The 56,374-nt window shown below is 67.6% G+C and carries 56 protein-coding genes and 1 pseudogene (1 of these 57 cut by a window edge); 34 read left to right on the top strand and 23 right to left on the bottom strand.

Features of this window, described 5'->3' with window-relative positions; all coding sequences use genetic code 11:
- From A5695_RS12870 to A5695_RS12855, 5 genes and pseudogenes are all read left to right on the top strand, one after another.
- A pseudogene (locus tag A5695_RS12870) lies at window positions 1-907 on the top strand (lytic transglycosylase domain-containing protein); its annotated part reaches 326 nt to the left of the window's first position; the annotation flags it as partial.
- Window positions 908-1,009: 102 nt separating this feature from the next.
- Window positions 1,010-2,320: a carboxylesterase family protein gene (locus A5695_RS12865; protein ID WP_231974807.1), complete on the top strand. Its 1,311-nt coding sequence runs from the start codon at window positions 1,010-1,012 to the stop codon at window positions 2,318-2,320.
- A gap of 171 nt (window positions 2,321-2,491) precedes the next feature.
- Entirely contained in the window at window positions 2,492-2,785 is a 294-nt protein-coding gene (locus tag A5695_RS30255; RefSeq protein WP_082946043.1) for a hypothetical protein, read from the top strand.
- A gap of 203 nt (window positions 2,786-2,988) precedes the next feature.
- Window positions 2,989-3,990 carry a glycoside hydrolase family 6 protein gene (locus A5695_RS12860; protein ID WP_156749612.1) on the top strand — a complete coding sequence of 334 codons (1,002 nt, stop codon included), beginning with the start codon at window positions 2,989-2,991 and terminating at the stop codon, window positions 3,988-3,990.
- 113 nt (window positions 3,991-4,103) lie between these two features.
- A complete protein-coding gene (locus A5695_RS12855) occupies window positions 4,104-4,961 on the top strand; it encodes a transglutaminase family protein (protein ID WP_068082046.1) in 858 nt (285 codons plus the stop codon).
- Window positions 4,962-4,981: 20 nt separating this feature from the next.
- On the opposite strand, the gene A5695_RS12850 is transcribed toward A5695_RS12855, so the two are convergent.
- Window positions 4,982-6,013, bottom strand: coding sequence for a fused (3R)-hydroxyacyl-ACP dehydratase subunits HadA/HadB (locus tag A5695_RS12850; RefSeq protein WP_068082098.1), 1,032 nt, complete (start codon window positions 6,011-6,013; stop codon window positions 4,982-4,984).
- A gap of 160 nt (window positions 6,014-6,173) precedes the next feature.
- On the opposite strand from A5695_RS12850, the gene A5695_RS12845 reads away from it, so the two are divergent.
- The gene (locus A5695_RS12845; protein WP_197515474.1) at window positions 6,174-6,494 is read left to right on the top strand and encodes a DUF1330 domain-containing protein; all 321 of its coding nucleotides are present in this window, start codon (window positions 6,174-6,176) and stop codon (window positions 6,492-6,494) included.
- 125 nt (window positions 6,495-6,619) lie between these two features.
- Here the strand turns inward: A5695_RS12845 and A5695_RS29050 are convergent, their stop codons facing one another.
- Together A5695_RS29050 and A5695_RS12840 are read right to left on the bottom strand one after the other, a co-directional pair.
- Window positions 6,620-6,787 carry a hypothetical protein gene (locus A5695_RS29050; RefSeq protein ID WP_197515473.1) on the bottom strand — a complete coding sequence of 56 codons (168 nt, stop codon included), beginning with the start codon at window positions 6,785-6,787 and terminating at the stop codon, window positions 6,620-6,622.
- 85 nt (window positions 6,788-6,872) lie between these two features.
- Window positions 6,873-7,562, bottom strand: coding sequence for a class I SAM-dependent methyltransferase (locus tag A5695_RS12840; protein ID WP_068082041.1), 690 nt, complete (start codon window positions 7,560-7,562; stop codon window positions 6,873-6,875).
- A 295-nt stretch (window positions 7,563-7,857) separates the two neighbouring features.
- Here A5695_RS12840 and A5695_RS12835 point away from each other — a divergent pair, with 295 nt between their 5' ends.
- Window positions 7,858-8,280: a nitroreductase family deazaflavin-dependent oxidoreductase gene (locus tag A5695_RS12835; RefSeq protein ID WP_068082038.1), complete on the top strand. Its 423-nt coding sequence runs from the start codon at window positions 7,858-7,860 to the stop codon at window positions 8,278-8,280.
- A 293-nt stretch (window positions 8,281-8,573) separates the two neighbouring features.
- Window positions 8,574-10,133 carry a SulP family inorganic anion transporter gene (locus A5695_RS12830; RefSeq protein WP_068082032.1) on the top strand — a complete coding sequence of 520 codons (1,560 nt, stop codon included), beginning with the start codon at window positions 8,574-8,576 and terminating at the stop codon, window positions 10,131-10,133.
- Between the two features lie 28 nt (window positions 10,134-10,161).
- On the opposite strand, the gene A5695_RS12825 is transcribed toward A5695_RS12830, so the two are convergent.
- Entirely contained in the window at window positions 10,162-11,019 is an 858-nt protein-coding gene (locus A5695_RS12825) for an LLM class F420-dependent oxidoreductase (RefSeq protein WP_068082028.1), read from the bottom strand.
- Window positions 11,020-11,217: 198 nt separating this feature from the next.
- Between A5695_RS12825 and A5695_RS12820 the strand changes: the two genes are divergently transcribed.
- Together A5695_RS12820 and A5695_RS12815 are read left to right on the top strand one after the other, a co-directional pair.
- A complete protein-coding gene (locus A5695_RS12820; protein ID WP_068082026.1) occupies window positions 11,218-12,183 on the top strand; it encodes a 2-hydroxyacid dehydrogenase in 966 nt (321 codons plus the stop codon).
- 77 nt (window positions 12,184-12,260) lie between these two features.
- Window positions 12,261-13,079: a formate/nitrite transporter family protein gene (locus A5695_RS12815; protein ID WP_068082023.1), complete on the top strand. Its 819-nt coding sequence runs from the start codon at window positions 12,261-12,263 to the stop codon at window positions 13,077-13,079.
- Between the two features lie 6 nt (window positions 13,080-13,085).
- Here the strand turns inward: A5695_RS12815 and A5695_RS12810 are convergent, their stop codons facing one another.
- The gene (locus A5695_RS12810) at window positions 13,086-14,018 is read right to left on the bottom strand and encodes an LLM class F420-dependent oxidoreductase (protein WP_068082020.1); all 933 of its coding nucleotides are present in this window, start codon (window positions 14,016-14,018) and stop codon (window positions 13,086-13,088) included.
- Window positions 14,019-14,134: 116 nt separating this feature from the next.
- Here A5695_RS12810 and A5695_RS12805 point away from each other — a divergent pair, with 116 nt between their 5' ends.
- Window positions 14,135-14,572: an ATP-binding protein gene (locus A5695_RS12805; RefSeq protein WP_068082018.1), complete on the top strand. Its 438-nt coding sequence runs from the start codon at window positions 14,135-14,137 to the stop codon at window positions 14,570-14,572.
- Window positions 14,573-14,579: 7 nt separating this feature from the next.
- On the opposite strand, the gene A5695_RS12800 is transcribed toward A5695_RS12805, so the two are convergent.
- The 5 genes from A5695_RS12800 to A5695_RS12780 form a co-directional block, all read right to left on the bottom strand.
- Window positions 14,580-15,938 (bottom strand): wax ester/triacylglycerol synthase family O-acyltransferase, encoded by a 1,359-nt coding sequence (locus A5695_RS12800; protein ID WP_068082015.1) that lies wholly within the window; start codon window positions 15,936-15,938, stop codon window positions 14,580-14,582.
- A gap of 267 nt (window positions 15,939-16,205) precedes the next feature.
- Window positions 16,206-18,191, bottom strand: coding sequence for a 4-alpha-glucanotransferase (gene malQ, locus A5695_RS12795; RefSeq protein ID WP_068082011.1), 1,986 nt, complete (start codon window positions 18,189-18,191; stop codon window positions 16,206-16,208).
- Between the two features lie 130 nt (window positions 18,192-18,321).
- Window positions 18,322-18,957 carry a phosphate signaling complex protein PhoU gene (gene phoU / locus A5695_RS12790; protein ID WP_068082008.1) on the bottom strand — a complete coding sequence of 212 codons (636 nt, stop codon included), beginning with the start codon at window positions 18,955-18,957 and terminating at the stop codon, window positions 18,322-18,324.
- A gap of 98 nt (window positions 18,958-19,055) precedes the next feature.
- Entirely contained in the window at window positions 19,056-20,384 is a 1,329-nt protein-coding gene (locus tag A5695_RS12785; protein ID WP_068082092.1) for an MFS transporter, read from the bottom strand.
- A gap of 176 nt (window positions 20,385-20,560) precedes the next feature.
- On the bottom strand, window positions 20,561-21,145 hold the full coding sequence (locus A5695_RS12780; RefSeq protein ID WP_068082005.1) for a hemerythrin domain-containing protein: 585 nt from the start codon (window positions 21,143-21,145) through the stop codon (window positions 20,561-20,563).
- A gap of 180 nt (window positions 21,146-21,325) precedes the next feature.
- On the opposite strand from A5695_RS12780, the gene A5695_RS12775 reads away from it, so the two are divergent.
- The 3 genes from A5695_RS12775 to A5695_RS12765 all read left to right on the top strand — a co-directional run bounded on the left by A5695_RS12775 (window position 21,326) and on the right by A5695_RS12765 (window position 23,277).
- Complete coding sequence (locus tag A5695_RS12775; protein ID WP_068082003.1) at window positions 21,326-22,210, top strand: cyclopropane mycolic acid synthase family methyltransferase; 885 nt, start codon at window positions 21,326-21,328, stop codon at window positions 22,208-22,210.
- A 108-nt stretch (window positions 22,211-22,318) separates the two neighbouring features.
- Complete coding sequence (locus A5695_RS12770; protein ID WP_082946042.1) at window positions 22,319-22,825, top strand: hypothetical protein; 507 nt, start codon at window positions 22,319-22,321, stop codon at window positions 22,823-22,825.
- A 98-nt stretch (window positions 22,826-22,923) separates the two neighbouring features.
- Entirely contained in the window at window positions 22,924-23,277 is a 354-nt protein-coding gene (locus A5695_RS12765) for a VOC family protein (protein ID WP_068081997.1), read from the top strand.
- 6 nt (window positions 23,278-23,283) lie between these two features.
- Here the strand turns inward: A5695_RS12765 and A5695_RS12760 are convergent, their stop codons facing one another.
- Both A5695_RS12760 and A5695_RS12755 read right to left on the bottom strand, forming a co-directional pair.
- Entirely contained in the window at window positions 23,284-23,550 is a 267-nt protein-coding gene (locus A5695_RS12760; RefSeq protein ID WP_068081994.1) for a YdeI/OmpD-associated family protein, read from the bottom strand.
- A gap of 59 nt (window positions 23,551-23,609) precedes the next feature.
- Window positions 23,610-24,500, bottom strand: a complete 891-nt coding sequence (locus A5695_RS12755; protein ID WP_068081993.1) for a hypothetical protein — start codon at window positions 24,498-24,500, stop codon at window positions 23,610-23,612.
- A 104-nt stretch (window positions 24,501-24,604) separates the two neighbouring features.
- On the opposite strand from A5695_RS12755, the gene A5695_RS12750 reads away from it, so the two are divergent.
- On the top strand, window positions 24,605-25,324 hold the full coding sequence (locus A5695_RS12750; RefSeq protein ID WP_068081992.1) for a CoA pyrophosphatase: 720 nt from the start codon (window positions 24,605-24,607) through the stop codon (window positions 25,322-25,324).
- Window positions 25,325-25,350: 26 nt separating this feature from the next.
- Here A5695_RS12750 and A5695_RS12745 read toward each other — a convergent pair whose 3' ends face one another.
- Entirely contained in the window at window positions 25,351-25,920 is a 570-nt protein-coding gene (locus A5695_RS12745) for a PadR family transcriptional regulator (protein ID WP_068081990.1), read from the bottom strand.
- Between the two features lie 121 nt (window positions 25,921-26,041).
- On the opposite strand from A5695_RS12745, the gene A5695_RS12740 reads away from it, so the two are divergent.
- Both A5695_RS12740 and A5695_RS12735 read left to right on the top strand, forming a co-directional pair.
- Entirely contained in the window at window positions 26,042-26,464 is a 423-nt protein-coding gene (locus A5695_RS12740; protein WP_068081988.1) for a nuclear transport factor 2 family protein, read from the top strand.
- Between the two features lie 9 nt (window positions 26,465-26,473).
- Window positions 26,474-27,511, top strand: a complete 1,038-nt coding sequence (locus A5695_RS12735) for an LLM class F420-dependent oxidoreductase (RefSeq protein WP_068081985.1) — start codon at window positions 26,474-26,476, stop codon at window positions 27,509-27,511.
- 142 nt (window positions 27,512-27,653) lie between these two features.
- Here A5695_RS12735 and A5695_RS12730 read toward each other — a convergent pair whose 3' ends face one another.
- The gene (locus A5695_RS12730) at window positions 27,654-28,877 is read right to left on the bottom strand and encodes an MFS transporter (RefSeq protein WP_231974806.1); all 1,224 of its coding nucleotides are present in this window, start codon (window positions 28,875-28,877) and stop codon (window positions 27,654-27,656) included.
- A 204-nt stretch (window positions 28,878-29,081) separates the two neighbouring features.
- Between A5695_RS12730 and A5695_RS12725 the strand changes: the two genes are divergently transcribed.
- The 4 genes from A5695_RS12725 to A5695_RS12710 all read left to right on the top strand — a co-directional run bounded on the left by A5695_RS12725 (window position 29,082) and on the right by A5695_RS12710 (window position 31,980).
- Window positions 29,082-29,360 (top strand): hypothetical protein, encoded by a 279-nt coding sequence (locus A5695_RS12725; RefSeq protein WP_068081979.1) that lies wholly within the window; start codon window positions 29,082-29,084, stop codon window positions 29,358-29,360.
- A gap of 138 nt (window positions 29,361-29,498) precedes the next feature.
- Complete coding sequence (locus A5695_RS12720) at window positions 29,499-30,284, top strand: ABC transporter ATP-binding protein (protein WP_197515476.1); 786 nt, start codon at window positions 29,499-29,501, stop codon at window positions 30,282-30,284.
- Window positions 30,281-31,234: an aliphatic sulfonate ABC transporter substrate-binding protein gene (locus A5695_RS12715; RefSeq protein WP_068082089.1), complete on the top strand. Its 954-nt coding sequence runs from the start codon at window positions 30,281-30,283 to the stop codon at window positions 31,232-31,234. The genes A5695_RS12720 and A5695_RS12715 overlap by 4 nt, the downstream gene beginning before the upstream one ends.
- Window positions 31,235-31,269: 35 nt before the next feature.
- Window positions 31,270-31,980, top strand: a complete 711-nt coding sequence (locus tag A5695_RS12710) for an ABC transporter permease (RefSeq protein ID WP_082946048.1) — start codon at window positions 31,270-31,272, stop codon at window positions 31,978-31,980.
- Here the strand turns inward: A5695_RS12710 and ctaD are convergent.
- The 5 genes from ctaD to A5695_RS12685 all read right to left on the bottom strand — a co-directional run bounded on the left by ctaD (window position 31,977) and on the right by A5695_RS12685 (window position 37,974).
- Window positions 31,977-33,713 (bottom strand): cytochrome c oxidase subunit I, encoded by a 1,737-nt coding sequence (gene ctaD / locus A5695_RS12705; RefSeq protein WP_068081974.1) that lies wholly within the window; start codon window positions 33,711-33,713, stop codon window positions 31,977-31,979. The genes A5695_RS12710 and ctaD overlap by 4 nt on opposite strands.
- Window positions 33,714-33,901: 188 nt before the next feature.
- The gene (locus A5695_RS12700; RefSeq protein WP_068081971.1) at window positions 33,902-34,849 is read right to left on the bottom strand and encodes an FAD-binding oxidoreductase; all 948 of its coding nucleotides are present in this window, start codon (window positions 34,847-34,849) and stop codon (window positions 33,902-33,904) included.
- A gap of 21 nt (window positions 34,850-34,870) precedes the next feature.
- The gene (locus A5695_RS12695) at window positions 34,871-36,088 is read right to left on the bottom strand and encodes a GNAT family N-acetyltransferase (protein ID WP_068081968.1); all 1,218 of its coding nucleotides are present in this window, start codon (window positions 36,086-36,088) and stop codon (window positions 34,871-34,873) included.
- A 45-nt stretch (window positions 36,089-36,133) separates the two neighbouring features.
- Window positions 36,134-37,345 (bottom strand): acyl-CoA dehydrogenase family protein, encoded by a 1,212-nt coding sequence (locus tag A5695_RS12690; protein ID WP_068081965.1) that lies wholly within the window; start codon window positions 37,343-37,345, stop codon window positions 36,134-36,136.
- A gap of 26 nt (window positions 37,346-37,371) precedes the next feature.
- A complete protein-coding gene (locus A5695_RS12685) occupies window positions 37,372-37,974 on the bottom strand; it encodes a TetR/AcrR family transcriptional regulator (protein WP_068081964.1) in 603 nt (200 codons plus the stop codon).
- 234 nt (window positions 37,975-38,208) lie between these two features.
- Here A5695_RS12685 and A5695_RS12680 point away from each other — a divergent pair, with 234 nt between their 5' ends.
- The 11 genes from A5695_RS12680 (at window position 38,209) to eccA (ending at window position 50,910) form a co-directional block, all read left to right on the top strand.
- Complete coding sequence (locus tag A5695_RS12680) at window positions 38,209-39,537, top strand: sensor histidine kinase KdpD (protein WP_068082082.1); 1,329 nt, start codon at window positions 38,209-38,211, stop codon at window positions 39,535-39,537.
- A gap of 320 nt (window positions 39,538-39,857) precedes the next feature.
- Window positions 39,858-40,163, top strand: a complete 306-nt coding sequence (locus A5695_RS12675) for a PE domain-containing protein (RefSeq protein ID WP_068082080.1) — start codon at window positions 39,858-39,860, stop codon at window positions 40,161-40,163.
- 43 nt (window positions 40,164-40,206) lie between these two features.
- Window positions 40,207-41,394, top strand: coding sequence for a PPE family protein (locus A5695_RS12670; protein WP_068081961.1), 1,188 nt, complete (start codon window positions 40,207-40,209; stop codon window positions 41,392-41,394).
- A 110-nt stretch (window positions 41,395-41,504) separates the two neighbouring features.
- Complete coding sequence (locus A5695_RS12665; RefSeq protein WP_068081959.1) at window positions 41,505-41,828, top strand: WXG100 family type VII secretion target; 324 nt, start codon at window positions 41,505-41,507, stop codon at window positions 41,826-41,828.
- 52 nt (window positions 41,829-41,880) lie between these two features.
- A complete protein-coding gene (locus A5695_RS12660) occupies window positions 41,881-42,171 on the top strand; it encodes a WXG100 family type VII secretion target (protein WP_068081956.1) in 291 nt (96 codons plus the stop codon).
- Between the two features lie 141 nt (window positions 42,172-42,312).
- Window positions 42,313-43,143 carry an ESX secretion-associated protein EspG gene (locus A5695_RS12655; protein ID WP_068081953.1) on the top strand — a complete coding sequence of 277 codons (831 nt, stop codon included), beginning with the start codon at window positions 42,313-42,315 and terminating at the stop codon, window positions 43,141-43,143.
- 131 nt (window positions 43,144-43,274) lie between these two features.
- Window positions 43,275-44,300: a MinD/ParA family protein gene (locus A5695_RS12650; protein WP_156749611.1), complete on the top strand. Its 1,026-nt coding sequence runs from the start codon at window positions 43,275-43,277 to the stop codon at window positions 44,298-44,300.
- Window positions 44,297-45,826, top strand: a complete 1,530-nt coding sequence (eccD, locus tag A5695_RS12645; RefSeq protein ID WP_082946040.1) for a type VII secretion integral membrane protein EccD — start codon at window positions 44,297-44,299, stop codon at window positions 45,824-45,826. Before A5695_RS12650 ends, eccD begins: the two co-directional genes overlap by 4 nt.
- Window positions 45,811-47,472, top strand: coding sequence for a type VII secretion-associated serine protease mycosin (gene mycP / locus A5695_RS12640; RefSeq protein ID WP_068081947.1), 1,662 nt, complete (start codon window positions 45,811-45,813; stop codon window positions 47,470-47,472). Before eccD ends, mycP begins: the two co-directional genes overlap by 16 nt.
- Window positions 47,469-49,031, top strand: a complete 1,563-nt coding sequence (gene eccE, locus A5695_RS12635; protein ID WP_068081944.1) for a type VII secretion protein EccE — start codon at window positions 47,469-47,471, stop codon at window positions 49,029-49,031. Before mycP ends, eccE begins: the two co-directional genes overlap by 4 nt.
- A gap of 40 nt (window positions 49,032-49,071) precedes the next feature.
- The gene (gene eccA, locus A5695_RS12630; protein ID WP_068081941.1) at window positions 49,072-50,910 is read left to right on the top strand and encodes a type VII secretion AAA-ATPase EccA; all 1,839 of its coding nucleotides are present in this window, start codon (window positions 49,072-49,074) and stop codon (window positions 50,908-50,910) included.
- Between the two features lie 205 nt (window positions 50,911-51,115).
- Here the strand turns inward: eccA and A5695_RS12625 are convergent, their stop codons facing one another.
- Complete coding sequence (locus tag A5695_RS12625) at window positions 51,116-52,201, bottom strand: FHA domain-containing protein (protein WP_068081935.1); 1,086 nt, start codon at window positions 52,199-52,201, stop codon at window positions 51,116-51,118.
- Window positions 52,202-52,701: 500 nt separating this feature from the next.
- On the opposite strand from A5695_RS12625, the gene A5695_RS12620 reads away from it, so the two are divergent.
- Entirely contained in the window at window positions 52,702-52,983 is a 282-nt protein-coding gene (locus tag A5695_RS12620) for a WhiB family transcriptional regulator (protein WP_068082074.1), read from the top strand.
- 95 nt (window positions 52,984-53,078) lie between these two features.
- Here A5695_RS12620 and A5695_RS12615 read toward each other — a convergent pair whose 3' ends face one another.
- Together A5695_RS12615 and A5695_RS12610 are read right to left on the bottom strand one after the other, a co-directional pair.
- Window positions 53,079-53,519, bottom strand: coding sequence for a nitroreductase family deazaflavin-dependent oxidoreductase (locus tag A5695_RS12615; protein ID WP_068081933.1), 441 nt, complete (start codon window positions 53,517-53,519; stop codon window positions 53,079-53,081).
- Between the two features lie 10 nt (window positions 53,520-53,529).
- Window positions 53,530-54,372 carry an NAD(P)H-binding protein gene (locus A5695_RS12610; protein ID WP_068081927.1) on the bottom strand — a complete coding sequence of 281 codons (843 nt, stop codon included), beginning with the start codon at window positions 54,370-54,372 and terminating at the stop codon, window positions 53,530-53,532.
- A 110-nt stretch (window positions 54,373-54,482) separates the two neighbouring features.
- Here A5695_RS12610 and sigI point away from each other — a divergent pair, with 110 nt between their 5' ends.
- On the top strand, window positions 54,483-55,361 hold the full coding sequence (gene sigI, locus A5695_RS12605; RefSeq protein ID WP_068081924.1) for an RNA polymerase sigma factor SigI: 879 nt from the start codon (window positions 54,483-54,485) through the stop codon (window positions 55,359-55,361).
- On the opposite strand, the gene A5695_RS12600 is transcribed toward sigI, so the two are convergent.
- Entirely contained in the window at window positions 55,358-56,368 is a 1,011-nt protein-coding gene (locus A5695_RS12600) for a MinD/ParA family protein (RefSeq protein WP_231974808.1), read from the bottom strand. The two genes, sigI and A5695_RS12600, sit on opposite strands and share 4 nt — an antisense overlap.
- Between the last annotated feature and the right edge of the window lie 6 nt (window positions 56,369-56,374).

Raw genomic sequence — 56,374 nt, 5'->3', positions numbered from 1 at the left:
TGGTGCACTGGGTATTCCGGCGATCGCACTGTCGGCCTACCGTATTGCGGAAGAACGGATGGCGGTCGAGTCCCCCGGCTGTGGCCTTAGCTGGAACTTGCTGGCCGGCATTGGGCGCATCGAGTCGGGCCACGCGGGCGGCGGCGCCGTTGACGCACGCGGTACCGCGGTCGTTCCCATTTACGGACCCGCACTTGATGGCACGCTGCCCGGAAACGAGGTGATCCTGCAGAGTAGCGTCGGCGGCCGCTCTACCTACGTCCGCGCGATGGGTCCGATGCAGTTCTTGCCCGGCACCTGGGCGCGGTACGCCTCGGACGGCGAGGGCAATCACACAGCGGATCCGCAAAACCTATTCGACGCCACGCTCGCGGCTGCGCGGTACTTGTGCGCAGGCGGCCTCGACCTTCGCGATCCGAGGCAGGTGATGGCGGCGATTCTGCGCTACAACAACTCGATGCCATATGCCCAGAATGTGCTGGGTTGGGCGGCGGCTTATGCGACCGGCGTTGTCCCGGTCGAACTGCCGCCGATCAGCGGGCCGCCGCCACCGCTCGGGGATGCACACGACCAGCATCCTGAGGGGTTAGGCCCCGGACTCCCGATGAATATCAGTGGGCTGCCCGCCGACGATCCGCTGGCGCGGATACCGCTGGTTGAATTCGTCCCAACTCAGGTCCTTGGTCAGCCGCCGACGTCCCCATGGACGGTGCCCGACAAGCAGGTACCGGCGCAGACGCAACAGCCTGGATGCACGCTCATTTGCATCGGAAGTCAGGATCCGCTGTCTCCACCGCGGCCGCCCCCGGTTACCTTGCCGGCGCCCGGCGCTCCGCAGTGAGCAGCGGCAAACGTTCCGCCAGCACCTTCGACGAGCCCACCATCGGCCGCCGATTCGCCCGTGGGTGCCTACTGCGGCGCGAAGAATGCCTACGGATACCGCAGCGGCGCACAGGGGTTGTCCGGCGCTCTGGCATGGGTGTCAGTGACTGCGCGATACCGTGAGTGCGTGGCGGTGCGCAGGCAGCTTGACTTGGTCAGTGGACCGCTACTGATCGAGGACGCCGGGGCCGTTCTGAGGGCACGCGGTGTTGTCTACGGGAGCGCCGAGCGATTCGCCGTAGCAGCACCCGTTTCACCGCACACCGAACTTCGCGACGCCACCGAACGCGGACCCATTTGTCCTCAGCTGCCATCGCGACTGGAGTCGGTCACCGGACCGATCACCGAGGGTCTCACCAGCAGCGAGCAGTGTCTGGTGCTGACGATTACCGCCCCGCGCGATGGCCAACGACTCCCGGTCATGGTGTGGTTTCACGGCGGGGCCTACATGTCGGGAAGCGGAGAGGCTCCGAAATACGATCCCAGCGCGCTAGCCCGCGAGGGGCGCGTTGTTGTCGTCGCAGTGAGCTACCGACTTGGCATCTTCGGCTACCTCAACCCTGTCCCCGACGGCGAACTCAACCTCGGTCTGCGGGATCAGATCCTGGCGCTGCAGTGGGTTCACCGCAACATCGCGCCCTTCGGTGGTGACCCGCAACGGATGACCATTTTTGGGCAGTCTTCTGGTGCCGACTCCGTGTTCTCACTCATCCTTTCCGATGAGGCCGCCGGCCTGTTCCAGCGCGCTATTTTGCAAAGCGCCCCTTTGGGTTTGCGTGGCGGAAGATCGGAGATGACAGCGGCAATCCGACGGGCGGCCACCGTCTCACTAGGTTCGGTGGCCCCCGGTGACGCTAGCGCCGAACAGCTCTTGGCGGCCCAAGCGGCCGCGGCTACCGCAGCACAGCGATTCGGACCGCGCGGGAGTTTTCCCTTCGCACCCATCGCAGGCGTCTACCCGATGCCGCACCAGCATGACGAACATCGCATCCTTGCGCGACGTGCACCCGAAATCGACATACTCATCGGCTACACGCGAAGGGACGCAGCACCTTTCGTAGCGATGAACCCGCAAGCACAGAAAATCCGACGGCTAGGACCGCCAGGTAAAGCCACGTTCGATCTGTTGACCGTTGCCTTGACGCAGCGGATATTCGCAAAGCCTGCACGGCAGTTGGCCAGAATGTGGAGGGCTCACGGCGGGGCCGCGGTAACGTTCCGGGTGGACTGGGCGCCACCGGGAGCGCCCTTCGGGCCGTGCCACTGTATGGACCTGCCGCTGCTGTTCGCTACTCCGCAACTGTGGGCCGACGCGCCAATGCTGGGTACCTCAGGTGGTCACTTCGACAGCGCGCTAGCTCAACGCACACGTGCCTGGTGGGCAGCATTCGCCCACGACGGCACGGCCGCCCTTGAAGGTTCCAACGTGCGCATCTGACCTGCTGCGCATGGCTGACTGCAAACCTGGTCAACACCAGAGAGATTTAGACACCGGTGCTCGTCCCGCGGGATATCCGAGGCCGCGTCGTTTTGTCGGGGGTCAAACGGCTGCCGAGCCTTAGGTGGTGGCGTTACGCTCTGCGCATCGGTGAATGGATTCGAGTTAGTCATGGGACATCTTCAGCGTTTAATCAGTGCATTCGTTGCGGCCCTCGCGTTGCTGACGGCCATCGGCAGCTTCACCGGCTTACCGACTGTGTCTGCCGATCCGATCTGCGGGACGCCGGGGACGCCGCCGTGCGCGGGACCCAGTCCATTGACCCCAGAACAGCAGTGCGCCCTGATCGCATGGCGAACCATGACGCCGTGCAACTGGCTTGGGATGCAGGTGCCCGCAGGCACGCCGGGGAGTTGGGATAACCCGCCCGCGCCGCCGCCCCCTCCTGCGCCACCGCCGCCGTGATCAACCGTTAGCGCGAACACCCGCAGAGCCGCGTTATGGTGCGAACCGCCATGTGGGGGCATCGGAAATATCCAGGTGTACGAGCGCACCGAATTCGCTGACCTGCGCTCTCGCTTCGGGGATAGCCAGCTTCACTGGTGACCGCGTCTGCCTGCCCCGACATGGATTCGCACTCAAAGCGCTGAAGCACTAGTTTTCCTGACGTGATGTCCTCAGCTGCTCATGCCCTCGCGCGGTGGACCATTTTCTTCCTGGCTGTCGCGGCCGTTGCCTGGCTGGGTATGTCCGCCGTCCCCTTGCATCGCACCGCCCCGGCGGTCCGATTGGCCAGCGATGGCAACCCGCTGGCCGGCGCGCCGTTCTACGTCAATCCCAATTCGGCGGCCATGCGGGCCGCCCAGAGCGCCGATCCGCCGAGTGCCGAGTTGACAGCGATCGCCAACACGCCGCAGGCCTACTGGATTGTCCCGGGCGGTTCGGCGGCAACGGTCGGGAAGTACGTCGGTGACGCGAACGCTGCGGGCGCCATCCCGGTGCTGACGATTTACGGGATCCCGCACCGCGACTGTGGCAGCTTCGCCGCGGGCGGCATGGGGTCCGGCGCAGACTACCGGGGCTGGATCGATGGCATCGCAGCTGGCGTCGGCGCCTCGCGGGTGGCGATCATCGTCGAGCCCGACGCGCTTGCCATGGCCGACTGCTTGTCAGGGGATCAGCGCCAGGAGCGCTACGACCTGGTCCGGTACGCCGTCGACACGCTGACCCGTGACCCGGCCGCGGCCGTCTACGTCGACGCGGGGCACTTGCGCTGGCATAGCGCGGAGGACATGGCGGGCCGGCTCAACCAAGCCGGGGTGGGACACGCGCGTGGTTTCAGCGTCAACACGGCCAACTTCTTCACTACCGAGGACGAAATCGGTTATGGGGAGGCCATTTCGAGCCTCACGAATGGTTCGCACTACGTGGTCGACACTTCGCGCAACGGGGCCGGACCGGCCCCCGACTCAGGGCTCAACTGGTGCAACCCGGGCGGCCGCGCGCTGGGCACCCCGCCGACCACCGCGACCGCCGGCGCGCACGCCGACGCTTACCTGTGGATCAAACGCCCCGGCGAATCCGACGGAACATGCGACAAGGGCGATCCGCCTGCCGGCACCTTCGTCAGCCAGTACGCCATCGATCTCGCACACCGCGCGGGGCAGTAGTCGAGGCGTTCTGTCGAGCGCCAGAAGCGTTCGTGCGGTAAGAACGTGCGTACACGAAAGCCCTGCCAAGCAGCGAGCGGCATTCGACCGGCTTCGACGAGAAGGCTTGAGTTATGCCCGCATGGAGACACCGCAGCGCCACAACCGAGAGCAGCGGGACGACCGACACCAGCCGCAGCGTCGGCGTAGAAATCGAAGTGGAGGTCACCGAACCGGCGGTGCTGGACTTCCAGGTCGCGGTCAGCCGGCAGCCGGGCATCGATGTGAGCGAGTCCCTCCGTATCAAGCGAGACGGAAAGGCGCTGGAACCGCGAGAGATCATCGGTCCGCATCAGTCGCGCATCCATGTCGTGGCGGCCGACAAAGGAACGGTCACGGTGTCGTACTCGGCAACGGTCACCGGACAGGCGCACCCCGCGCCGGTGACCGACATCGACGCCATCACGTATCTGCGCCCGAGTAGATACGCCGAAGCTGACAAGTTCTTCGGTTTCGCCGCAACAGAATTCGAGGAGTACGCCACGTCGGCGACGTTGCTGGAGAAAGTCTCGTCGTGGGTCGGCACCCGGCTCAGCTACGTCCCGGGATCCAGCGATCCGATTGACGGGGCCACCGACACACTGCTCGCGGGCGCTGGTGTGTGCCGTGACTACGCCCACCTGGTGATCGCGCTGTTGCGCGCGGTCAACGTCCCGGCGCGACTGGTCGCGGTGTACGCGCCCGGGTGCCATCCGATGGATTTTCACGCCGTGGCCGAGGCATTGATCGACGGTGTGTGGCGCGTCGTGGACGCGACCTGCCTGGCGCCTCGACAGTCGATGGTGCGGATCGCCACGGGCCGCGATGCCGCCGACACCGCATTTCTCGACAACCACGGGGGCGCCATTACCGTGCAGAACATGACCGTCACCGCGGTCGTCGACGGCGAGCTGCCTAGGGACTCGGTCGAGCAACTCGTCAGTCTCGGGTAGCGGCTCGTAGCCGCCGGCATTCAGCGGAAGCGGATGTCCGCCGTCGCCAGCCCGAAGATCTTCCTACCACCGGACTTTGCGACCACGATGACCACACCGGCGCGGGTGACCGGGTCCAGCGACTTGATCCGGCCGCTGTATTCGATGTCTGCACCGTCGGTGGCCGACACGATCGCGGGTTGGGCCAGCCGCACCGCGTAGCGGCTCACCGCGCCGGGGTCGCCCGACCACGCGGAGATGAAGGCGGCGCCCAAACCCATGGTGAGCATTCCGTGGGCTATCACGTCGGGTTGGCCTGCCAGCTTGGCCACGTTCTCGTCCCAGTGCAGCGGGTTGGCATCGCCGGCGACGCCCGAATAGTTCACCAGGTCGCCGCGTGACAACCGGGCGTGGTGCACCGGTAGCTCGTCGCCGACTTTGAGGTCATCGAAGCACGGAGTGCCCGGGATGCGCTCCGCGCCGCCTCGGGCGATTCGAACGTTGCTCGCCGGGCGTACAGCCTTCCGGTAGGCCGCTTCGGAGGTGTCGATTCCGGCGAGGTTCACGTCGTGCATCACCACGTTCTTCGCGGCCACCAGCATCGCCGGATCGACATCGTCCGCGGTGACGCCGACGACGGTGGTGTGCATGGTGTGCACCCGCTCGCCGGCGGAGTCGGTGAACGTGTTGGTCACGGTGATCAGGTCACGTCCCGCGACCCGGCGGACGGATGAGAGTTCGACATCGGTGTGCAATTCGTCGCCCGCCACGATCGGCCGGTGCTGCTCGAAGACTTCTTCGGTCTGCAGGTACATGTCATAACCGACGACGACCGATTCGAACAGGTGGCGATTGGCAACCATGCCGGGGATCGACGTGAACGTCAGCGGCGCCACCAACCCCGAATAGCCCAGCTCTGCGGCGGCAGCGATGTCCCAGTGCGCGGAGTGGTAGTCCTGTACGGCTCGGGCATACTCCCGCACCTTCTCCCCGGACACCCGGTACGGTTCGTCGACCTGGTAGTAGTGGCCCACCCGCGATTCGAGCGTTGGCGTTTCGGCTGGTGCGGTCATGAATTGCTCAACTTTTCTATCGACCGGTTCGGTGCGGCCGACCAAGGCACCCTAGCGCCCAGACGCCCGCGACCATCGACGCGGGCGTCGGCGAGCCGCTGCGAATGGGTAGCGGGCGCCGGGCCGCCGGTGCGCATCTGCCCACGTAATGTCGATGGCCATGACCATTTATGCCTTGAATCTCTTCGATGTGGCTGACGCCGACGAGTACCGCGCATACTCGCGACGGTCACCCGCCGAGGTGGCCAAGCATGGTGGTCGCGTCGTGGCGCTCGGCAGCTTCCAGCAGGCGATCGTCGGCGACATCGAGCCTCGTCAGGTGCTGATCTTGGTGGAGTGGGAATCTCGGGACGCCTTCGACAGCTACTGCAACGACCCCGGACTCGCCGACCTGCACCCGCACCGCGAGAACGGATCGTCGAAATACATCTGGCACCTGTTCGACCGTCTCGACGATCTCAGGTCCGTGCTGAGTCGGTGAGCGTGGGTGGACCTGCTGCGCCGGCTCGGCCGGCTCAGATCTTGAGGTAGCCCTTGTCGGCGGGGATTTGGGCGGCGGTCACCAACCGAGGGGTCCAATGCGGGCCTTTATATACGGAATACCGCCTAGCGCGAGCTCTCGTCGGGGAGGTCACGCCGGGACTGGTGCAGTCCCGGCGCGTCCGAGTCCTCGTGCTGGTGTTCCAGCTGCTCCTGCAACTTGCGCTGTTCCTCGGTCGCCTGTCGGGCGTCCTCGGGAGCGGCTGGCGGGTCGAAATTCACCTGCTGGTCCACGTGGATCTCCTCTGACTGTCTGCGATGCTCCAGTCAGGATCTCCCGAATGCCAGGCATCGAAACGTGGCCGTCCGTTCGTGCCGGCTAGCCCAGATGCGCCGACAGCAGCCAGGCCCCAATCGACCTGCGGCCGTCGCCCTCGTCCCGAATGTCGACACCCGCGAAGGCCTGGAAGCCTTCCGCGACGCTGTCGGGCACGTTGGCGTGAATGCGGGCCGGCCGGATCTGGTCGACCACCCAATACTTCGAGACCACGTCTCGCAGCTCGTCCTCGGTGACCGCATTGACCGGGCCGTCGGCCGGCATGCCCGCGCGGTCGAACACCAGCACAAAGTACGACGCACCGGGGGCGGCGGCCCGCACGATGGACTGTTGGTAGCCCTCGCGTAGCTCGACAGGCATCGAGTGGAAAAGCGTGGAGTCCACGATCGTCCCGAAGCGACCGTCGTAGCCGCCGAAGGAGCTGATGTCGGCGAGGTCGAAGGTCGCGTTGGCAAGGCCGCGCCGGGCGGCCTTTTCGCGCGCCAACTTGATGGCGGTCGGCGACTGGTCGAGGCCCACCGTGGTGAAGCCACGCTCGGCGAGGAACAACGACACCGCCGCCTCCCCGCAGCCGGCATCGAGCACGTCACCGTGGAACTTCCCGGCCTCGATGAGGGCCGCGATCTCCGGCTGCGGCTCGCCGATACTCCACGGCGGCCGACTGCCCACACCCATCTCGGGGGCCTCGCCTCGATAGGCGGATTCAAACATTTCCTGAGTCGGTTGAGACATGCATTGTTTATATCAACGGCACTGATATATGTCAACGGGATTGATACCCGGGGTGTGCGGGCTCATTCGAGAATGGCCGTCAGGTAGCCGAAGTGTTTGCCGAACGAGGCGAGCTCGTCATCGGGTACCGCCGTTGCGGTGGCTCCGACGCTGGAGGCCAGAGGTGTCGGCTTCGGCGCGGGCCGCCGCCAGGCTCCCCGCTGTCGTTCGTTAGATCGCTTTAAGCGATATGCCCACTGTGCGGTCCCTGAAGGGTGAGGGATGACTAAAACGCGACGACATGTTGAGATCGGGTATGGCTGACGACATCGAACTGAGCCCGCGGGACTGGGTGCGCGAGCAGACCGAACAAATCCTCAAGCAAGGCACCACCGACGGTGTCGAGATCTTCGATCGGCCCGTCGTCCTGCTAACCGTGACCGGAGCGAAATCCGGAAAGAAGCGGTATGTGCCGCTGATGCGCGTCGAAAACGACGGCCGTTACGCCATCGTCGCGTCGAAGGGCGGTGCACCCGAGCACCCGTTGTGGTACTTCAATCTGCGGGCCAACCCCGAGGTGACGCTGCAGGACGGCGACGGGGTCGTCGCGCTGAGGGCGCGCGAACTCGAGGGTGCTGAGCGCGAAGAATGGTGGCAGCGGGCGGTTCAGGCGTATCCGCCCTATGCCGAATACCAGACGAAGACCACGCGGCAGATACCGGTCTTCATCCTGGAGTAAATGGGCTGCCGCCCAGTCAATTTCGCGCGCGGCGCGCAGTGCCGCCCATTTTTTGGGCCCGACGAATATGCGCGGCAAAAGATTTGCATTCGATATGCGCCCGGCCCGCCCGGTTGCGACCTGTTCGGGCGCCCCATACCTTCGGAACGCGTAAGCCATAACAGGCGATAAGCAGAACAACGATGTTCCTGGCGAACGTGATCGCCTGTGCTGCGGTGTTTTACACCGCACAATTCGGCGCGTTAAGGGCGGATGCCCGAACGTGCCCCTTATGCGTAACCCAGGGAGGGTCCATGCAACCCGTCGAGCAGCTGGGGGACCACGATGTCGAGACAGACTCTCGCGGCGACCGGTTTCGCGCGGTCATCCAGTACGATTTTCCAGCGTCACTGGTCGTATTCCTGGTGGCGCTTCCGTTGTCGTTGGGAATCGCGCTCGCGTCCGACGCCCCGGTACTCGCCGGCCTGATCGCGGCGATCGTCGGGGGAATCGTCGCCGGATGCTTGGGTGGGTCACCGTTGCAGGTCAGCGGACCGGCGGCCGGGCTGACGGTGATCGTTGCCGATCTGGTATCCCAGTTTGGCTGGGCCGTAACATGTTTGATCACTGTCATTGCAGGAGCGCTGCAAGTGGTGCTAGGTATCAGCCGGATTGCGCGGGCAGCATTGGCGATCTCACCGGTGGTGGTACACGCCATGTTGGCCGGTATCGGGATCACCATCGCCTTGCAGCAGGTGCACGTACTGCTGGGCGGCGAGTCGCAGAGCTCGGCCTGGACAAACGTCGTCGGGTTGCCCGCCCAGGTTGCCGGCGCACAGCGGCCCGGGCTCGTGCTGGGCCTGCTCGTGATCGCCATCCTGATCGCCTGGCGCTGGGCGCCGGCCCGGGTCGCCAAGATCCCTGGTCCCTTGGTCGCCATCGTTGGGGTCACGATCATCTCAATCATATTGCCGTTCAACGTATCCCGCATCAGGTTGGAAGGCTCGGTGCTGGAGGCGCTGCGGCTACCCCAACTCCCGGAAGGGAACTGGGGGGCGGTCGTCATCGCGGTGATCACGGTCACTCTCATCACCAGCGTGCAAAGCTTGCTGACGGCGGTCGCGATCGATCGGATGCACACCGGGCCGCGGACCGACTTCAACCGTGAGCTGATCGGACAGGGCGCGGCGAACATGGCTTCGGGCGCGATCGGCGGGCTTCCCATCGCCGGGGTCATCGTGCGCAGCGCGGCCAATGTCAACGCGGGGGCCAAGACTCGGGCATCGACGATCATGCACGGGGTCTGGATCATGGTGTTCGCCGTGCCTTTCGCGGGTTTGGTCGAACAGATCCCGACCGCGGCGCTCGCCGGCTTGCTCATCGTCATCGGCATCGAGCTGCTGAAGCCCGCACACGTCGAGACTGCGCTGCGCAACGGTGATATCGCCGTTTATCTGGTGACCATAGTGTCCGTCGTATTTCTCAATCTGCTGCACGGTGTGCTGATCGGACTCGCCGTCGCGGTCATCGTGACGGGGTGGCGGGTGGTTCGGGCCAGGGTGGAAGCAAAGCCCGTGGGCGATGAATGGCATCTGATCATCGAGGGGGCATGCACGTTCTTGGCGCTGCCCCGCCTCACCGGGGTACTCGCCACCATCCCCGAGCGCACCGCGGTCACCATCCACCTGATGGCCAATTACCTCGATCACGCTGCGCACCAAGCGATCAGCGACTGGCAGCGCCGGCATTGCGCGACGGGCGGAGACGTCAAGGTGCACAACCGACGGCTGGAACCGTACGGGCGCGAGAATAAGTCATCCAAGTCCGAGCGCCGCGCGCTGCACCTCAGCTTGGTTGACGCGGACGCCGGCTAGCCCCGGAAGCCTGTCTCCGGACGCGTCGTTACTTCAGGTCCGCGGTGACCTGCCTGAGCGCGGCGAGGTGGTCGTCGACGGTGGCCAGCCCGGCCTTCATGGTGTTGACCGACACGTGAGTGGCACCGGCCTCCCGCCAGGCCGCTATTTCGCGGGCGGTCCGGTCGCGGTCGCCGGTCCAGGTGACGCGTCCCTCCATGCCGAGGCTGTCCGCGTCGCGGCCGGCGGCAGCGGCCGCGCGCTGCACCTGCTCGCGGGCGTGGTCCAACCCGGGCCCGGGGGCGGTCATCGGGAACCAGCCGTCCGCGAGCCGCCCCGCGCGCTCCAACCCGCGGTCAGAGGCCGCGCCGATCCAGACGGGGATCGGGCGTTGGACGGGCAATGGGGCCAGCCCCGCCGCTGTCACGGTGTGGTACCTGCCGTCGAAGGTGACCGACCGTTCGGTCCACAGCCGGCGCAACAACTCGACTTGCTCCTCAGAGCGCTTGCCGCGATTGGCGAAGCTCTCGCCTAGCGCCTCGTATTCGACTGCGTTCCAGCCCAATCCGACACCGAGCCTGAAGCGTCCGCCGGTCAGCAGATCCACCTCGGCGGCCTGCTTGGCCACCAACGCCGTCTGTCGCTGCGGCAAGATGATGACGCCGCTGACCAACTCGAGCGAGGTGATCGCGGCCAGAAAGCCGAACATGACGAACGGCTCATGAAACGTCGAGTCGATGTCGTACGGGCCGTCCCAGCCGTGGTGCACCTGGGGGTCGGCGCCCACGACGTGGTCGTAGGCCAGAATGTGGGTGAATCCCAGTCCCTGCACGCCCTCCCCGTAGGCACGGATGACCGCCGGGTCGTCGCCCAGTTCGGTTTGCGGGAACACAACTCCGATGCGCATGCGCGGTGCAACCAGCCCACCGGGCGATTGCTTCCCGCGCAATGGAAGAAGTTGGGACGGTGCCGTCTTCGCGCCTCTCGGCAAGCGGTCGCTCGAAGCGACGGTTCTCAAGGTGGTACCCGGGGGAATGCCGACACCGTCGGCTACCACAACGACGGTCGATGCCCGAATATTTCACCGACGCTCGATGATGGACGGGTGACGACAAAAAAGATTGGCAACGCGCTGCGGATCGGTCGCTTCGAGCCGACTTTCGAAGCCGAGTTGACCGCACGGTACGAGATCCCCAGGCTTCCCGACGGTCCGGGGCGCGCCGACTTCTTCGCCGAACATGCGGCCGACGTGCGCATCGTGATCACGTCGGGCACGGCCGGCGTCGACGGCGACACCATCGCCGCGCTGCCTCACCTGGAGGTAATCGTCAACAACGGCGCCGGGGTGGACTTGATCGATCTGCCGGCCGCGCGCCGCCGCGGCATCGGCGTCAGCAACACGCCCGATGTGCTTTCGGACACGGTGGCCGACACCGCGCTGGGCCTCATCTTGATGACCCTGCGCGGTTTCGGCGCCGCCGACCGCTACGTACGGGCGGGCCGATGGGTGCGCGATGGCCAGTTCCCCTACGCCCGGGACGTCAGTGGTTTGCAGGTGGGGATCCTGGGGCTGGGCCGTATCGGTTCGGCGATAGCGACCAGACTGCTCGGATTCGACTGTGCCATTGCCTATCACAACCGCCACCGCATCGACGGGTCACCGTACCGCTACGCCCCGTCGCCGCTGGAGCTGGCCGAGTCGGTCGACGTCCTCGTCGTGGCCACCACGGGCGATGCCCACGCTCGTCACCTGGTCGACCGCTCGGTTCTCGAGGCGCTGGGCCCCGACGGTTATCTGGTCAACATCGCCCGCGGCAGCGTCGTCGACCAGGACGCGTTGGTGGAGCTGCTGGTCGGCGGTGGCTTGGCGGGGGCGGGGCTGGACGTCTTCGTCGATGAGCCCCAGGTGCCGACCGAGCTGTTCGAACTCGACAATGTGGTCTTGTTTCCGCACATCGGCAGCGCCACCGCGCGGACCCGCAGGGCGATGGCGCTGCTGGCCATCCAGAACCTGCAGAGTTACCTCGACACCGGTGAGCTCGTGACACCGGTGTTGCGACCCCGCAAATGACGGCCTGGTCACCTGCTTGTCAGATCCCTCACACCGAATGGTCGACCCGGCGAATAACGGGTATCAGGCCATCCACCATGAGTGACACCACCCAACGCCAGCTCGGCCAGACCGACAGCCCGATCGAAGACGAGCTCGAGGACGCGTTCAGCAGGATGCTGAGCGAGGGCGCCCAGCGCCTGCACCGCACCTGGCGCGGCGTGCTGGTGACCGGCTTCTTCGGCGGCACCGAGGTGGGGATCGGGGTGCTCGCCTACCTGTCCGTGCTGGACGCCACCCACCGTCCGCTGCTGGCGGGGGTGGCGTTCTCGATCGGCTTCCTCGCCCTGCTGCTCGGCCGCAGCGAGCTGTTCACCGAAGGCTTCATCATCCCCGTCGTGACCGTGGCCGCCAAGCGCGCCAGCCTGCGCCAGCTGGCCAAGCTGTGGGGCGGCACCATGTTCGCGAATCTGGTTGGCGGCTGGGTGATCATGTGGCTGATCATGACCGGCTTTCCCGAACTGCACGCGCAGACCATCGAGTCCGGCACTCACTTCGCCACCGCGCCGCCGTCCGGCCAGAGCATGGCGCTGGCGATCCTCGGCGGCATGATCATCACGCTGATGACCCGGATGCAACACGGCACCGACTCGGTGCCCGCCAAGATCGCCGCTGCCGTCGCCGCCGCATTCCTGCTCGCCGGGCTCCGGTTGTTCCACTCGATCCTGGATTCGCTGCTCATCTTCGGCGCGCTCATCACCGGGCATGCCCCGTTCGGCTATCTGACCTGGCTGGGTTGGTTCGGCTATACCGTGGTCGGCAACATGATCGGTGGGCTGCTGTTCGTGACGCTGCTGCGGCTTCTTCGCAGCAAGGACCGGCTCGAAGAGGTACGCGCGGACGCCGAATCCCCGTGAGGGCCCTCAGAGCAGTTGGGGCATAACCTCGCTCGCCAACAACTCCAGGTGGGCGAGGTCGGTCAAGTCCAGGAGCTGGGTGTAAACACGCTGCACCCCGATCTGATTCCAGGCGCCCAACTTCTCGACGATCTCTGTCGGGGAGCCGACCAGGGGGCTGTTCGAACGCATTTCGTCGAGGTCGCGACCGATCGCCGCGGCGCGGCGGGTCAGTTCGCGGTTGTTGCGCCCAGCGCAGAGCACGAATGCGCTCGAGTAGACCATCGAGTCCTCAGGCCTGCCAGCCGCGGCGACGGCCTGCGCTACCCGCTGAAACTGTTTGTCGGCCACGTCGATCGGCGCGAACGGGATGTTGAATTCGGCCGCGTACTTGGCCGCGAGCCGCGGGGTGCGGTTGGCGCCGAGGCCGCCGACGACGATCGGCGGGTGCGGGGTCTGCGTCGGTTTGGGCAGCGCCGGCGACCCGGTGACGGTGTAGTACGCCCCGGTGTAGTCGAAGGTTTCACCGCGCCCCGTCGTCCATAGGCCCGTGATGATGGCCAGCTGTTCATCGAGCCGGTCGAACCGCTCCCGCAGCGGGGGGAAGGGTATGCCGTACGCCTGGTGCTCCTTTTCGAACCAACCGCTGCCCAGCCCGAATTCGACGCGTCCGCCACTCATCTCGTCCACTTGCGCCACCGCGATCGCCAGCGGACCGGGGGAGCGGAACGTTGCGGACGTCACCAGAGTGCCCAGCCGGATGGTCGACGTCTCCCGCGCGATCGCGCCCAGTGTCACCCACGAGTCGGTGGGGCCCGGCAGCCCGTCGCCACTCATCGCCAGGTAGTGATCCGACCGGAAGAACGCCCCAAAACCCAGCTGCTCGGCGGTCTGGGCGACGGCCACCTGGTCGGCGTAGCGGGCCCCCTGCTGCGGCTCGATGAATGCACGAAAGTCCATAAGATTCCTCTGTATCTCGTTGTACGGCAACTCGATTCCGAACCTGTACCCGCCCGTGGCCAAAGCGAGACAGGCGTCGGGTTAGCAGGACGGCCGAAACCGGGTATGCCTGCTGCATGACTTCACTGCTGCCACCAATCGTTGTCACGCCCGCGCGATTGACCTGCGCCGGTGCCGCCGACGCGGTTACCGCGGCGGAATTGCGCCGCGCCCTGCGGCGGTGGCTTCAGGAGGTGACCGAGGCCCCGTCGGACATTCGCGACGACATCATTCTGGGGGTCAACGAGGCGCTGGCCAACTGTGTGGAGCACGCCTACCGCGATCACCGCGCGACCGGCACGATGAAGCTGCAGGCAAGCCACGACCCCGCCGCCCAATCGATCAGCGTCTGCGTCAGCGACCGCGGATCCTGGCTCCATCCCTCGCCGCTACGCCTCAGCGACCCGCGGCGATCCCGCGGCATCGCGTTGATGCACGCGCTGGCGGATCACTGCACCATCAACGCCCGTCCCAACGGCACGACCGTGTGCCTGGACTTCACCACCAGGCGGTAGCCGCCGCTCACACGCCGACGGCGCGTTCCAGGTCCTTCAGCGACGTCTCCAGGTGGCCCAGCAGCCGCTGCAGGTGCGGGACGCTGCGGCGACAACCCACGAGACCGAAGTCGAGATTGTCGGCGTTGTTGGCCACCGTGATGTTGACCGCCTGACCGTCGAGCGGGATGGACAGCGGGTAATTGCCATCCAGGCGGGCACCACGCCAGTACAGCGGCTCGGCGGGACCGGCCGAGACGTTGGAGATGACGATGTTGAACGGCGGCGACGCCGCCGATAAGTAGCCGGGGATCAGCCCGAAGAACAGGCCGCCGATGTTGAAGGCCGACAGGGCGAGCTGCTGGACCGAGGGCAGTTGTTGGAAGATCTCCTTGGTGTCGCGGATCGACGTGCTGACGATTTCGAGGCGCCTCTCCGGGTCGTCCAGGTCGGTCGCCAGGTTGCACAGGAACGTTCCGACCATGTTGCCGCCCCGGTCGTCGTCGGCCTTGCGGAGGTTGACCGGCACCATCGCGGTCAGCGGGGCGTCGGGTAGCGCGTTCTGCTCCTGCAGGTAGGCACGCAGGGCGCCGGAGCACATGGCGAGCACCACGTCGTTGACGGTCACTCCCGCCGCCGATTTGACCGCTTTGATCCGGTCCAGCGACCAGGACTGCGCGGCTACCCGCCGGGCGCCGCCGATCCGGACGTTGAACATGCTGCGCGGCGCCTGAAATGGCAGTGTCAGTTGTTGTTCGAGCAGGGCGGCCCGGGCCAGCTTCAGCGAGGACGGCGCCAATGCGAGCGCCGACCCCGCGGTGCGGCCCGCCCGCTCCAGCAGCGATTGCCGCTTCTGGCCGCCGCCGCGCTTGCGCGGCCCGAGACTCCATGGGACGCGCATCTCGTTATCATCGGGGTCAGTGGTGAAAGCGCGCTGCACCAGCCGCATAGCGGACACGCCGTCCATGAGCGAGTGGTGGTACTTCGTGTAGACGGCGTAGCGGCCGTCCTGCAGTCCCTCCACGAGGTGGGCCTCCCACATCGGGCGGTGCCGGTCGAGCAGGCTGCCATGCAACCTGGAGACCAGCTCGAGCAGGTCACGGACCCTGCCCGGCTCGGGCAGGGCCGAGCGGCGCAGGTGATAGTCCAGCTCGACGTCCTTGTCCAAGGACCACGCGAGATTGGTCAGGCCGCCGAAGAAGGCCGGGTGCTTGCGGAACGTCGGCTGCACGTCCGTGCATTCGAGCATGGCCTGATAGGACTCGCGGACGAAGTGGGGTCCGGCGTCCTTGGGCGGCTCGAAGAGTTGCAGCGACCCCACATGCATCGGGTGCTCGCGGGACTCGCCGATGAGGAACAGCGCATCCGTCGGAGATATCGGTTCCATGCTCGCACCCCGTTTCTTTCGCTGCGTCGTCAGCGCGGCACACGCCCATGTGCTAGTAGCCGCAGCGAGCGTTCGCTAATCGTGTTTGAGCTGCCAATCGGCGGCGAGCACTAAAGCGCTTGCGGCCGCTACCGATTGGGTGCATCCATGCGAACAGTGGCGCTCGGGGAGTCATGGTGTCGGCGGGTTCGGGGCGTCCGAAACGAATGAACGCGCACGGGGAGCTGTTGGTGTTGCGGCACGCGTGAGAGGCGTCGCCTGCCGGGGTTAGCGCGCGTCGCGGAAAGCGGCGGTGATTTCGGCGACCCTCGGATCGGCGCGCAGCTCCTCCAGCGTCGCCGGCAGGGGCAACCGCCAGTTCGGGTACTCGTCGACGGTCCCCGGCAGGTTGGGCTGCCGAGGTTCGGCCAGCACGTCGTAGGGCGAGATCAGCTTCAGGCGGCTCGGGGTGGCCGCGAGCAATCGGTGCATCGCGGCGATAATCGCCGGCTCGTCCGCGTCGGGGCCCGAAAGCAGCCCCTCGGACCGCAGCAGCTCCACCCACTCGGCTCGTTCCTTGTCAGCCACCGACTGCTCGCCCGGCACGTCGTCCAGCAGGCCGAGGTCCGCGCGGGCCTGCACATGCTCGCCGCGCAGGAAACCCGCCGCGGTGGGCAGGTCGTGGGTGGACAGGCTGGCGGCGGCCCGCGACGGCCATTTCGCCGGTGGCAGCAGCGGCTCGCCCGGCGCCGACTCGTCGCGGGTGAACCACGACACCGCGCAGCCCAGCATCTCATTGTCGGCCAGCGCCTGGGTCACCTCCGGTTCGACGGTGCCCAGATCCTCACCGACGACCGTGGCGCCCGCCCGATGCGCTTCCAGCGCCAAGACCGCGAGCATCACGTCGGCGTCGTAATGCACGTAGGTGCCGCGCTCCGGGCCGTCGCCCGGGGGAATCCACCACAGCCGCCACAATCCCGCGACATGGTCGATCCGCAGCCCGTCGGCGTGGGCGAGCACCGCGCGCAGCATGTCCCGCAACGCGGCGTAGCCGGTGACGGCGAGCCGGTCCGGTCGCCACGGCGGCAGCCCCCAATCCTGCCCGCGGGGGGTGAAGTTGTCCGGCGGCGCCCCGATGCTCACCCCGGTGGCGAGCATGTCGGCCAGCGCCCACGCGTCGGCGCCGTTGGCATCCACCCCGACCGGGAGGTCGTGCAAGACGCCGAGGGCCATGCCCGCGTGGCGGGCCGCGTCGCGCACCGCGGTCAGTTGCTCGTTGCAGCGTTGCTGCACCCAGGCATGGAAGGCCACCCGGGGCGCCAGTTCCCGGCGGGCCGCCGTCACGCCCGGCCCGGCGACGTCATGCAGAGATGTAGGCCATCGGGTCCACCGGCCGCCGTGCCGCTCGGCCAGCGCACAGTAGGTGGCCCAGTCGCGCAGACCGGAGCCGGCCGCCGACGCCTCCAGCGGGCTGGGCCGGCCTTCGGCGCGCCACAGCAGCTCCAGCGCCGACCGCTTGGCCGCCCACACCAGGTCATAGTCGATCCGCTCGGTGGTCGGCGAGACCCGCAGCGCGTCGACCTCTGCGCGGGTGTCCGCGTCGGCCCGGCGATAGGCGTCGAGGTCCTCGATGCGCAGCGCCAGCGGGTTGGCGAATCGTCGGCTGGACGGGGTGTAGGGCGACGGCTGCACCGGGTGCGTCGGCCCGGGCGCGTGCAGCGGGTTGAGCAGCACGGCGCCGGCCTGGTGGTCGGTGGCGGTCCAATCCAGGAACTCACGCAGGTCGCCCAGGTCGCCGATGCCCCAGGACCGACCGGATCGCAACGCGTAGAGCTGCAACATCCAGCCCCAGGTGGCCGGCGTGGGCGGCACCCGAGGCGGCGCGGCCACCACGGTGGCCTCTTGCCCGTCGCGAAGGCGGAGCCGGTACCAGCCCGCGCTGAGATCGCCGGGCAGCTCGTCGCGCACCTCCGTCTGGTGGCCGTCCTCGCCCACCAGGAGGGCGGCGCCGGGCAGCGGCCGGGGGTGGCCATCCAACCGCACCGCGATCGTGGGTGGCAGCGCACCGGCGCGGTCGCGCTCGGCCAGCCGGGCCAGCTCGTGCCGCCGGGCGGCTTCGCTCGAGGCGTCGACGTCGAGAAGACCGAGCACCCGGATCACGACGTCGGCGTCGACCTCCACGGGCTCGCGCCGCTCGTTTCGGTAGGTGGTGGCCACCCCGTGCGCTGCGGCCACCCGACGCAGGTCATCGGGAACCGGCGTGGGCGTCGCCATCAAACCGCCGGCAAGGGTGCGGCGCCGGCGGCGATGGGACGGCTGAGAGGTAAAAGCACAAGCTCTATATACCCCAGCGGCACGTTCTCACACGGGCAGCCGAAACTCGTTCGCCGGCATGCGTTTTCGGCTAGCGCCCGGTCGCCTGGAAGATGACTCGCCGGGCGATCTGCACGGCGTGGTCGGCGAAGCGCTCGTAGAAGCGGCCCAGCAGCGTGACATCTACCGCGGCGGCGACGCCGTACGTCCAGCCGGGGTCCATCAGAGCGGCCAGCAATTGACGGTGCAGTTCGTCCATCGCGTCATCGTCGCGGCGAACCTGCGCCGCGCCTCCGGGATCCTGGGCCAGCAACACTTCCCGCGCGCCGCGGGCCAACTGCTCGGCGACCGCACCCATTTCGGCGATGTGGCGGCGCACATCGTCCGGCACGGCGTTGCGGGGATGGCGCATGCGGGCGATTTCGGCGACGTGCACCGCCAACCCGCCCATCCGTTGCGCGTCCGCGGCGATCCGGATGGCACTGACCACCGCACGCAGATCCGTGGCCACGGGAGCCTGCAAGGCCAACAAGGCGAAGGCGGTCTCCTCGACGCCGGTGTTGACGGCGGCGATGTCCGACTGGCCGGCGATGACGCGTTCCGCCAGCGGCAGGTCGGCTTTCAGCAGCGCCTCGGTGGCCAGTGCGATGGCTTCGCCGGCCATCGCGCACATCGCCCCGAGCTGCTGGGTGAGCGTTCCCAACTGATGGTGAAAAGCGCTCCTCATCCCTTAAAGATAGGCAGGGAAACGCAAATTAAACGTCGCCGGCCACTTCGTCCAAGCGCAACGTCAAAGGGTCGCGGTGTGATTCCCAGGCGGGTGGCTTACCGGACGTCCTCGGCCAGCTCGCGCGCCTCCCGCTCGGTTTCCACCGCGGGCCCGGACCCCGGCAGCGGCTTCCCGGCGACTTCGGGCGTGAACAGCAGCGTGACCGCGCCCACGAGGCCGCCGAAGATCAACATGTAGGCGGGCGCCATGACGTTGCCGGTTCCCGAAACCAGCGCTTGGGCGATCAGGGGCGTGGTGCCGCCGACGGCGGATATTGAGATGTTGTACGAGATGGCCAGCGCGCCGTAGCGCACGTCGGTGGGGAACAGGGCCGGCAACATGGCGGGCGCCGTGCTGTCGAAGCACAGCTCCATCAACCCGATCAGCAACACACCCATGAAGATCACCGGGTAGATCCCGCCGAAGCGGATGAGCAGGAACGCGGGGATCGAACCCACGACCAGCAGTGCGCAGCCCGTCCACATGATCGGCTTGACCCCGATGCGGTCGGACAGGCTGGCCACCAGCACCACCGTGACCATCAGGATCGCCAACGTCACCACGATCATCACCAGCCCGGCGGTGTGGCCGGCGCGCACAAAGAGCTTCAGGTAGGTCGGCAGGTAACCAGTGAGCATGAAGTCGGCGAGCTGAGAGGTGAGCACCAGCGCCGCGCAGATCAGCAGACCCCGCCACTGGTCCACCACCGTGCGCCGGAATTGCTGCCGGCGCCCGCTCGACTGCTGCTCGCCCTCCGTCGCGCTCTGGTAGGCGGACGACTCCTTGAGCCGAAGCCGCAGGAACAGCGCGAACAGACCGAAGGGCGCGCCAAGCAACAGCGGGATCCGCCAGCCGTAGGTCAACATGTCGTCGTCCGGCAGCCAGGTCTGCAAGGCGGTGACCAGCATCCCGGCCAGCACGAACCCGACCAGATTTCCCATCGGTAGGAATCCGACCATCTTGCCGCGTTTGTGGTCCGGGGCCTGCTCGACCAGGTAGGTCATCGCGCCGACGTACTCACCACCGGTCGACAGCCCCTGGAATATGCGCGCGACGACGAGCAGGATCGGCGCCCAGATGCCGATGGCGCTGTAGCCGGGCAGCAGACCCGTCACGGTCGTGCTGATGGTCATCATGAGAATGGTGACCACCAGAACCCGATGCCGTCCGATGCGGTCGCCGAGGGGACCGAAGATAAAGCCACCGAGCGGACGCACCACGAATGCGGCGGCGAGCGTCCCGAAGGTCGCGATCAGGTGGACGCCACTGACACTCTTGCCGGGGTAGAACACCTGGGCGAGGGTGGTGGCGATGTAGCCGTAGACCCCGAAGTCGTACCACTCCATGAAGTTGCCGATGGCTGTGCCCATGATGGTCTGGCGCATGGCCGGGTCGGCGACCCTGATCTCGTTGCGTGCCCATTTTCCGCGGCGGCGTCGCGCATTCATCGACAGATTGCGTACCCAGAAGTCCCGTGGGCCGAACAAGTTGCGCTCCCATCCGGCTCGTCGTCACATCGGCCGGTGGCCGATCGTAGCGACCGGGCTGGGTCGAAAAGAACTCACTGACCTTTCAGGCTGCCGATGCGAAGCGAATAATCCCGGGGTTTCGACTGCTCCCCCGACTGGGTGACCTCGATTTCGTCGACATAGCGCTGCGGGTCCCGGTCGACGATCGGCAAGCCCTTCGGGGTGGGGTGCTCGGCCATGAAATCGCTGTATTGCCGGCCCAGCGCTTCGCGAAGGCCGATCGGAGCGGTACGACGAAAATCCGCCAACCCCTCGCGCTCCTCTTCGCCCATGTGGTCGTCGTTGGCCTCCCGGGTGCGGCCGATCGCCGCCCACCATTCGTCGGTGCCCACACCGACGGCGTTGGCGTCGCGCACCCCGTCGCGGATGTCGTTATGGTCCCCGATGGCATCGAGCGTCTCACCCTCGGCATCGTCGCCGACGCGCCTCAGCAGTTGCGGGTAGAAGATCTTCTCTTCGATGTAGGCATGCACGTCCAGCTTGTCGGCGAGGGGGCGCCAGACGCGCGCCAGGGCGGTTTCGTCGACGGGCGTCTGCGCCTGCAGATAGTCCAGCTTGGCGAACTGTTCGCGGAACCAGTCGTGGTCGGCGAGGATCAACATGGTGATGTCAGCCATCGCGACGCCCCACCTCCCTCACCGCTACGGTTCGCGCCATGGTGTCCCATCGCGATGGAGCCAGTCAACCGGAAGGAAATCGTTGGTTTGGGCCGCCGACCCCGCGGATACACTGGAACACCGGCATGCCGATCGACTGCGACGGCGCGCCGCTAATCCCACCGATGTCAGAGGTTGTTTGTGCCGGAATACCGCAGCGAGCCCGCAAGCCTAGAGCCGCACTTCGAGGACGTTCAGGCGCACTACGACCTGTCCGACGAGTTTTTTGCGCTCTTCCTGGACCCGACGCGGACCTACAGCTGCGCCTACTTCCAGCGCGACGACATGACGCTCGAAGAGGCGCAGCTCGCCAAGGTCGACCTGTCGCTCGGCAAGCTGGGGCTGCAAGCGGGGCAGACGCTGCTCGACATCGGCTGCGGCTGGGGCACCACGATCGTCCGGGCGCTCGAGCAGTATGACGTCAACGTCGTCGGCCTGACCCTGAGCCGCAACCAGCAGGCGCACGTGCAACAGCGTCTCGACCAGCACCCCAGCCCGCGAAACAAGCGGGTGCTCCTTCGTGGCTGGGAGCAGTTCGACGAAAAGGTGGACCGCATCGTGTCCATCGGCGCCTTCGAGCACTTCGGACGCAACCGCTACCCCGACTTCTTCAAGATGGCCTACGAGGCGCTGCCCGCCGACGGCGTGATGATGCTGCACACCATCATCCAGCCCAGCGGCGAAGAGTTCGCCGAGCGCGGCCTGCCCATCACCATGACGAAACTGCGGTTCATGAAATTCATCATGGAAGAGATCTTCCCGGGCGGAGACCTGCCCGCCGCCAAGACCGTCGAAGAGCACGCGACCCGTGCCGGCTTCGGCGTCAAGCTCGTCCAGCCGCTGCGCCTGCATTACGCGCGCACCCTCGACACCTGGGCGGCCGCCCTCGAGTCGCGCCGTGACGAGGCCATCGCGATTCAGTCCCAAGAGGTCTACGACCGGTACATGAAGTACCTGACCGGCTGCGCCGACCTGTTCCGCGAGGGCTACACCGACGTCGCGCAATTCACCCTCGTCAAGGGCTGACCACCCCGGACGGTTTATCCGTGCAACGCCAGGGGTAAATCCACGAGCAACAACCTGATTCGGTGCGCGCCGGCCTTCGTCGGCACGAAACCGCAGGAAGGATTGATCGTGAGTGCCAAGCATCGGATGACCGCGACACTGGGGCAAAGACCTCCGACGGGTCCAGCGCCGCGACGGCGGACGGGCGCAGCGGCGGTGTGTGACGTCCTGTCCGGCGCAATGTTGTGCGCGGCGGCGTGCGCGGCCCTGGCGCTCAACGCGCCGCACAGCGAAAAGCGCACGATCGAGGCGAGTCAGGAGCCACCGGCCGCGTCGCAGCCGGTTCGCCAAGAGGGCACGGTGGTTGCCGTGTCGGCGGGCTCGGTCACCGCGCGCAGCGCCAACGGCTACACGCAGACGTATCTCGTCACGCCCAACACCACGCTCATCGGTCAGGGCGGCCAACAGGCTGCTGCCGCTTCGCATTTCACGGTCAACGATCATGTGGTCATCGTCGGAACCATCGAGGATGGCACCGCCATGGCCACCGCGGTGGCCGACCACGGCGCGGGACACGGAGACGGTCCGCCGATGGACTACCCTGGCGGCCAGGTCATTCCGGCCGGGCGCAGCTGATCCTGGGCGCGCACACCCTCGGCTCGCGGCAGGGACCCTGCGGCACACCGCCGCTGCGTTCGGCCTAGTCTGTATGCCATCCAGCCAAAGGAGGCGCCGTGAGCGAGCACGAAGTCAAGATGATCATCCTGTCGACTGACGACCTCGACGAGTCGATCCGGTTCTACAGCGAGACGCTGGGCATGGCGCTGAAGTTCCGCGACGGGGCGCACTTCGCCGCCCTCGACGGCGGGCCGGTCACGCTGGCGCTGGCGACCTCCGTGGACCACCCCATACCGGGCCAGGTCGTCGTCGGTATCAAGACCGACGACGTCGACGCCGCGGCGAAGGCGGTGGAGGCCAGCGGCGGCGGGATCGTCAAAGGACCGTACGACGACGCGCACGAACGCCGCGCCGTGGTCTATGACAACAAGGGCAACGGCTTGGTGTTCTACCGCTCGCTGGGACGCTGACGGCCGCTATTTCCCGTTGCGCTCGCGGTGCTTGCACCCCGGCCAGCAGCAGGGCCGACGCTTGCCCTCCTCCAGCTCTTCCTGCGTCCGGCGGATGCGGCGCCGGCGGGTGGCTTCCTGTTTGGCGTCCTCTACCCAGCAGATGAATTCGTTGCGCGCCAAGGGCGTGATGTCCTTCCACGCGGCGAGCGCCGTGGCATTGCCGATCAGCGACTCGCGCAAGTCGGCCGGAAGCTTGTGCACCACTCCGCCGGGTATCTGCTGGTTGCTCATCGGGTTAGGCTAACGCGCCGCTCAGCACACCACCGGATGCGGTCGCTGGCGCGCCGCAGCTAGGACGTCAAATGCGCGCTGGCGTCGTGCAATTCGTCGCGGCGCAAGCCCATCGGGGTTAGGGCGGGAACGTCGCCGCCGGCGACCACCGTGCGGGTGATCGGTGTGAGCGCTCGGAACAGCGTCTCCACCTCGTCGTCGTCGAGCGCGTCGAGCGCGGACAGGGAAAGCGCGTCGGTGGAGCGTTCGATGTGGTCCTTCAGTTCCCGGCCGGTCGCGGTCAGGGAGCCGTCATGGTCGAGCAGTCCCCGCTCGATGAGCCGCTGCTCGTGGTGCCGCCACGCGGCCTCGTCGTAGTCGCGGGTGCGCGCGATGTACTCGCGTGGAACGCCGCCGGCCGCGGCGTGCAACACGTTGGACTCGCGGCCCGAGATGCCGGCGGCGGCCAACACCGCGACGTGTCCGTCGCCGCGGTGCTCACGCAGCAGCGTCGTCGCGTGCCACAGCGCGGCCAGCGGGTCGTCCGGCCACGGCAGCGCCAGGTTGGCAGCGAACAGCGGGCGGGCGTCCAGCGGCGCGTTCCGGGCCGCCCTGCCCGCCAATTCCGCTGCGGTACGGACGTTTTCGTCGTCGCCCAGCCCGTAGCGGCGCAGCGCTGTGACGGTAGACTCCTGCCGGGCCCGCAACGCCGCGTCGGGGCCGGCAACCTCCCATGCGGCCGGCAGCGCCTTGGCGACGCGTTCGGGGGCGAAATTGTAGAAGATCGCAGTGACCACCTGCCGGGGCACCGTGCCCAGCGGCGCCGAGCGGGCGGCGAAGTAGCCCATCCAGAATCCGCGGTAGCCCAGGCCGTCCAGCGCCGCGCGCGCCTCCGGCGCGAAATACGTCACCGCATGCACCGGCTCGAAGCGGTCGAAGAAGCGCCGCGCCAGTTGGGGTTTCCGTTGCATGTTGGAAGTTAACCACCTCCACGGTTGCGGGCGCTCAAAGCCTCAGCAGCCGTCACCGGAGTACCCGGGATGGGCTGGGACAGACCCCGCATAGTCTGAAAACCGTGACCATCCCGTATGACGAGGCGCTGCGCGAGCGGATCAGGGGCAATCTCGCGGGCCACGACCGCCGCGTCGTGACCGACCCGACAAAACGGCACGCGGCGGTAGCCGTGGTGCTGGTCGACTCCACCCTCGGCGAGGACAGGGTGGACCCGGCGCCGGTGGACGAATGGATCGGTGGCCGCCCGATGCCGGAGCCAGGCCTGGACGGTCGCATGGTCGGTGTGTCCGGCGGCGCGGCGTTCCTATTGTGCCGCAGGGCATCTCGACTCACGTCGCACGCCGCGCAATGGGCGCTGCCCGGGGGGCGGCTCGACCCGGGCGAGAGCGCCGTCGACGCCGCCCTGCGGGAATTACGCGAGGAGGTGGGCATCGCCCTGACCGATTCGACCGTCTTGGGCCTGCTAGACGATTACCCGACGCGGTCCGGGTACGTCATCACGCCGGTCGTGGTCTGGGGCGGGGGACGCCTCGATCCCCACCCGGCGCCCGACGAGGTGGTGGCGGTGTACCGGGTGGGCCTGCATCAATTGCAGCGCGACGACTCGCCGCGATTCGTCACCATCCCGGAGAGTCCGCGTCCGGTCGTGCAGATTCCACTGGGGAACGACCTGATTCACGCACCGACCGGCGCCGTGCTGCTGCAACTGAGGTGGCTGTGTCTGGAAGGCAGACCGGACGCGGTCGACGAGTTGGAGCAGCCCGTCTTCGCCTGGCAGTAGCGGTCGATGAGAGAAGCGGACCCCGGTCACCGCCGACGGCCGGCGGACAACCGGTGGTCGATGACGGCCAGCGCGCGCTCGGCCCACCGAACGTTCTCTTCCTCGAACGCGATTCCACGCAACAGGGTCAAATAGGGGCCGATCCGTTCGGCATGGGCCAGGAATTTCTCCTCGGTGCGTCCGTCGAGTAGGCGTGTCCGCAAGCGTTCGTAGCGTTGGAGTTTGGCCGTCGCCCACTGCAGGCGCTCGACAATGAACTCCCGCACGGCGGGCGTATCCCCGGCGTCCGCGGCTTGGACCTTGATCAGCAGTTCGTCGCGAATCGCCGACGGCTTCGGCGCCCGCGCGGTGTACTCCCGGATCGCGTCGTGGCCGGCGTCGGTCAGCGAGAACAGGCGCTTGTTGGGCCGGCGCTCCTGATGTACGACGCGGGCCCGGATGAGCCCCTGCTCGGCGAGGCGGTCGAGTTCGCGGTACAGCTGCTGAGGGGTGGCCATCCAGAAGTTGGCCACCGAGGCGTCGAAACCCTTGGCCAGGTCGTATCCGGACGACTCGCCCTCGAGCAGGGCCGCCAGGACAGCGTCACGCAGCGACATCGAAAAAGAGTACAACGATACGAATAATCAACAAAGTGATTAATCGCACTGTGGACACCAACCTGTTGACCGCATAGCGTCAACGGCACTTCTCAACCGAATCCCAAAGGCGAGGTGTCGGATGCATCCCTTCCGCAAGGCGGTCGAAGAACGCGACGAGAGCGGCATCCACGCGCTGCTGGCCGACGATGTCGTGTTCACCAGCCCGGTCGCGTTCAAGCCCTATGTCGGCAAGCCGATCACCGCGGCGATCCTGCGCGGCGTGTTGCGCATCTTCGAGGACTTTCGCTACGTCCGTGAGATTCACGACGGCAACGGCCGAGACCACGCGCTCGTGTTCGAGACCGGAATAGCCGGGGCGCCCGGGGTCAAGATCACCGGCTGCGACTTCCTACACTTCAACGATGACGGCCTCATCGAGGATTTCATGGTGATGGTGCGGCCCCTTTCGGGCGCGAAGGCGTTGTCCGAGGCGATGGGCGCCCAGTTCGAGCGGATCCAGCAGGAGGCGCTCGAACTGGCCGACGAGTTCACCACCGCGTAGGGGGGCGACATGCGAATCGGATTGAGCATCAACTATGCGGGCGGCTTCAAGGACGTGGCCGCCGAAGTGGCCGACCTCGAGCGTGCCGGGCTCGACATCGTCTTTGTCCCCGAGGCCTATTCGTTCGATGCCGTAAGCGCGCTGGGCTACCTGGCCGCCAGCACCGAACGGGTCGGACTGGCCTCGGGGATCCTGCAGCTCTACACCAGAACGCCCACGCTGACAGCGATGACCGCCGCCGGACTCGACTACGTCTCCGACGGCCGGTTCACCCTCGGCCTGGGCGCTTCAGGCCCGCAGGTCATCGAGGGCTTCCACGGGGTGCCTTACGACGCGCCGATCGGCCGGACCCGCGAAGTGATCGACATCTGCCGGCAGGTGTGGCGACGCGAGCCCGTCAAGCATCAGGGCAAGTACTACACGATCCCGCTGCCCGCGGGGCAGGGCACCGGCCTCGGGAAGCCGCTCAAGTTGATCAATCAGCCGGTGCGAGAACGTATTCCGATATTGGTCGCGGCGCTGGGCCCCAAGAATGTGGAGCTCGCGGCCGAGATCGCCGAGGGCTGGCAGCCGATCTTCTTCCTGCCCGAGAAGGCGCACGAGGTGTGGGGTGAGGCGCTGGCCGCCGGCCGAGCCAAGCGCCCCGCCGACCTGGGTGAGCTGGACATCTACGCCGGTCCGGTGCTCGCCATCGGTGAAAACGTCGAACCCTTAAGGGAATTCGTCAAACCCCAGCTTGCCCTCTACATCGGCGGGATGGGCGCCAAGGAGAAGAACTTTTACCACGCGCTGGCCACCAAGTATGGCTACGGACCGCAGGCCGACCGGATCCAGGAGCTCTACCTGGCCGGTGACAAGGACGGTGCCGCCAAGGTGGTGCCCGACGACCTGGTTCGGGATGTGAACCTGATCGGCAGCCGCGAGTTCGTCAAGGATCGGCTGGCCGCGTTCCGTGACGCGGGGGTCACCACGCTCAACGTCGCGCCCATCGCGTCCACCCCGGGCGAGCGGATCAAGCTGATCGAGACGCTGCGCGAACTCCTCTGACGCCCGCCCAGCTACCCGTCCACGGGTGACCCGAAACCACGCCGCCAGAACGGCGAACGGGGTCGGTGCTCGGCGAATCCACCCGCCGCGGGCCGGGGGACCACTGCGTGGCCCCCGTCGCGGCGTCCGGCGCAACCTGCGGTCAACCCCTGCGGTGGGCGTCTCGCCGCAGTCGAATCCCGCGGCTCACCGCGGCCGACAAGGCCAGCGCCGCCATCACGGCGAGGATCGTCGTCGCAACCGCCGACCTTACCGTCGTCAAGATCAGCGGCAGGCCGAATCCGACGTAGGTCACCACGTAAAACGCACCGACGAGCGCACCCCGCAAGCGCCTCGGCGCCGCGGCCTCCAGGTCGATCAGGCCCTCGCGTAGGCACAGGCCCGACGCGCACCCCAGCACCAGGAACAGCGGCACACCCAACGCCGGCGAGATGGTCGGTGGGGCCAGCGCGGTGACCGCGTAGCCGAGCGCGGCCAGCACCGCACCGGCCGTGCCGGCCTGCGGGCCCCACCGCCGTGCCCGCGCGAGCACCTGGACGAGCCCGCTGACGCCATTGACCAAGAGCGTGGCCACGCCGGCGGCCAACGGCGCCGCGAGCCCGGTGTGTAGCCGGGCGGGAATCGCGATGAACCCCAGCGTCGCCGACGCGAACACCCACGGTGCCAGCGGCATGGCCCAGGCCAACGCTCGGGCGGTCCCCTGCCCCGCGGCCGTCGACGGCTCCACCACCGGTATGGGCAGCGGCGCTGCGGCCCGCGCTCCGCGTCCCGCGATGAGCGCAAAGGCCATCGCCGCCAAGCCGATCGCGGCCGCGACCGCGAACGACAACCGAATGCCGGCCGGTCCGACCGCGGCGATCAGGGCTCCGAAGAATGGGCCGATCGCGAAACCGCCCATCAACACCGCGCCGGCGGTGGCCGCCCCGGCGGGTCCCCTCAGATCGGAGGCCCACGCGGTGCAGGAACTCATCGCCAGCCCGACACCGACCCCGACCACCAGGCGGCCCAGCAACAACACCTCGTACTGCTGCGAGCACAGCATCGCCAGCGTTCCCGCGACCGCCGTCGCCGAGCCGGCCAGCGCCACGGACTGGCGCCCAAACGTATCGGATGCGCGTCCCCCGACGAGCAGGCCCGGCAGCAATCCCAGCGCGTAGATGCCGAAGATCGCGTCGAGCGTGGCCGAGCTGAGGTGCTGCCGAACGCTGAGCAAGGGCATCAACGCGACGAAGTGGTTCGCGACCCAGCCGACGGACAGCAGCAGCACCAGCACACCGGCGAACGTGCCTCGTGCCGGCCCTGCATCACCCGCCTCGTCGGGCGTGGCCAACGCCGACCGTGGAGTTGATCCGTTGGACCAGGACACTGGGCGTTCCCTCCTGTTGGAGCCAGCCGCGGTCGGACCGACGAAACCTAAACGACGATGTGGGCGAGGCTGTTATTCCCCGTTCGCGCGGGCAATGCACGCGGCGGGACCTGCCCGGTCGGTGGGGGCAAATGGCGTGCGAGGGTTTCAAATCGGCCGATTCGGTGTATTGATACCACTACTGAAGCTCCAGGAGGGCAAACGATGAAGCACATTGCGGCCGCGACATTCGCGATAGCCGTGCTGTTGTCCAGCGCGTGTTCGGCCTCACAGGTGATCAACACCGGCGGCGACACCAAGTGCAAGGACTTCACGACGCAGGACGAGAAGAAGCAGAACGACGAAGTCAGCAAGATGCTCAAAGACAAGAACGGCGGCGACCCCTCGAACGCCGAGATCACCGCCACTCGGCTGTCGGCGGCGACGTACTGCCAGACATTAGGCAAGCCGGACACCAAGATCTCCGAAGCCCCGCACGGCTGACGGGTAGCGCCAGCCGCGTAGCCGCCGTCCAGCGATGGCGCGCCGCGGGTTTTAATCATCGGCAACTCAAACCTGGTGAGCGCCGGGTGTAATTCCTAGGCTGCCCGGGTGATGTCGACCCGTCCCGCGCCGGCACGCGTGTCACTGCGTCGGGTCGATCGCACGTTCGGAACGCGTACCGTGCTGCGCGGCGTCGACATCGAAATCGAACCCGGCCAGGTCGTCGCGCTGCTCGGGCCCTCGGGCAGCGGCAAGTCGACGTTGTTACGACTTGTGGCCGGTCTCGACCGGCCCAGCGCCGGGCGGATCGACATCGACGGCAAGGCCGTGCGGGGAGTCGACCCGCGTTGCGCTGTTGTGTTCCAGGAGCCGCGCCTGCTGCCGTGGCGATCGTTGGCGGCCAACGTCGCCTTCGGTCTGTCGCCGCGCGCCCCCCGCGCGAAAGGCGCTGGGGAGGTCCGGCATTGGCTCGATGTCGTCGGGCTTACCGAGTTCGCTGATCATCGTCCGCGGCAAGTATCAGGCGGCATGGCGCAACGCGCCGGCCTCGCCCGGGCCCTCGCGCGCCGGCCGCGCGTCTTGCTCCTCGACGAGCCGCTCGCGGCCCTGGACGCGCTGACCCGGTTACGGATGCAGGACCTGCTCGACAGGGTGCAGCACGAAGCGGGCACCACCACGTTGCTGGTGACCCACGACGTCGACGAGGCGGCGATCCTCGCCGACCGCGTGCTGGTGCTGCGCGCCGATTCAGCGGGTGTGGCCGGCATCGGCGCGGGGTTCGACGTCCCGATCCCGAAGCCACGCGACCGTGGTGACCCGCGGATCGCGGCGCTGCGCGAACAGTTGCTCGACGAACTCGGCGTGCCGCGACGCGGCGCCGCCGATGCCGGAACCGCAGTTTCCGAGGAGGCCAAGACGTGCTGAAAGTGCGCTACGTGATTGCTGTTTGGGTGCTGGCCGCCGCCGGCTGCGGCACGCCGACCGGGACGACGGCGGCAAAGGACATCCGGCTGGACTATGCGTACTACAACCCGCTGAGCCTGGTGGTGCGCGACCAGCACCTGCTGGAGGGTCGGGGCTACAACGTGACCTGGGTGCTCTCGGCGGGCAGCAACAAGGCCAACGAGGGGCTGCGCTCCAAGGGGCTCGACTTCGGGTCCACCGCCGGTTCGGCCGCCTTGGTCGCGCGGGCCAACGGCACGCCGATCAAGATCGTCGACGTGTACAGCAAGCCGGAGTGGACCGCCCTGGTGGTGGGGAGGAATTCGACGGTCAACTCGATCGCCGGCCTGAAGGGAAAGAAGATCGCGGTCACCAAGGGCACGGACCCCTACTTCTTCCTGCTGCAATCCCTTGCCACGGCGGGGCTCTCGCCCGCCGACGTGGAAATCGTCAACCTGCAGCACTCCGACGGGAAAACCGCCCTGGAGCGTGGCGACGTGGACGCCTGGTCCGGACTGGATCCCTTTATGGCGCAGACCGTTCAGCAGCAGGGCTCGCGGTTGCTCTACCGCAACCCGGATTTCAACTCCTATGGCGTGCTCAATGTCCGGGACGACTTCAGCGCCGGGCATCCCGATGCGGTCCAGTCCGTGGTCAATAGCTATGAGGAGGCCCGGAAATGGGCGAAGGCGCATCCCGACGAGCTGGCGGCGCTGCTGGCCTCGCAGGCGAAAGTGACACCCAGCGTGGCCCAGGAGGAGTTGCAGCGGACGGCGCTGGACATCCCACCCGCACCGGGAGACCCGCAGCGGACGGTGTTGACCAACATCTTGCCGATCGCGGTGGCGGACTCCGACATCAAATCCGACGACGCCGGACGCGACGCACTCGCAACGATCATCGAGCCGAAATACGCCCAGCGCGTGTCCTGAGGATCCCGCTCGCCCTGGCGGGCCTGGTGGCCCCGCTGCTGTTGCTGACCATCTGGCAACTCGTGACCGCCGCGGGATTGTTCTCGCCCAGTCAACTGCCCCCGCCCGGTGACGTGGTGGCGGCGCTGGGTGAACTGGTGCGCCGCGGGCAGCTGTGGACCCACTTGCAGTCCAGCCTCTTGCGTGTCGCGCTAGGTTACCTGGTCGGCTCGGCCGCGGCGCTCGCGCTGGGATCTCTTGTTGGGCTGTCGGTTACCGCGCGCACGCTGCTCGCCCCTACGGTGTCCGCCTTCCGCACCGTGCCATCCTTGGCGTGGGTTCCATTGCTACTCTTGTGGTTTGGCATTGACGAGACACCAAAGGTGCTGCTGGTCGCGATCGGCGCGTTCTTCCCCGTGTACACGACGACGGCGTCGGCGCTTTCCCACGTCGACCCGCAACTGGTGGAGGTGGGCCGCGCCTACGGCCGGCACGGTGCCGCGCTGTTGACTGCGGTCATGCTTCCCGCGTCCGCGCCCGCCGTGCTGAACGGTCTGCGGCTGGGCCTGGCGAATGCGTGGCTGTTCCTGGTGGCCGCCGAGTTGATCGCGTCGTCCAAGGGCCTCGGTTTCCTGCTGATCGACAGCCAGAACACCGGCCGGACCGATGTGATGCTGTTGGCGATCGCGCTGCTCGCCGCGCTGGGAAAGCTCAGCGACGCAACGCTCGCCGCGGTGGAGAAGCGAATGGTGCGACGGCGCAACTAGGCTACGGTGACGTCGCCCCCATCGGCAGCTGCGCTCTCGAGTTCGCGGCGTCCGACGTGCGCCTCGGCGCGCATGCGCTCCACCATGTGGGGGTAGTGCAGCTCGAACGCCGGCCGCTCCGAACGGATTCGGGGCAGCTCGGTGAAGTTGTGCCGCGGCGGGGGGCAGCTGGTGGCCCACTCCAGTGAATTGCCGTGGCCCCATGGGTCGTCCACCAGCACCGGCTCGCCGTAGCGCCAGCTCTTGAACACGTTCCATACGAACGGCAGAACCGAGGCGGCAAGGATGAAAGCGCCGATCGTGGACACGAGGTTGAGTGTCGCAAATCCGTCCGTGGGCAGGTAGTCGGCATAGCGGCGCGGCATCCCGGAATCACCGAGCCAGTGCTGGACCAAGAAGGTGGTGTGGAAGCCGATGAAGGTCAGCCAGAAGTGCAGCTTGCCCAGCCGCTCGTCGAGCAGCCGGCCGATCATTTTCGGGAACCAGAAGTAGATGCCCGCGTAGGTGGCGAACACGATCGTGCCGAACAACGTGTAGTGAAAGTGTGCCACCACGAAGTAGGTGTCGGTGATATGAAAGTCGAGCGGGGGGCTGGCCAGCAGAACGCCTGTCAACCCCCCGATCAGAAAGGTCAACAAGAACCCGATCGCGAACAGCATCGGTGACTCGAACGTCAACTGGCCCTTCCACATGGTGCCGATCCAGTTGAAGAACTTGATCCCGGTGGGGACGGCGATCAGGAACGTCATGAACGAAAAGAACGGCAGCAGCACGGCGCCGGTGGCGTACATGTGGTGGGCCCACACCGCCACCGACAGGGCGGCGATCGACAGCGTCGCGTAAACCAAGGTGCTGTAACCGAATAGCGGCTTGCGGGCGAACACCGGAACGATCTCGGAGATGATGCCGAAGAAGGGCAGCGCGATCACGTACACCTCGGGATGGCCGAAGAACCAGAACAGATGCTGAAACAGCATCACGCCGCCGTTGGCCGGATCGTAGATGTGTGCACCGAAGCGGCGGTCGGCCTCCAAACCGAACAGCGCGGCGGTCAACAGCGGAAAGACAACCAGCACAAGCACACTGGTGACCAGGATGTTCCAGGTGAAGATGGGCATTCGGAACATCGTCATGCCCGGGGCTCGCAGGCAGACCACCGTGGTGATCATGTTGACGGCACCCAGAATGGTGCCGAGCCCCCCGACACCCACGCCCAGGATCCACAGGTCGCCCCCCACGCCGGGGCTGTGCACGGCGTCCGACAGTGGCGTGTAGGCGGTCCACCCGAAATCGGCGGCGCCGCCCGGAACGATGAAGCCCCCCAATGCGATCAGCGCCCCGCAGACGAACAGCCAGAACGACAACGCATTCAGCCGCGGGAAGGCCACGTCGGGGGCGCCGATCTGCAGAGGCAGCACCAGGTTGGCGAACCCGAAGACGATGGGCGTGGCATAAAACAGCAACATCGCCGTGCCGTGCATGGTGAACAGCTGGTTGTACTGCTCGTTGGACAGAAATTGCAGCCCGGGTCGCGCCAGTTCGAGGCGCAGGAGCAGCGCCATCAGGCCGCCGATGAAAAAGAAGATGAAACAGGCGACCATGTACATGATGCCGATCATCTTGTGGTCGGTCGTGCTGATGAGTTTGTAGATCAGGTTGCCCTTGGGCCCCGTTCGCGCGGGAAACGGCCGGCGGGCCTGCAAGCCGCTGACGGGTGGCGCTTCAGCCGTCATCGAATACCTCCACGGGGTGCAGTCACCGGGCCGGCGATCAAGCCGCCCAAGTATTTCGGGGTCACGGCTGGCTGGCCTAGGGCCAAACGTCCTTAATTACAGGCGATTTCCGGTGTGGGAAGGCAAGGCTTCCCAACTTTCGCGGGAAACCTCGAGCACCTGCCGATCCGACACTCGCCGAGGTGAATTCAGATCTCGGTTAGGTCGTCGGGCAGCGTCTCTTCCAGCACGGCCCGCGCGAGCAGTTCGCCGAGCAGCGGGCCGAACTTCATCAGGTTGGCGCCGACGAACCCGATGACGCGGCCGCGGCGCGCCACGGTCCAGCCGTCGCCGCCGGCGTCGAGCCACGGCGCGCGAACCGTCACGCAGTCCACCCGCCCCAGCGGCGAGAGCTCGGGGAACAATGCGCGCACCGTCGCGGGGTCGGGCACCTCCTGCCCGAACGCCCAGCGCCCCGTGCCGCCGAGCGGCAGGCCGTAGCCCTCGGGCGCCGACAAGCACGCCGCACCGGTCGCGTCGGCGCCCCCGTAGGTGAACCGGGTGTGCGGCGCGAATGCGACGCCCAGCGGGCCGAAGAGCGTCGGCGTACGCGCGCCGGCGCAGATCAGCACGCGATCGCCCCGCAGCACGCCGCCATCGGCCAGGGACACCTCGCCGTCGTCGGAAACCGACACGGCGTCACCACCCCGGACGTCGACCCGCCGCGCCAGCGTGGACAGCGCTCGGCGGATACGAAGGCTGCCGCCGAGCGGGTCGAACACACCGGCCTCCCAAGGCGGGGCGGCGAATGGAATCCGCGCGGCGATCTCCGCCCTGTCCACCCAGCGGAACGAAGCACCCGCCTCCGACATGGCCGCCGCGATTTGTTCGCAGGCTCCGGCGGCGATGAATCCCTCCGGGCCCAGCAGCCGGCCCGCGCCGAACTCGTCCTCCCAACGCTGCCAGCCGGCGCGGGCCCGCAACGCGAGGCGGCACAACGATGCGCGTCGATGCGCGGTCCGGAAGATGCGGGCCAACCCCGTCGACTGCTCGCCGAACGGCCGCGCGCGTTCCAGCACGACCGCGGGCTCCCCGCGCCGCCCGAGCTCGTAGGCGGTGGCCAGCCCGCACACTCCCGCACCGACGATGACAATCACGCGATCCGCATACCCGCGCGCTCAGAAGAAGAACCCGGCATGGGGCGCGTCCGGCACCGCGAACAGCCGATCGGCGACCGCAATCGCCGACGGGTCGTCCGCCCGAGCCAACCCGGCGATGGCCAGGTCACGCCAGCTGGTGCCGCCGATCAGGACACCGGCCAGCCCCTCGACGTCGACCTCCAGTTGCGCCCGCCGCTCGGTCGGTTCGGCGCCGTCCCCGGTGACCGTGAAACAACCCGAATTATGCGGCAGCATCGGGTCTTTGACCGCGATGGTGATGGCGCCGTCGCCGCTGTACTGGCGGGCTGTGAGCGCTCGCGGGACGTCGATGACGCGCAGCCACGTTTCGTCATGCACCGCGGTGACGCGCGCGGCCCGCCGGTCGGCCAGCAGCCAGGGCAGCGGATCGTCCATCGGCAACATCCAAAACACCACGCGGTCAATGAGATCGAGCTGCAGCAGAAACCCCAGCAGGCCGAGATACGCCTCGGCGGTGGGCGCAAAGAAATCTTCCACCGCAATCGTGCGCTGGTCGCTGACGAACCACCTCTCGGTCTCGACGGGGCGGTAGCGGGCGAAACCCGATTCGGCTCCCCGTGCGCCGTGCACCGCGACATACGAAGGCTGCGGGGATGATTCGGAACGCAGCCGCAGGCTCCGCCACCACGCGTCGGGCCGGTCGATGGTCCCCGGCCGCGACGGTCGATTCTCGGCGTAGATGCGGGGCAACAACTCCCAGGCTTGCGCCGCGTCGATCAACCGCACCGGCCCGCCGGCCCCGACACCGCGACGCAGCGCGGCCCGCGCAGTGTGCACCTGCACCGTCTGCGACGAACTGGCGACGCCGTATCCGTACCGCCCGTAGATCGTCGCCTCCGAGGCCCGCAACGACGCGACCACCTCGCCGCGCGCGGCGATGTCCCCGAACTGGTGACGAATCAGCTCCGTGGCGATGCCCCGCCGGGTGAACGACGGCAGCACCCCGATGTGGGTGACGGCGGCGTGGCCCACCATCGCCCCGCCGGGAAGCGTCATTCGGCTCGTCACCGCGTCGGCGGTGCCGACGAGTTGTTCGCCGACGAATGCCCCGACGGTACGGCCGGGCTCGAGCAGCTTGGCGATCTGGCCGGGCGGGAGCTCCGGCATGGGCGGGAAGCCGATCATGGCGACGCGAAACACGTTGGCCGCGGCCAGCAGTTCGTCCTCGCTGGCGAGTACCCGGACTTCGGTGGTCATCCGGCCATCATGTCTCGTGCCCGCCGGGGCGCGGACCGCGGGCCGTTACCGAATCTGCAACCCGGTCAGCGCCCGCGAGATGACCAGGCGCTGAATCTCGCTGGTGCCCTCGAAGATGGTGAAGATCTTGGCGTCGCGGTGCATCCGCTCCACCGGATAGTCGCGGGTGTAGCCGTTGCCGCCCAGGATCTGGATCGCCTCGTCGGTGACGTAGACGGCCGTCTCGCTGGCCACCAGCTTGGCCATCGACCCCTCGGCGGCGTCGAAGGATTGATTGTTGCGCGCCATCCAGCCGGCGCGCCACACCAGCAGGCGGGCGGCGTCGATCCGGCTCTTCATGTCGGCCAGCTTGAACGCCACGGCCTGAAATTCGCCGATCTTGCGGCCGAATTGCTCGCGCTGGCAGGCATAGTCGAGGGCGTACTCGTAGGCGGCCCGGGCCACGCCGACGGCCATGGCCCCGACGGTGGGCCGGGTGCGCTCGAAGGTCTTCATCGCCGCCTGGCTGCGCGCGGAGGTGCCCGACTTGACCCGGGCGATGCGCGCCTCGAACTTCTCCCGGCCGCCCAGGATGTGGTCCTCCGGCAGGCGAACGTTGTCCAGCACCACCTCGGCGGTGTGGGAGGCCCGGATCCCGTGCTTCTTGAATTTCTGGCCCTGCGCCAGACCCTTCACGCCCGCCGGCACGACGAACGTGGCCTGCCCGCGGGTACCCAACTCGGGATAGACGGACGCCACCACGATGTGCACGTTTGCGATGCCGCCGTTGGTTGCCCAGGTCTTGGTGCCGTTGAGCACCCACTCGTTGGTGGCCTCGTCGTAGCGCGCCCGCGTGCGGATGGCCCCGACGTCGGACCCGGCGTCAGGTTCAGAAGAGCAGAACGCCCCCAGCTTCGGCTCGTCGGCGGTACCGAACATCTCGGGCAGCCACCGGCCCAGCTGTTCGGGAGTTCCGTTGCCCGCCAACGCCGCTGCGGCCAGGCCGGTGCCCATGATGGACAGTGCGATGCCGGCGTCACCCCAGAACATCTCCTCGAACGCGGTGAGCATGCCGAGTCCGGTCGGCTCGGCCGCCTGCTGCGCGAAGAAGTCGGGGGAGTACAGGCCCACCTTGGCGGCCTCCTGGATCACCGGCCATGGAGTTTCCTCCCGTTCGTCCCATTCCGAGGCGGCGGGCCGGATGACGTCGGCGGAGAATTTGTGCACCCAGTCGCGCACCTCGATCACGTCGTCGGTCAACTGCAGTGAGAAAGTCACGGTCTACTCCTGAAAGATTTTCGCGTTCAATGGGTTTCGTACTGGGCAAGGACGCTGACGGTTTGGTTGACCCACGCCTCGAAATACCGCTCTTCGTCGATGTTGCCGGGCAGCCGGCCGGTCAGCGCCTGCAGCGTCGCGGCGTAGGACAGCGACCCGATAGCGACCGCCGCGGCCGCCTCGGGATCGGGAATGCGGGTGCGGCCGGAGCGATTCGACGCGGCCAGTTCGTCGGCGAAGCGCTGATAGGCGTTGTCGGTGATGATCTGCCACGTCTTCTCGTCGAGGTCGCCCAATTCCTCGGGTTCCCGCAGCATGACCTTGAGCAGGTCCTCGCTCTCTTTGAGATTGCTCCAGATCAGCTGCCCGGCGGTGCGCACCGCCTGCTCGACGCTGCCCGGCTGCCCCGCGTCGTACTGCTCGCGCGCCGCGACGATGCTGTCGATGCGGTGCGCGACGGCGGCCTCGAGCAGCTCGCGCTTGGAGCCGAAGTGCTTGTACAGCGCTCCTGAACCCGGAGCCAGACCCGACGCCCGCTGAATGTCGGCCACCGACGTCGCCGCGTAGCCCTTGGCGGCGAAAAGCTTCAGCGCCTCGGCCAGCAGCCGATCGCGTCCGGAGGCGAGCATGGTGAGAGAGTACTCACTCACCACGTTAGGGGCAAAACGACCGTGGTCAGGGCCGCGCGGGACATCGGCTCGAACTTTGGCGCTAGATTCTCTGCGAAACGCCACGGCGCCTGAACGCGGCGACTCGCGAAGGGTGTGAGGGTTGTGGTCAGGATGTCGACACCGTCGCCGGCCGGCGCCGTGAGCGCACCAGAGGAGCGTGACATTCGCGTGTTACCGCACGTACAGCTGCCGATGCGGGTGTTGTCGCTGCGCACGATCGTCGTCGTCGCCGCCTTGGCGGTCATCACCCTCGTCGTGCTGCTGGGCACCTGGGTGTGGGTCGGTGTCACCAACGATCAATACAGCCAGCTGGACCGTCGGCTCGACTCGGTCAGCAGCCTGGGTGACATCAATTCCCTGCTCAACAACGTCGCGCACGCCAGCCCCGACCAGCCCATGCCCGACGGCAACCTGGTGCGCACCGCGCGCATCGGCGACGTGACTGTCTCGGCGCCCAGCAACATCGTGCTGCCCAAGCTGCCCAACGGCTACGCCAACACGACCATCAACGGCGTGCAATACCGCGTCCGCACCTTCTCGGCGGGCCCGGCATCGATCGCGCTGGCCGCTCCGTTCGCCGAGGCGCAACACCGGATCAACGAGCTACACCTGCGGGTGTTGCTGATCTGTGCCAGCGTCATCGGCGGCACGGTGGTGGTCGGTTGGGTGATCTCGTTGATCATGGTGAACCCGTTCCTGCTGCTGGCGCAGCAGGCCCGCGCGATCAACGCCCAGTCCAGCCCCGACGAGGTCCAGGTGCGCGGGGTGCGTGAGGCCGTGGAGATCGCCGAAGCCGTCGAGGGAATGCTCGCGCGCATCGGCAAGGAACAACAGCGCACCAAGGCTGCGCTGGAGTCGGCGCGCGACTTCGCCGCCGTCGCCTCCCACGAGCTGCGCACTCCGCTGACGGCGATGCGCACCAACCTGGAGGTCCTGTCGACCCTCGACCTGCCCCGCGAGCAGCGTCAAGAGGTGATCGGCGACGTCATCCGCACCCAGAGTCGCATCGAAGGGACGTTGACGGCGCTGGAACGGTTGGCGCAAGGCGAGCTGACCACCGTCGACGACTTCGTCCCGTTCGACATCACCGAACTGTTGGACCGCGCCGCGCACGACGCGCTGCGGATCTATCCCGACGTCGAGGTGTCGCTGGTGCCCTCGCCGACCGTGCTGATGGTGGGGCTGCCCACCGGCCTGCGGCTGGTGATCGACAACGCCATCGCCAACGCCGTCAAGCACGGCAACGCCGGCAAGATCCAGCTCACCGTGAGCAGCTCCAGCGAGGGCGTCGAGATTGCGGTCGACGACGACGGCACCGGCGTCCCGGAGTCCGAGCGCGCCGCGGTCTTCGAGCGCTTCACCCGCGGCTCCACGGCATCGCGGTCGGGCTCCGGGCTGGGGTTGGCGTTAGTCGCCCAACAGGCCGAACTGCATGGGGGCACGGCGGCGTTGCAGACCAGTCCGCTCGGGGGCACCCGGCTGCTGCTGAACCTGGCCGGCGACGGTCGCGGACCCGCGTAGCTCCGGTCGGCATTTCCACGTCGGAAAAGCCTCGGACATTCTTGTTTAGGCTTGTTTAGGCGACATCAAATATCGGGCTCATTACTGCCAGCCATTCGCAGGATTCCCCGCGGGCGCCCGGTCACCGCGTGACCTGTGTGCCTGCAGTGGCCTGCGAGGTTGTTTGACGGATGACTCATAACGGGAATAGGCACCGTCAGGTGAATCGCGGAATTCCAGCCGGGAGCCCTGACGAATGCGAGTGAATACACGAACGGTGGAACCGCACTAGACTGATGCACCAAGCCCGTCTTATGACGCTGAGCAATCGGAGGGAAATCATGGTGCTGCAGGTGCAATCGGAGGCTGTGCTGGCGTCGGCGGCCGCGGAGTCGGGTATCAGCGCCGAAACTCAGGCGGCGGCTTCGGCGGCCGCGCCCGTGCTGCTGGGGGTCATGCCGATGGGCGCAGACCCGGACTCGGCGATGTTCGCGGCGGCGCTGAACGCCTGCGGCGGAAGCTATCTGGGGGTGGTGTCCGAGCACTCCGCTCAGCGCGGTTTGTTCGCCGGCGCGCAGAGCATCGCCTCGGGCACATACGTCGTCACCGAACTCATGCGTAGCTTGGCGTTGGCGATAGGCGCATAACAGCCAGCTACGCCATCAGCGGGAGCAAAGGGGGAAGTGCGGCATGGCGGATCCGGGGTGGGCCGCGCGTACGCCTGAGGAAAACGACATGTTGCTCAAGGCGGGTGCCGGCGTGATCACCCATCTGGCCAACCAGGCCGCGTGGACGGCGCTGGCGGCCACCCATCACGGTTCGAGCATCGCGTCGGAGATCAACACCGTCGCCACGTCGGCGAGCTGGACCGGTGTCGGCTCCCTCGCTTCTGCCGCCAACGCCACCGCGCTGAACGCGTCGCTGCACGGTCTCGCCGGGTGGGTGGACGTCAAACCCGCGGTGGTCTCGACCGCGGTCTCGGCGTATCAGATGGCCTACGGCACGATGCGCCCGGCGCCTGAATGCCTCGCCAACCGCACCGAGTGCGCCACCGACTACGGCATCAACCCAATCGTGTTGGGAGCGTTGACGCCCCGCATCACGTCGCTAGAGCTCGAGTACTTCGGATCGATGTGGCCGAACAACTCCGCCGTCGGGGCCAGCTACGGAACCATCCTGACCGCGCTGAGCGAGAGCCTCGCCATTCCGCCGCCGCTGGCGACCATGGGCGCGTCGCCGGCCGCGCCGGCGGAGGCGGCCGCGGCGGTGGGGCAGGCCGCCGCCAACGTCGGAGCCGGTGACGGCATGCGCGCCGCGATGCAGGGCGCCCAGACGGGCACGCAGGGCGCCGGCCAGGCGGCGTCGGGCGGCCAGGACTTCATGAGTCAGGCCGGCTCGTTCATGGAACCCGTGCAGTCGATGATGGGCGCGGTCCCCCAGGTGATGCAGGCTCCCATGCAGATGATGCAGGCGCCGATGCAGATGATGCAGCCGCTGCAATCGATGATGGGCATGTTCGCCAACCCCGGTGCCATGGCCGGGGCGGCGCCGGGAGTTTCGGCGGTCTCTGCGACGGAGATCTCGGCCGTCGGCGCATCGGGCGGCGGCGGGGCCGCCTCCCTGGGCGGCGCCGGCATGCCCGCGACCAGCTTCACCCGCCCCGTTAGCGCATTCGAACCCGCCAGCAGCGGCCGGCCCGTTGGGCTGCGCCCAAGCGGGGCGTTGGGCGCCGAGGCCATTCGTCCGCAGACCACGACGGTCGGCGGCGGTACACCAATGGGCGGCATGCCGGTGGGGCATGGGGCAGGAGGGGAACGCGGATCCCGAGACAAGACCGAACAGCCCGCGACGGTGCGGGTTGTCGACACCAGAGTGTGAAGCCGGCCCCGGCCAAGGGTGAATCGACAGATAAATACAGCAGCCATACACTTCGCTCCATGCCCCAGGGAATTCCGGGGGAGGGCATCAGTAGTTAGGAGAAACCGCAAGTGGACAGTTCAACAATCCAAGTATCGGCGCAGGTGCTTCGCGATGCGTCCAACCACATCCAGGCGAATATGGAACATGCGATCGCGATCGCTCAGGGCTACATTGCGAATCACGAAAATGTCATGAACCCGTCAACCTGGTCGGGTGAGGCCGTGACCGCGTCCCACGCGACGGCCATCGAAGTCCAGAACGACCTGAACAAGGTGCTCAACGGCGGAACCCGCCTGGCCGAGGGTCTCAAGCAGGCGGCGGCGTTGATGGAACACCACGAGGCGGATTCGACGCACGCGTTCAGCGCGCTATTCGGCGGCCACGGCTCCTAACCCCATCCCCCATTCGTAATTTCACAATCGGCCTTTTGAAGGGAAATGCACAATGTCCAACCCGATCACCTATAATCCTGGTGCCGTAGCCGATTTCGCATCCGACATCGGATCGCGCGCCGGCCAGCTGCAGGGGATCTACGACGACACCTCGAACCGGACCAACCAGCTGACGGAATTCTTCGCCGGTCACGGCGCGAAGCAATTCTTCGAGGCGCAGGCGCAAATGCTGTCCGGGTTGCAGGGGCTGATCGACACGGTGAGCCAGCACGGCATGACGACCTCCCACGTCCTGGACAACGCGCTCGCGACCGACCAGAACATCGGCCACTTGTTCGGTTGATCCACCGCCCGGGCTCCGATCTGCTGATTGGGCGTTGGTGGGTGAATGCGATTCAAGGGGGGCAGATGCGCTTGAGCGCATGTGCCCCCCTTCGGTGTGAGCCCACCGGTCAAGGACGCGTGGCTTTGAAAGCGAAGTGACATGCTGACGACGACGGTCGATGGCCTATGGGTGTTGCAGGCGGTTGCCGGGGTGGAGCAGACCTGTCCCGAGCTTGGCCTGCGGCCGCTGTTGCCGCGGCTCGACACCCCCGAGCGCGCGCTGAGCCACCCGATCGCGGACGAGTTGCGGACCGCCGGCGCCCTGGACGAGGCGGGCAATGTCGACCCGATGATCCGCGAGTGGCTGACGGTGCTGCTGCGGCGGGACTTGGCGCTGCTGGTGAACATCGGCGTCCCGGGACGGGAACCTACCCGGGCGTCCATCTGCCGCTTCGCCAGCTGGTGGGTGGTGCTCGAACGCCACGCCGAGCTGATCCGCCTGTACCCGGCCGGCACCGCCAATGACGAGGGCGGGGCCAGCGATCTAGTGGTGGGGCAGGTCGAGCGGCTGTGTGGGGTGGCCGAGGTGGCCCCGCTGAAGCCGGTCACTCTCGACACCGAGCAGTTGCTCGCCTCGGTGCGCGACGCCGCCAGCCTCCGGACGTTTCTGCTCAGCCAGAACCTCGACGTCGACCAGCTGCAAATCGTCACCATGGCCGCCGACCCCGCGCGTTCGGCGCACGCGGCCATCGTGGGGCTGCAGGCCGGGGTCGGGCCGGACGAGATGGCGCGGGTCGCCGTCGGCGATTCGACCGTGTCCATCATCGACACCCCGGCGGGCCGCGTCTGCGTCGAGAACGTGATCTCGGGGCAGCGCCGCTACCAGATCCTGTCGCCCGGCTCGCGCAGCGACATCAGTGGCGCCGTCCAGCGGCTCATTCGCCGCCTGCCCGCCGGCGACGAGTGGTATTCGTATCGGCGGGTGGTCTGACCGGGCGGCCGACTTCTCAACTGACCCAGGATAAGCCAGTTAACCAATGCCTTGGAATAGCAACCTGTTACGTGCTTGAAGGGTTTCTTGATCGGTAAACGTGGTATCGCCGCGCGTGTTAGCATCGCGAAGTGACGAGCCCTTGGAATGACCCGAATATGTCGGACGAAGGGGCGCTCAGACGGGGGGAGCCGTCAGGGGGCCGCAACTTCCCGGATTCGGTATCCGACACCATGCGCATTACCGATCTGGCCGCGCCTCGGAAGATTCCTCCAGGCTCGGGTTGGCGGAAATTCATCTACGTCATCTCTTTTAAAAAAATAAACCCCGGGGAATCGCCCGCTGAGCGGCACTACCGGGACTTGCAGAACCGTATCCGGCGGCACATCCGGCGGCAGTACGTGATCACGGTGGTTTCCGGCAAGGGCGGTGTCGGGGTTTCCACGATGGTCGCCTGCATCGGTGGCGTGTTTCGGGAATGCCGCCCGCAGAACGTGATTGCGATCGACGCCGTCCCGGGCTTCGGTACGCTGGCCGACCGTATCGACGAGTCGCCGCCGGGTGACTACACCGCGATCATCAACGACACCGACGTGCAGGGCTACGCCGACATCCGGGAACACTTGGGGCAGAACCCGATCGGGCTCGACGTACTCGCCGGAAACCGCACATCAGACCAACCCCGCCCGCTGGTGCCGGCGATGTTCTCCGGGGTGTTGTCGCGGCTACGGCGGACCCACACCGTGATGATCGTCGACACGTCGCCGGATTTGGAGCACGAGGTGATGAAGCCGGTGCTGGAGAACACCGACACCCTCGTGTTCGTCTCCGGCATCACCGCGGACCGGTCCCGGCCGGTGCTGCGGGCCGTGGACTACCTGCGATCGCAGGGCTACCACGAGTTGGTTTCGCGCAGCACCGTGATCATCAACCACACCGATCAAATCACCGACAAGGATGCGCTGGCCTACCTGACCGAGCGGTTCAGCAAGGTCGGCGCGACCGTCGAAGAGATGCCGTTCGATCCGCACCTGGCCAAAGGCGGCCTCATCGACACGGTTCATGAATTGAAGAAAAAGACCCGGTTGCGGCTTTTTGAAATTACCGCCGGCTTGGCCGACAAATACATTCCGGATGCGGAGCGGACGACGCCGTGACATCAGCGCATAAGGTCGCCTTCCCGGCGCGCTGTGCGGTCAACATTTCCTACGAGAAGCATCTCTGCTCACAAGTGTTCCCGGCCGGAATTCCGGTGGAGGGATTCTTCGAGGGAATGGTCGAGCTCTTCGACGCCGACTTGAAGCGCAAAGGCTTTGAAGGCATTACGTTGCCGGCGGGCAGCTACGAACTGCACAAGATCAACGGTGTGCGCCTCGACATCAACAAGAGCCTGGACGAGTTGGGGGTGCAGGACGGCGACACCCTGGTGCTGGTGCCCCGCGTCGCCGGCGAGTCCTTCGAACCGCAGTACGAGTCGCTGTCGACCGGTCTGGCGGCGATGGGCAAGTGGCTGGGCCGTGAGGGTGGCGACCGGATGTTCGCCCCGGTGACGCCGTTGACGGCGGCGCACACCGCGGTCGCGATCATCGCGATGGCGGCTGCGGTGGTGGTGGCGCTGACGCTGCGCGCACGGACGTTCACCGACAGCCCCATCCCGGCCGCGGTGGCCGGCGCCGTCGGTGCCTTGCTGGTGGTCGCGACGTTCATCGTCTGGTGGGGGTGGCGTGAGCGGCGCGACCTGTTCAGCGGGTTCGGCTGGCTGGCGGTGGTGGTGCTGGCGGTCGCGGGCGCCTGCGCGCCGCCGGGCAGCCTGGGGGCGGCGCACGGGTTGATTGGGCTCGTGATCGTGATCCTGGGTGCCATCGCCATCGGCGTGACGACGCGGAAGCGGTGGCAGACCGCGGCGGTCACCGCGGTGGTGACGGTGTGCGGGATCCTGGCCGCGGTTGCCGCGGTCCGGATGTTCCGTCCGGCCTCGGCGCAGGTGTTGGCCATCTGCGTGCTGGTCGGACTGCTGATCCTGGTCAGGATGGCCCCGATGATCGCATTATGGGTGGCTCGGGTGCGACCGCCGCACTTCGGATCGATCACCGGCCGCGACCTGTTCGCCCGGCGCGAGGGCATGCCCGTCGACACGGTCTCGCCGGTCAGCGAGGACGAATCCGAGGACGAGGACAACGAATTGACCGACATCACCGCGCGCGGCGCGGCCATCGCCGCCTCCGCGCGGCTGGTCAACGCGGTGCAGGTCGGCATCTGCGTCGGGGTGTCGATCGTCCTTCCCGCCGCCGTGTGGGGGGTGTTGACGCCGGGGCGCCCGTGGGCCTGGTTGGCGCTGGTGGTCGCCGGGCTGGTGGTGGGCATCTTCATCACCCAGGGCAGGGGATTCGCCGCCAAGTACCAGGCCGTCGCGCTCGCCTGTGGGGCCGCCGCCGCCGTGTGCGCCGGCGTGGTCAAATATGCCATCGCGGAGCCGAAAGACGTTGTCAGCGGGTTGCTTTGGCCCGCCGTCGCGGTGGCCGCCTTCGCCGCATGCGGGCTGGCCGTGGCGTTGCTGGTGCCAACGGTGCGGTTCAGGCCCCTGATCCGGTTGACCGTGGAATGGGTGGAAGTGTTCGCGTTCATCGTATTGCTGCCAGCGGCGGCGGCCCTGGGAGGGCTGTTTACGTGGATTCGCCACTAAAGCGCGCGGCGGCGGTGACTGCGGCCGTCACCCTGGTCGCGCTGTCAGCGAATATCCCTGCCGCACAGGCCATCACGCCCCCACAAGTCGATCCGGGGATGGTGCCCCCCGACGGGCCGCCCCGAAGCGACCAACCGATGCGGCGCGCCAACAGCTGCTCGACCCCCATCACCGTGCGCAACCCCGACGTGGCGCAGCTGGCGCCGGGCTTCAACCTGCTCAACATCAGCAAGGCCTGGCAATACAGCACCGGCAACGGCGTACCGGTGGCCGTCATCGACACCGGCGTTTCACCCAACCCGCGGCTGCCGGCCGTGCCCGGCGGCGACTACATCATGGGCGAGGACGGACTCTCGGACTGCGACGCGCACGGCACGATCGTCGGCTCGATCATCGCCGCCGCACCACTCGGGGTCCTGCCCATGCCGAGACCGATGCCGTCGACACCGGCGTTTCCTCCCCCGGCCGGACCTCCTCCGGCCAGCGGCGCGCCGCCGCCGCCGGTCGAGGTCCCGCCGCCGGTCGCGCCACCGCCACCGCCGCCGCCGGTGACGATCACTCAGGTGATTCCACCGCCACCCCCACCGCCACCGCCGCCACCCGAGGGAGGCGGCGCGACCGCCGCCTCCAACGGGCCGACTGATCCGCAGACCGAGGACGAGCCCGCGGTGCCCCCGCTTCCGCCGGGAGCACCCGACGGGGTGGTGGGGGTCGCCCCGCACGCGACCCTAATTTCAATTCGCCAGTCGTCCAGGGCCTTTGAGCCGGTCAACCCCGGGCCGGGGGACCCCAACTCCGACGAGAAGGTCAAGGCCGGCACGCTCAACACGGTGGCGCGCGCGGTGGTGCACGCGGCCAACATGGGTGCGAAGGTGATCAACATCTCGGTCACCGCATGCCTGCCCGCCGCGGCACCCGCCGACCAGCGGGCGTTGGGCGCGGCCCTGTGGTACGCCGCCACCGTCAAGGACGCTGTGGTGGTCGCCGCGGCCGGGAACGACGGGGAAGCCGGCTGCAACAACAACCCGATGTATGACCCGCTGGAACCGTCGGATCCCCGCGACTGGCATCAGGTCAAGGTCGTCTCGTCGCCATCGTGGTTCTCCGACTACGTCCTGTCGGTCGGCGCGGTCGATGCCACTGGGGCCGCGCTCGACAAGAGCATGTCGGGACCCTGGGTCGGCGTCGCCGGGCCGGGCACCCACATCATGGGTCTGTCGCCCCAGGGCGGCGGGCCGGTCAACGCCTACCCCCCGTCGAGGCCGGGTGAAAAGAACATGCCGTTCTGGGGCACCAGCTTCTCGGCCGCCTACGTCAGCGGGGTCGCGGCGCTGGTTCGCGCGAAGTTCCCCGACCTGAGCGCGCATCAGGTAATCAACAGGATCGTGCAGTCGGCGCACAATCCGCCTGCCGGCGTCGACAACAAGGTCGGATACGGACTCGTCGATCCCGTTGCGGCACTGACGTTCAACATCCCGCCGGGTGACAAGATGCCCCCGGGCGCCCAGAGTCGGATCATCAGGCCCGCGCCGCCACCGCCACCGGCGGACCACCGGGCGCGCAACATCGCCATCGGGTTCGTCGGCGCGGTGGCCGCCGGCGTTCTCGTCGCCGCGATCGCGGCCCGATTGAGGCGGGCGCGGTGAGTTCCAAGCTGACCGGGTTCAGCCCGGGCAGCAATCGGCGGGTCCTCGGGGTCTGGGTGCTGTTCCTGCTCGCCGTGGCGAGTTGGGCCGTGGGCGGGTACATCGGTGCGGGTGTCGCCGTGGTGGTCGGCGTCGCCGTGGTGTTCGTCCGCTGGTGGGGCCAGCCGGCGTGGTCATGGGTGGTGCTGTGGCGGCGCGGGCGGCGCCCGATTCACTGGGATGCGCCAATCACCGTGGCCAACAACCGATCCGGCGGCGGTGTCCGCGTCCAGGATGGTGTCGCGGTGGTGGCCGTGCAGCTGCTGGGCAGGGCGCACCAGGCCACCATGGTGACCGGTTCGGTGACGGTCGAGACCGACAACGTCATCGACGCCGTCGAATTGGTGCCGATGCTGCGCCAGGCGCTGGGCCTGCAGCTCGATTCGATCAGCGTCGTCTCGCTCGGTTCCCGGCACGGCAACATCGGGGACTACCCACGCGTGTATGACTCGGAGATCGGCACCCCGCCGTACGCGGGCCGGCGCGAGACCTGGCTGATCATGCGGTTGTCGATCATCGACAACGCACAAGCGCTCCGCTGGCGCACAACCGTTGGGGCGGCAGCAATTTCGGTTGCGCAGCGCATCGCCGGGCTGCTGCGCTGCCAGGGGCTGCGGGCGAAGGTGGCCACGGCCACCGACCTGGCCGAGCTCGACCGCCGGCTGGGGTGCGACGCCATCGAGGGGGACACGCAACGATGGAAGGCCATCCGCGGTGAGGCGGGGTGGATGACGACATACGCCTACCCCGCCGAGGCGATCACGTCACGCGTCCTGTCGCAGGCGTGGACGCTACGCGCCGACGAGGTCATCCAGAACGTGACCGTGTACCCGGACGCGACCTGCACCGCGACCATCACCGTGCGCACACCGACGCCGGCTCCCACCCCGCCCAGCGTGATCTTGCGTCGGCTCAACGGCGAGCAGGCCGCCGCGGCGGCGGCCAACATGTGCGGTCCGCGGCCCTACCTGCGGGCGCTGCGGCCCAGCCCGCTGCCCGAACACCTGCTCACCGAGATCGGCCCGTCCGGCGTGCTGATCGGCAAGCTGAGCAACGGGGACCGGCTACTGATCCCCGTCACCGACGCCGGGGAGCTGTCCCGGATTTTCGTTGCCGCCGACGACCCGGTCGCCAAGCGGATCGTGATCCGTACGGCCGGCGCGGGGGAACGGGTGTGCGTGCACACCCGCGACATGACCCGCTGGGCCACCGTGCGGATGCCGGAGATCAGCGTCGTCAGCACGCCACGGCCCGCGCCGCGCACCACCGTAAGCGTTGTCGAGCATGTCGCTCCGATCTCGCCCACGCCGCGGCCCGCGACCGTGATCACGGTCGCCCCGTCTGGCACGAGGCTCCCCGAGGGGCACCGGCACAACTTCGAGGTGATCATCGAGCAGGTCGGTCCCGCGTCGGTGCGGGTCAGCGCGGCGGGTAGGGACTGGCTGGCCGAGATGGACATGTTCCGCGCCGAGAATCGCTATGTGAGCCTCGAGCCGGTCACCATGTCCGCCGGCATCTGAAACGTCAAGAGTCAAAAAGGCATACGGATGAGCGCACACGATGGGTGATTTGCAAACTGCCCGTAGGCATTTCGACCGCGCCATGGCGGTCAAGAGCAGGCAGGGCCGGGCCGCGGCGTTGCCCGACTTCGTCGCGGCCACCGACGCGGACCCGTCGATGGCCGACGCGTGGCTGGGTCGCATCGCCTGCGGCGACCACGACCTGGCCTCGCTGAAGAAGCTGTACGCCACCAGCGAGTGGCTGCACCGCGAGACCACCCGCATCGGGCAGACGCTCGCCGCGGAGATTCAGCTGGGTCCCTACATCGGCATCACGGTGACCGACGCATCCCAGGTGGGCCTCGCGTTGTCGTCGGCGCTGACGATCGCGGGGGAATACGCCGAGGCCGACAGGCTACTGGCCAACCGGGACCTGCTGGATTCGTGGGCGAACTATCAGTGGCACCAGTTGGCCCGCGCCTTCCTGATGTACACCACGCAGCGCTGGCCAGACGTGTTGTTGGCCGCGGCCGAGGAGTTGCCGCCACAGGCCATCGTGATGTCCGCGGTGACGGCGTCGATTTGCGCGCTGGCGGCCCACGCCGCCGCGCACCTCGGGCAGGGCCGGGTAGCGCTGGACTGGCTCGACCGCGTGGACGTGATCGGGCAGACCAACGCGTCGGGCCGCTTCGATGCGGACGTGCTGACCGCGTCCATCGGTCCGGCCGACATCCCGCTGCTGGTCGCCGACCTGGCGTATGTGCGCGGGATGGTGCACCGCCAGCTGCGGGAGGAGGACAAGGCCCAGGTCTGGCTGTCGAAGGCGACCATCAACGGCGTCCTGACCGACGCCGCCAAGGAGGCGCTGGCCGACCCCAACCTGCACCTGGTCGTCACCGACGAGGAAACCATCGCCAGCCGCGCCGATCGCTGGGACGCGTCGACGGCCAAGAGCCGCGACGAGCTCCACGACGACGCCACCGCCGAGCGGCGCGCCGAGCTGCTCGCCGCGGGGCGCGCGCTGCTGGCCAAACAGGTCGGGCTGGCGGCGGTCAAGCAGGCCGTGTCCGCGCTCGAAGACCAGCTCGAAGTGCGCACGATGCGCCTCGAGCATGGGCTGCCGGTGGAGGGGCAGACCAACCACATGCTGCTGGTCGGGCCGCCCGGCACCGGTAAGACCACCACCGCCGAGGCGCTGGGCAAGATCTACGCCGGCATGGGGATCGTGCGCCACCCCGAGATCCGGGAGGTGCGTCGCTCCGACTTCTGCGGGCACTTCATCGGTGAGTCGGGCCCCAAGACCAACGAGCTCATCGAAAAGTCGCTTGGCCGAATCATTTTCATGGACGAGTTCTATTCGCTGATCGAACGCCACCAGGATGGCACACCTGACATGATCGGCATGGAGGCCGTCAACCAGCTGCTGGTCGCGCTGGAGGCGCACCGTTTCGACTTCTGTTTCATCGGCGCGGGTTACGAGGACCAGGTGGACGAATTCCTGACCGTGAACCCGGGTTTGGCCGGCCGGTTCAACCGTAAACTGCGATTCGAGTCCTATTCCCCGGCCGAGATCGTCGAGATCGGGCAGCGCTATGCCGCGCCGCGGGCCAGCATGCTCGACGACGAAGCGCGCGCGACCTTTCTGGACGCGGCCACCACCATCCGCAATTACACGACCCCCGGCGGGCGGCACGGCATCGACGCCATGCAGAATGGCCGATTCGCCCGCAACGTGATTGAACGTGCGGAGGGTTTCCGCGACACCCGCGTGGTCGCGCAGAAGCGCGCGGGCCAGCCGGTGACGGTCGAGGATTTGCAGATCATCACCGCCCCCGACATCGAGGCCGCGGTGCGCAGCGTGTGTTCGGACAATCGTGACATGGCGGCCATCGTCTGGTAGTCGTAAGCCGCCGGAAATGGCGTTCCGGACGGGGCCCCGGAAGCTGGGGATGCTCGCAGGCCCATCGCCAACGACTGCAGCCGCCGCGGCTGACGACGCTGCATTCGCCTTTATGCTCGCGTGCGAAGCGAGTTGCGTGGGCGAAGCTTCGGCTGGCTGGGTGACCGCGAGGGACTGGCGGGACAAGACGTCGCCCGCGCCGCCCTCAGTTAATGTGGCCGATCAGCGTTTCGATCGCATGGGCGACGCCGGCGGGCACCGCCTCGTCGGCCTCCGCGCGTACGATCATTTCCTCGGTCACCCCGGCCGCCTCGGCCGTCTCGGCGGGCGAAAGGTTCGCCCGCCGCCGGGCCGCATAGAGGCGTTGCGCCAGCGGGGCGGCCGGGGCGGTCGCAGCGCGCGTCATCATTTCGTCGTAGTGGCGCCGAACTGTACTCAGGGCGTTGATCAGTTCGGGTGTGATCCGGCTGATGCGGGTGGCTTGAACCGCGATGGCCTCGAGTTGCCGAAGATCGGCGAGGATCGGGGTTGTGCGCTCGGTGAATTCCGGGTCGTCGGCCGACGGCAATGCCGCGATGGCCAGGCCGCAACCATCCACGGCGGCGACGATCGCCTGCGCGATCAGTGACGTGGGGGCATCGGATTGCGGAGCCTGTGTCGCTGGTTTGGTGGTGTCGGGCGCGGCGGCAGTCGAGATCTCTTCGTCGGCGTCGGGCTGTCCGCGGCGGATCCGCGAGATGGTCCCGGCGGGCCACTGCAACACGTGCTCGAGCTTGGCCTGCGTGCGCTCGCGCGGCCAACTGCGGCCCTTTTCGAATGCGATCAGGGCCCCGGCGTTGATGATGCCGTCGGACGCCAGGCTGCGCTGGCTGATGCCCAGTTCCCGACGGCGCGCCGCGGCGGCCGCGCCCGCGCGCACCATGCCGGGATCTGGCTCACCGCCGTCGGATTTCGGTTCGCCACCGGTGCTTGGGGGCGTGACGATCTCGAATGTGAGAACTTCGCCCGAGCTGGGATCGCCGAGCCGGACCGTCGTTTTGCCCGTCACCGTCACCGAGCTCGTACGTTGTCCGTCGACGAACATGCCGTTCGGTCCCTTGTCGACGATGCGCCACGAACCATCCACGGGTTCGGCGTGCAGGTGCTCCGCGGAGATCTGGTCGATCCGCACGTCGTCCTGCGGGTCTCGGCCAATGGTCACCACACCCCGACCGGGCTCGATCTCATGTGACTCAGCACCGCTGTGCACGACCAAGAGGGCGAGGTCGGAACGCGACTCGGTTCGGGGCATTTGCGGTGGTTCCTCGATCGAGGCAGCTAGGCGGGCCTTCCGCCGCTGTAATCCTAACCGTCGCACCCGTCAGATTTCCATCGCGCGCCGCTACGTTTTGACTCACAGGTGCGCACTGGCGCGGGCAGAACGCTGCATCGCTACGCTGGCCCCGTTCCGTGATCGCTACCGCGCACTTCCCGCCCGAAGCCGGCGCTCGTCGCGCTACGGTTCGGGGACGCCGGGGCTCCGGCTCCGTTCAAGGCTCCGAGCCTGCGTTCCCGCCTGAGCGCTACGGTTGGGTCGCCGTCGGTCCTGACCGAGGACCACGGGTTGACCACCATGAAAGCAACGTTCAAACGCTTTTAGCGGCCACCGGGGCGCCTCAATGGGATGAGCACGCGATGCATCCGCTGGAGCTAACCGATGCAGGCCGGCTGCAAACTGTTGCATCGCAGCGGTTGGTTCTATACCGTTGCGAAACATACGAGCTGAACGCAATGCTTCAGAAGGATCACCTCATGACCGCAACACCTTTGTTCAACATCCCGCTCGGCGCCTGCACGCAGGACCCGGACCGCTGGACCACCGCCCCGGACGCCGACGCCATCGCCGCGTGCCGGGCGTGCCCCCGCCGCTGGATGTGCGCCCGGGAAGCCGTCGAGTCGGCCGGCGCGGAAGGCCTGTGGGCTGGCGTGGTGATCCCCGAGGGGGGCCGCCCTCGAGCGTTTGCGCTGCGTCAACTGCGATCCCTGGCCGAGCGCAACGGATACCCCGTGCGCGAGACCGCGAAGTCGGCCTAGCCCCGTCCATGACTGCGCACTTCGGGTCGGCGATGGGTCCCTATGGAAACCGTTGCACCGCTTTCCCTTTGGGATTTCAGGACAGGCGCGGGCCACTACGTTGGCTCGAACCGGAAGACGGTCAGCCGCCCCGCAAGTGCTTCGAATTCGTCAGCCGTTCCATCACGCACCATTCCGGATCGTTTCGCGAATGCCACCCCGACGGGGACCTTGGCGGGGAATTCCCGCAACACCGGCCGGGCCTGGGCGGCGGAGAGTTCGACGATCCGGACTTGCTGTGATCGTCGGCCCCGGCTGAGCGTGCCGGTGCCCGCCGCCCGGGCGTTGGCAGCCCAGTCGGCACCGGGATAGCCGGCCACTACGTACAGGTCGCCCCGGAATTCGAACGGCGTCATCGGGGTGCTACGTGGCCGTCCCGACTTGCGGCCGGGGACCGTGAGCACCATGGCGGGTCCGGTGGGGATTCCGAGCCGTTGGACCGCCATCATCACCTTGTTCATCGGCTTGAGGTAGCGCGGTGGGCGCGGTTGGGACATGTCGGATTCCTTAACTGGTGGCGGAGAAAACGTCGCGACGCTCGGCGACCCACTGGGCGAACGGGGCTGCCGGCCGTCCGAGGATCTTCTCGACGTCGCGCGTGACCAGCGCGGGCGCGTCGAGCGTCGCGGCGAGCATGGCGATATAGGCGTCGGCAAAGGCTGCCGGAAACCCCAACGCGATGAACCGTTGACGCACAGCGGCGTTGGGTATCTCGCAGTACTGCAGCGGCCGGCCCAAGGCGGTGCCGATGGCCTCGACCAGCTCCGAATTGGTGAAGGCCTGCGGACCGGTCAACGGGACCCGCTGTCCGACAAGGTCATCGGTGAGCAGCGCCCGAGCCGCCACCTCCGCGATGTCGCTTTCGACGATCGGCGCCGTCGAGGCTGCGGCGTATGGCCCATAGACCACATCACCGGCGCGGAGCTGTGGTGCCCACATGCCGGCGAAGTTGGTCGCGAACACGGTGGGCCGCAGGCTCACCCAGGCCAGGCCGGAGTCAACGGCGAGCTGCTCGATTTCTTTGTTGCGGTCTCCGCGGAAGCGGGACGGTTGCCGGGCGAAGTCGTCATCGGCGTTGATGGCCGAAAGCGCGACCAGCTTGGTGACACCGGCGCGCACGCATCGTGTCACCACCTTCTCCAGGTCCGCGCCCAGCGCCCGGGAGTTGAGGAACACCGCCGATGCTCCGGGCAGCGCGTCGGCCGCCGAGCCGACGAGTTCGGCACCGGCGGGAAGTCCGGCGCTATCCGGAGCGCGGGTGACTGCACGGACCGGGGCCCCCGCGGCCACCAGCGCGGTGACAAGGGGCCGCCCGACGTTACCGGTCGCGCCGGTGATCACAATCGTCATGGATCGTTCCTTTCGAGGATTTTTTGCGGTGCTCCAAGGACGGGGCGCGAGGTGGGAAAGTTACAACGGACATTCCGTAACTTTTTGCCGCAGCAGATCGTCGAAGAGACATGAACCAGTCGCAATCAGCGAGCGACCAGGTCGCCGACGCCTGGCGTCGTCACCGCCCGTATCTGGTCAACCTCGCCTACCAGATGCTCGGCGACATCGGTGAGGCCGAAGATATTGCGCAGGAAGCGTTTCTGCGCTTGTCGAGGGCCGAGGTGGGTGAGATCGAGGACGTCCGGGGCTGGCTGACGGTGGTGGCCAGCCGGCTTTGCCTGGACCAGGTGCGCTCGGCCCGCGCTCGCTACGAACGCCCGGGTGAGGTCGCAGAGCGGCCGGCGCCGCACCGCTCCGATCCGGCCGACCGGGTGACCCTGGACGACGAGATCCGTGCCGCGTTGCTCGAGGTGTTGCGCAGGCTCAGTCCAGGGGAGCGGGTCGCCTTCGTGCTGCACGACGTGTTCGGCGTCCCCTTCGACTCGATTTCCGAAACGGTGGGCCGCCCGGTCGGTACGTGCCGGCAGCTGGCGCGGCGCGCGCGGGCGAAATTCGTTGCCGCCCAACCCGCCACGAACATGGTGGGCCCAACCGAGCATCAGCTGGTGACCGAAAGATTCATCACCGCATGCGCCAACGGCGACCTTGCCGGGTTGGCCGCGGTGCTGGACCCGACGGTGTGGGGCGTCGGCACCATTCTCGCCGACCCGCCGCCGCCACCACAGATCAACCACGGGCCGGATGCGGTGGCATCCAACCTGCTGCGATACCTGTGGCCGGACGTGACGCTGGTCAGCGGCCCCGTCGGGCAGCCGGTGCTGCTGGCGTTCAGCCACCGCCGGCTGTTTGCGGTCATCGTGCTGACGATCCGCGGGTCCAGGGTGGCCAAGATCGAGGCGATCGCCGACCCGTCCGCGCGGACGGGCAATGTCGTCGAGCAGGCCTAGGTCGGCCGCTGGTTGTCGGAGCGGGATGCGAAGTAGCCGGCGATTGTCGCGGTGACCTCGAGGAACTTCCGCCGCGTGGCGGCCGACATTTCGCGGCTCACATCGATGACGCCGCCGGGGCGAAGGTGCGGGTCGAAGGGCACCTCGATTACCGGCCGGCCGTGGTCGGTGAACTCCCGGGCCAGCTGCGCCCGCGTGCGTTTGTCGGCATGGCCGTCGGAATCGTTGAGCACCACGATGCTGCTCTGCAGCAGAGTGTCGAAGCCGTGGTCCGCCAGCCACTCCATGGTCCTGGCGGCGGCGGACGCGCCGTCGGCCCACGGCGAGGAGACCACGATCAGCGCGTCCAAATCGCGCAGCACCTCCTGAGTGACCGGCGCGTCCATCGTCGAACCGCAGTCGATGACCGAGATCGCGAAATGGCGGTCCAGGCGTAACGCGGCTTCCCGGTAGATCGCGGCATCGAGCACCCGGCGGGGGCCCGACGCCGGCTCGCCGCCGAGCACGTAGAGCCCGGCGGAATTACGTCCCACGCGGGCAACCACATCGCCGAAGGACTGCAGATTCTTGTCGGCGGTCAGTTCCCAGAACGAGCCGGTGGTCGCCGGGTCGATTCGGCTGCTGAGGCGCCCGAACGCCGTGTCGGCGTCGATCGCCACGGTGTGATCCTGCCGCCGGAGCTCGGCGAACAGCGATCCAACGCTAGCGGCCACCGAGGTCTTTCCCACCCCACCCTTGCCGAGGACGCCGACCTTGTAGTTGCCGTGCAGTCGGGTACGGATGATCGTCTCGAACTGCGCGTCCTGCTGCTGGGCCGGTGACGGGCCGAGAGCGACCAGGCCGAAAGTCATCCGCCGGAGAACACGTCGCCAACCGCGATCGGGCACCGCATCGACGCCCGACGGGGCGGGCTTGGGGCCGACGGGTGCGACCGGGGCCGAAGCGGCCTGCGCAGGCGGCCGCGGTGCAGAGCCGGCGGCCATGCCGACAAACGCACGCGGGCGCAGCTGGCC

This window comes from Mycobacterium sp. E1747 (genome assembly GCF_001667775.1).
Lineage (GTDB): Bacteria > Actinomycetota > Actinomycetes > Mycobacteriales > Mycobacteriaceae > Mycobacterium.
The sequence above is the reverse complement of the archived record's forward strand: the minus strand, read 5'-3'. Positions and strand labels throughout refer to the sequence as shown.

What these genes read in the sequence shown, in the direction of transcription:
- A5695_RS12810 (WP_068082020.1), bottom strand. Translation starts at nt 14,018, where the DNA reads ATGGACTTTCGTGCATTCATCGAGCCGCAGCAGGGGGCCCGCTACGCC.
- A5695_RS30255 (WP_082946043.1), top strand. Translation starts at nt 2,492, where the DNA reads ATGGGACATCTTCAGCGTTTAATCAGTGCATTCGTTGCGGCCCTCGCG.
- A5695_RS12740 (WP_068081988.1), top strand. Translation starts at nt 26,042, where the DNA reads ATGCATCCCTTCCGCAAGGCGGTCGAAGAACGCGACGAGAGCGGCATC.
- A5695_RS12825 (WP_068082028.1), bottom strand. Translation starts at nt 11,019, where the DNA reads ATGCGCATCGGAGTTGTGTTCCCGCAAACCGAACTGGGCGACGACCCG.
- A5695_RS12800 (WP_068082015.1), bottom strand. Translation starts at nt 15,938, where the DNA reads ATGGAACCGATATCTCCGACGGATGCGCTGTTCCTCATCGGCGAGTCC.
- A5695_RS12760 (WP_068081994.1), bottom strand. Translation starts at nt 23,550, where the DNA reads ATGAGCAACCAGCAGATACCCGGCGGAGTGGTGCACAAGCTTCCGGCC.
- A5695_RS12695 (WP_068081968.1), bottom strand. Translation starts at nt 36,088, where the DNA reads ATGACCACCGAAGTCCGGGTACTCGCCAGCGAGGACGAACTGCTGGCC.
- A5695_RS12615 (WP_068081933.1), bottom strand. Translation starts at nt 53,519, where the DNA reads ATGTCCCAACCGCGCCCACCGCGCTACCTCAAGCCGATGAACAAGGTG.
- phoU (WP_068082008.1), bottom strand. Translation starts at nt 18,957, where the DNA reads ATGAGGAGCGCTTTTCACCATCAGTTGGGAACGCTCACCCAGCAGCTC.
- ctaD (WP_068081974.1), bottom strand. Translation starts at nt 33,713, where the DNA reads ATGACGGCTGAAGCGCCACCCGTCAGCGGCTTGCAGGCCCGCCGGCCG.
- malQ (WP_068082011.1), bottom strand. Translation starts at nt 18,191, where the DNA reads ATGGCGACGCCCACGCCGGTTCCCGATGACCTGCGTCGGGTGGCCGCA.
- A5695_RS12785 (WP_068082092.1), bottom strand. Translation starts at nt 20,384, where the DNA reads ATGCGCCAGACCATCATGGGCACAGCCATCGGCAACTTCATGGAGTGG.
- A5695_RS12610 (WP_068081927.1), bottom strand. Translation starts at nt 54,372, where the DNA reads ATGACGATTGTGATCACCGGCGCGACCGGTAACGTCGGGCGGCCCCTT.
- eccA (WP_068081941.1), top strand. Translation starts at nt 49,072, where the DNA reads ATGGGTGATTTGCAAACTGCCCGTAGGCATTTCGACCGCGCCATGGCG.
- A5695_RS12755 (WP_068081993.1), bottom strand. Translation starts at nt 24,500, where the DNA reads ATGCAACGGAAACCCCAACTGGCGCGGCGCTTCTTCGACCGCTTCGAG.
- A5695_RS12675 (WP_068082080.1), top strand. Translation starts at nt 39,858, where the DNA reads ATGGTGCTGCAGGTGCAATCGGAGGCTGTGCTGGCGTCGGCGGCCGCG.
- A5695_RS12625 (WP_068081935.1), bottom strand. Translation starts at nt 52,201, where the DNA reads ATGCCCCGAACCGAGTCGCGTTCCGACCTCGCCCTCTTGGTCGTGCAC.
- A5695_RS12735 (WP_068081985.1), top strand. Translation starts at nt 26,474, where the DNA reads ATGCGAATCGGATTGAGCATCAACTATGCGGGCGGCTTCAAGGACGTG.
- A5695_RS12845 (WP_197515474.1), top strand. Translation starts at nt 6,174, where the DNA reads ATGACCATTTATGCCTTGAATCTCTTCGATGTGGCTGACGCCGACGAG.
- A5695_RS12815 (WP_068082023.1), top strand. Translation starts at nt 12,261, where the DNA reads ATGAGTGACACCACCCAACGCCAGCTCGGCCAGACCGACAGCCCGATC.
- A5695_RS12850 (WP_068082098.1), bottom strand. Translation starts at nt 6,013, where the DNA reads ATGACCGCACCAGCCGAAACGCCAACGCTCGAATCGCGGGTGGGCCAC.
- sigI (WP_068081924.1), top strand. Translation starts at nt 54,483, where the DNA reads ATGAACCAGTCGCAATCAGCGAGCGACCAGGTCGCCGACGCCTGGCGT.
- A5695_RS12780 (WP_068082005.1), bottom strand. Translation starts at nt 21,145, where the DNA reads ATGGCTGACATCACCATGTTGATCCTCGCCGACCACGACTGGTTCCGC.
- A5695_RS12855 (WP_068082046.1), top strand. Translation starts at nt 4,104, where the DNA reads ATGCCCGCATGGAGACACCGCAGCGCCACAACCGAGAGCAGCGGGACG.
- A5695_RS12725 (WP_068081979.1), top strand. Translation starts at nt 29,082, where the DNA reads ATGAAGCACATTGCGGCCGCGACATTCGCGATAGCCGTGCTGTTGTCC.
- A5695_RS12805 (WP_068082018.1), top strand. Translation starts at nt 14,135, where the DNA reads ATGACTTCACTGCTGCCACCAATCGTTGTCACGCCCGCGCGATTGACC.
- A5695_RS12685 (WP_068081964.1), bottom strand. Translation starts at nt 37,974, where the DNA reads ATGCTCGCCTCCGGACGCGATCGGCTGCTGGCCGAGGCGCTGAAGCTT.
- A5695_RS12835 (WP_068082038.1), top strand. Translation starts at nt 7,858, where the DNA reads ATGGCTGACGACATCGAACTGAGCCCGCGGGACTGGGTGCGCGAGCAG.
- A5695_RS12840 (WP_068082041.1), bottom strand. Translation starts at nt 7,562, where the DNA reads ATGTCTCAACCGACTCAGGAAATGTTTGAATCCGCCTATCGAGGCGAG.
- A5695_RS12680 (WP_068082082.1), top strand. Translation starts at nt 38,209, where the DNA reads ATGCGGGTGTTGTCGCTGCGCACGATCGTCGTCGTCGCCGCCTTGGCG.
- A5695_RS12620 (WP_068082074.1), top strand. Translation starts at nt 52,702, where the DNA reads ATGACCGCAACACCTTTGTTCAACATCCCGCTCGGCGCCTGCACGCAG.
- A5695_RS12830 (WP_068082032.1), top strand. Translation starts at nt 8,574, where the DNA reads ATGCAACCCGTCGAGCAGCTGGGGGACCACGATGTCGAGACAGACTCT.
- A5695_RS12660 (WP_068081956.1), top strand. Translation starts at nt 41,881, where the DNA reads ATGTCCAACCCGATCACCTATAATCCTGGTGCCGTAGCCGATTTCGCA.
- A5695_RS12745 (WP_068081990.1), bottom strand. Translation starts at nt 25,920, where the DNA reads ATGTCGCTGCGTGACGCTGTCCTGGCGGCCCTGCTCGAGGGCGAGTCG.
- A5695_RS12670 (WP_068081961.1), top strand. Translation starts at nt 40,207, where the DNA reads ATGGCGGATCCGGGGTGGGCCGCGCGTACGCCTGAGGAAAACGACATG.
- A5695_RS12655 (WP_068081953.1), top strand. Translation starts at nt 42,313, where the DNA reads ATGCTGACGACGACGGTCGATGGCCTATGGGTGTTGCAGGCGGTTGCC.